Origin of the sequence: Streptomyces deccanensis (assembly GCF_022385335.1) — a bacterium.
Lineage (GTDB): Bacteria > Actinomycetota > Actinomycetes > Streptomycetales > Streptomycetaceae > Streptomyces > Streptomyces deccanensis.
This window is the reverse complement of the sequence record NZ_CP092431.1, coordinates 9,278,753-9,333,699: the sequence shown is the minus strand read 5'-3', so window position 1 is coordinate 9,333,699 and position 54,947 is coordinate 9,278,753. Positions and strand designations below refer to the sequence as shown.

At 71.9% G+C, this 54,947-nt stretch carries 57 protein-coding genes and 1 pseudogene (2 of these 58 running past the window's edge); 32 read left to right on the top strand and 26 right to left on the bottom strand.

Annotation, left to right across the window (positions count from 1 at the left end; all coding sequences use genetic code 11):
* Positions 1-115, top strand: partial view of an amidohydrolase gene (locus L3078_RS41115; protein ID WP_239759306.1) — the 3' end only. The gene continues 1,583 nt to the left of window position 1, outside the view; 115 of the gene's 1,698 nt are visible here — the last part of the coding sequence; its start codon lies off the left edge, out of view; the stop codon is at positions 113-115.
* Positions 116-240: 125 nt separating this feature from the next.
* Here L3078_RS41115 and L3078_RS41110 read toward each other — a convergent pair whose 3' ends face one another.
* Positions 241-1,182, bottom strand: coding sequence for an LLM class flavin-dependent oxidoreductase (locus tag L3078_RS41110; protein ID WP_239759305.1), 942 nt, complete (start codon positions 1,180-1,182; stop codon positions 241-243).
* 156 nt (positions 1,183-1,338) lie between these two features.
* On the opposite strand from L3078_RS41110, the gene L3078_RS41105 reads away from it, so the two are divergent.
* From L3078_RS41105 to L3078_RS41095, 3 genes are all read left to right on the top strand, one after another.
* Positions 1,339-1,911 carry a MarR family winged helix-turn-helix transcriptional regulator gene (locus tag L3078_RS41105; protein WP_239759304.1) on the top strand — a complete coding sequence of 191 codons (573 nt, stop codon included), beginning with the start codon at positions 1,339-1,341 and terminating at the stop codon, positions 1,909-1,911.
* A 300-nt stretch (positions 1,912-2,211) separates the two neighbouring features.
* Positions 2,212-2,832: a LysE family transporter gene (locus L3078_RS41100; protein WP_239759303.1), complete on the top strand. Its 621-nt coding sequence runs from the start codon at positions 2,212-2,214 to the stop codon at positions 2,830-2,832.
* Between the two features lie 192 nt (positions 2,833-3,024).
* Positions 3,025-3,471, top strand: a complete 447-nt coding sequence (locus L3078_RS41095; protein ID WP_239759302.1) for a nitroreductase family deazaflavin-dependent oxidoreductase — start codon at positions 3,025-3,027, stop codon at positions 3,469-3,471.
* A 284-nt stretch (positions 3,472-3,755) separates the two neighbouring features.
* Here L3078_RS41095 and L3078_RS41090 read toward each other — a convergent pair whose 3' ends face one another.
* Positions 3,756-4,850, bottom strand: coding sequence for a cation diffusion facilitator family transporter (locus tag L3078_RS41090; RefSeq protein ID WP_239759301.1), 1,095 nt, complete (start codon positions 4,848-4,850; stop codon positions 3,756-3,758).
* Positions 4,851-4,956: 106 nt separating this feature from the next.
* Here L3078_RS41090 and L3078_RS41085 point away from each other — a divergent pair, with 106 nt between their 5' ends.
* Together L3078_RS41085 and L3078_RS41080 are read left to right on the top strand one after the other, a co-directional pair.
* Complete coding sequence (locus L3078_RS41085) at positions 4,957-5,973, top strand: glutathione S-transferase family protein (RefSeq protein ID WP_239759300.1); 1,017 nt, start codon at positions 4,957-4,959, stop codon at positions 5,971-5,973.
* A gap of 35 nt (positions 5,974-6,008) precedes the next feature.
* The gene (locus tag L3078_RS41080) at positions 6,009-6,305 is read left to right on the top strand and encodes a DUF4235 domain-containing protein (protein WP_045560053.1); all 297 of its coding nucleotides are present in this window, start codon (positions 6,009-6,011) and stop codon (positions 6,303-6,305) included.
* 60 nt (positions 6,306-6,365) lie between these two features.
* On the opposite strand, the gene L3078_RS41075 is transcribed toward L3078_RS41080, so the two are convergent.
* Complete coding sequence (locus L3078_RS41075; RefSeq protein ID WP_239759299.1) at positions 6,366-6,758, bottom strand: VOC family protein; 393 nt, start codon at positions 6,756-6,758, stop codon at positions 6,366-6,368.
* 73 nt (positions 6,759-6,831) lie between these two features.
* Positions 6,832-7,323, bottom strand: a complete 492-nt coding sequence (locus tag L3078_RS41070) for a GNAT family N-acetyltransferase (protein ID WP_239759298.1) — start codon at positions 7,321-7,323, stop codon at positions 6,832-6,834.
* A 137-nt stretch (positions 7,324-7,460) separates the two neighbouring features.
* Here L3078_RS41070 and L3078_RS41065 point away from each other — a divergent pair, with 137 nt between their 5' ends.
* Together L3078_RS41065 and L3078_RS41060 are read left to right on the top strand one after the other, a co-directional pair.
* On the top strand, positions 7,461-7,823 hold the full coding sequence (locus L3078_RS41065; RefSeq protein ID WP_045560050.1) for a DUF1304 domain-containing protein: 363 nt from the start codon (positions 7,461-7,463) through the stop codon (positions 7,821-7,823).
* Positions 7,820-8,428: a TetR/AcrR family transcriptional regulator gene (locus L3078_RS41060; protein WP_239759297.1), complete on the top strand. Its 609-nt coding sequence runs from the start codon at positions 7,820-7,822 to the stop codon at positions 8,426-8,428. The genes L3078_RS41065 and L3078_RS41060 overlap by 4 nt, the downstream gene beginning before the upstream one ends.
* Positions 8,429-8,565: 137 nt before the next feature.
* Here L3078_RS41060 and L3078_RS41055 read toward each other — a convergent pair whose 3' ends face one another.
* On the bottom strand, positions 8,566-9,675 hold the full coding sequence (locus L3078_RS41055; RefSeq protein ID WP_239759296.1) for an NAD(P)-dependent alcohol dehydrogenase: 1,110 nt from the start codon (positions 9,673-9,675) through the stop codon (positions 8,566-8,568).
* Positions 9,676-9,752: 77 nt separating this feature from the next.
* Positions 9,753-11,210 (bottom strand): aldehyde dehydrogenase family protein, encoded by a 1,458-nt coding sequence (locus tag L3078_RS41050; RefSeq protein WP_239759295.1) that lies wholly within the window; start codon positions 11,208-11,210, stop codon positions 9,753-9,755.
* 115 nt (positions 11,211-11,325) lie between these two features.
* On the opposite strand from L3078_RS41050, the gene L3078_RS41045 reads away from it, so the two are divergent.
* Together L3078_RS41045 and L3078_RS41040 are read left to right on the top strand one after the other, a co-directional pair.
* Positions 11,326-11,754, top strand: a complete 429-nt coding sequence (locus L3078_RS41045) for a MarR family winged helix-turn-helix transcriptional regulator (RefSeq protein WP_086758576.1) — start codon at positions 11,326-11,328, stop codon at positions 11,752-11,754.
* A gap of 156 nt (positions 11,755-11,910) precedes the next feature.
* Entirely contained in the window at positions 11,911-12,294 is a 384-nt protein-coding gene (locus L3078_RS41040; protein WP_239759294.1) for an anti-sigma factor antagonist, read from the top strand.
* Positions 12,295-12,320: 26 nt separating this feature from the next.
* Here L3078_RS41040 and L3078_RS41035 read toward each other — a convergent pair whose 3' ends face one another.
* On the bottom strand, positions 12,321-13,277 hold the full coding sequence (locus L3078_RS41035; RefSeq protein ID WP_239759293.1) for a ribose-phosphate diphosphokinase: 957 nt from the start codon (positions 13,275-13,277) through the stop codon (positions 12,321-12,323).
* 140 nt (positions 13,278-13,417) lie between these two features.
* Here L3078_RS41035 and L3078_RS41030 point away from each other — a divergent pair, with 140 nt between their 5' ends.
* A complete protein-coding gene (locus tag L3078_RS41030) occupies positions 13,418-14,074 on the top strand; it encodes a DUF4230 domain-containing protein (RefSeq protein ID WP_184902648.1) in 657 nt (218 codons plus the stop codon).
* Between the two features lie 298 nt (positions 14,075-14,372).
* Entirely contained in the window at positions 14,373-15,053 is a 681-nt protein-coding gene (locus L3078_RS41025; protein ID WP_239759292.1) for a VanZ family protein, read from the top strand.
* On the opposite strand, the gene L3078_RS41020 is transcribed toward L3078_RS41025, so the two are convergent.
* A complete protein-coding gene (locus tag L3078_RS41020) occupies positions 15,034-15,270 on the bottom strand; it encodes a hypothetical protein (RefSeq protein ID WP_239759291.1) in 237 nt (78 codons plus the stop codon). The genes L3078_RS41025 and L3078_RS41020 overlap by 20 nt on opposite strands.
* 149 nt (positions 15,271-15,419) lie before the next feature.
* Between L3078_RS41020 and L3078_RS41015 the strand changes: the two genes are divergently transcribed.
* The 3 genes from L3078_RS41015 to L3078_RS41005 all read left to right on the top strand — a co-directional run bounded on the left by L3078_RS41015 (position 15,420) and on the right by L3078_RS41005 (position 18,555).
* Positions 15,420-16,463 (top strand): PHP domain-containing protein, encoded by a 1,044-nt coding sequence (locus L3078_RS41015; RefSeq protein ID WP_239759290.1) that lies wholly within the window; start codon positions 15,420-15,422, stop codon positions 16,461-16,463.
* Positions 16,464-16,485: 22 nt separating this feature from the next.
* Entirely contained in the window at positions 16,486-17,151 is a 666-nt protein-coding gene (locus L3078_RS41010) for an HAD family hydrolase (RefSeq protein WP_239759289.1), read from the top strand.
* Positions 17,152-17,526: 375 nt separating this feature from the next.
* Positions 17,527-18,555, top strand: a complete 1,029-nt coding sequence (locus L3078_RS41005; protein WP_239759288.1) for an SDR family oxidoreductase — start codon at positions 17,527-17,529, stop codon at positions 18,553-18,555.
* A gap of 146 nt (positions 18,556-18,701) precedes the next feature.
* Here L3078_RS41005 and L3078_RS41000 read toward each other — a convergent pair whose 3' ends face one another.
* From L3078_RS41000 to L3078_RS40990, 3 genes are all read right to left on the bottom strand, one after another.
* Positions 18,702-18,962: a hypothetical protein gene (locus tag L3078_RS41000; protein ID WP_239759287.1), complete on the bottom strand. Its 261-nt coding sequence runs from the start codon at positions 18,960-18,962 to the stop codon at positions 18,702-18,704.
* Between the two features lie 69 nt (positions 18,963-19,031).
* Complete coding sequence (locus L3078_RS40995; protein ID WP_239759286.1) at positions 19,032-20,006, bottom strand: phosphotransferase family protein; 975 nt, start codon at positions 20,004-20,006, stop codon at positions 19,032-19,034.
* A gap of 166 nt (positions 20,007-20,172) precedes the next feature.
* A complete protein-coding gene (locus L3078_RS40990; protein ID WP_239759285.1) occupies positions 20,173-20,736 on the bottom strand; it encodes a zinc-binding dehydrogenase in 564 nt (187 codons plus the stop codon).
* Between L3078_RS40990 and L3078_RS40985 the strand changes: the two genes are divergently transcribed.
* From L3078_RS40985 to L3078_RS40965, 5 genes are all read left to right on the top strand, one after another.
* Positions 20,713-21,039, top strand: coding sequence for an MmyB family transcriptional regulator (locus L3078_RS40985; RefSeq protein WP_338059549.1), 327 nt, complete (start codon positions 20,713-20,715; stop codon positions 21,037-21,039). The genes L3078_RS40990 and L3078_RS40985 overlap by 24 nt on opposite strands.
* 158 nt (positions 21,040-21,197) lie before the next feature.
* Complete coding sequence (locus L3078_RS40980) at positions 21,198-21,692, top strand: FBP domain-containing protein (protein WP_239759284.1); 495 nt, start codon at positions 21,198-21,200, stop codon at positions 21,690-21,692.
* 104 nt (positions 21,693-21,796) lie between these two features.
* Positions 21,797-23,053 (top strand): FUSC family protein, encoded by a 1,257-nt coding sequence (locus tag L3078_RS40975; RefSeq protein ID WP_239759283.1) that lies wholly within the window; start codon positions 21,797-21,799, stop codon positions 23,051-23,053.
* A 79-nt stretch (positions 23,054-23,132) separates the two neighbouring features.
* Entirely contained in the window at positions 23,133-24,293 is a 1,161-nt protein-coding gene (locus L3078_RS40970) for a GyrI-like domain-containing protein (RefSeq protein WP_239759282.1), read from the top strand.
* 168 nt (positions 24,294-24,461) lie between these two features.
* Positions 24,462-25,718 (top strand): lactonase family protein, encoded by a 1,257-nt coding sequence (locus L3078_RS40965; protein WP_239759281.1) that lies wholly within the window; start codon positions 24,462-24,464, stop codon positions 25,716-25,718.
* Here the strand turns inward: L3078_RS40965 and L3078_RS40960 are convergent.
* Together L3078_RS40960 and L3078_RS40955 are read right to left on the bottom strand one after the other, a co-directional pair.
* Entirely contained in the window at positions 25,686-26,411 is a 726-nt protein-coding gene (locus L3078_RS40960) for a DUF2470 domain-containing protein (protein ID WP_215453771.1), read from the bottom strand. The genes L3078_RS40965 and L3078_RS40960 overlap by 33 nt on opposite strands.
* A gap of 118 nt (positions 26,412-26,529) precedes the next feature.
* Positions 26,530-27,138 (bottom strand): TetR/AcrR family transcriptional regulator, encoded by a 609-nt coding sequence (locus tag L3078_RS40955; RefSeq protein WP_239759280.1) that lies wholly within the window; start codon positions 27,136-27,138, stop codon positions 26,530-26,532.
* A gap of 118 nt (positions 27,139-27,256) precedes the next feature.
* Between L3078_RS40955 and L3078_RS40950 the strand changes: the two genes are divergently transcribed.
* Complete coding sequence (locus L3078_RS40950) at positions 27,257-28,738, top strand: cytochrome P450 (protein ID WP_239759279.1); 1,482 nt, start codon at positions 27,257-27,259, stop codon at positions 28,736-28,738.
* On the opposite strand, the gene L3078_RS40945 is transcribed toward L3078_RS40950, so the two are convergent.
* The 10 genes from L3078_RS40945 to L3078_RS40900 form a co-directional block, all read right to left on the bottom strand.
* Entirely contained in the window at positions 28,706-29,545 is an 840-nt protein-coding gene (locus tag L3078_RS40945) for a pentapeptide repeat-containing protein (RefSeq protein ID WP_239759278.1), read from the bottom strand. The genes L3078_RS40950 and L3078_RS40945 overlap by 33 nt on opposite strands.
* A gap of 36 nt (positions 29,546-29,581) precedes the next feature.
* A complete protein-coding gene (locus L3078_RS40940; RefSeq protein ID WP_239759277.1) occupies positions 29,582-30,325 on the bottom strand; it encodes a PIG-L deacetylase family protein in 744 nt (247 codons plus the stop codon).
* A 40-nt stretch (positions 30,326-30,365) separates the two neighbouring features.
* Positions 30,366-31,667: an alpha/beta fold hydrolase gene (locus tag L3078_RS40935; RefSeq protein WP_239760685.1), complete on the bottom strand. Its 1,302-nt coding sequence runs from the start codon at positions 31,665-31,667 to the stop codon at positions 30,366-30,368.
* A 146-nt stretch (positions 31,668-31,813) separates the two neighbouring features.
* Entirely contained in the window at positions 31,814-32,839 is a 1,026-nt protein-coding gene (locus tag L3078_RS40930; RefSeq protein WP_239759276.1) for a LacI family DNA-binding transcriptional regulator, read from the bottom strand.
* A gap of 113 nt (positions 32,840-32,952) precedes the next feature.
* Positions 32,953-34,377 carry a BNR repeat-containing protein gene (locus tag L3078_RS40925; RefSeq protein ID WP_239759275.1) on the bottom strand — a complete coding sequence of 475 codons (1,425 nt, stop codon included), beginning with the start codon at positions 34,375-34,377 and terminating at the stop codon, positions 32,953-32,955.
* A gap of 61 nt (positions 34,378-34,438) precedes the next feature.
* Positions 34,439-34,759, bottom strand: coding sequence for an L-rhamnose mutarotase (locus L3078_RS40920; RefSeq protein ID WP_030043960.1), 321 nt, complete (start codon positions 34,757-34,759; stop codon positions 34,439-34,441).
* Positions 34,760-34,811: 52 nt separating this feature from the next.
* Positions 34,812-35,894 carry a rhamnose ABC transporter substrate-binding protein gene (rhaS, locus tag L3078_RS40915; protein ID WP_239759274.1) on the bottom strand — a complete coding sequence of 361 codons (1,083 nt, stop codon included), beginning with the start codon at positions 35,892-35,894 and terminating at the stop codon, positions 34,812-34,814.
* Between the two features lie 68 nt (positions 35,895-35,962).
* The gene (locus tag L3078_RS40910; protein WP_239759273.1) at positions 35,963-36,976 is read right to left on the bottom strand and encodes an ABC transporter permease; all 1,014 of its coding nucleotides are present in this window, start codon (positions 36,974-36,976) and stop codon (positions 35,963-35,965) included.
* The gene (locus tag L3078_RS40905) at positions 36,969-38,009 is read right to left on the bottom strand and encodes an ABC transporter permease (RefSeq protein WP_239759272.1); all 1,041 of its coding nucleotides are present in this window, start codon (positions 38,007-38,009) and stop codon (positions 36,969-36,971) included. Before L3078_RS40905 ends, L3078_RS40910 begins: the two co-directional genes overlap by 8 nt.
* Positions 38,006-39,523: a sugar ABC transporter ATP-binding protein gene (locus tag L3078_RS40900; RefSeq protein ID WP_239759271.1), complete on the bottom strand. Its 1,518-nt coding sequence runs from the start codon at positions 39,521-39,523 to the stop codon at positions 38,006-38,008. The genes L3078_RS40905 and L3078_RS40900 overlap by 4 nt, the downstream gene beginning before the upstream one ends.
* A 258-nt stretch (positions 39,524-39,781) precedes the next feature.
* On the opposite strand from L3078_RS40900, the gene rhaI reads away from it, so the two are divergent.
* From rhaI to L3078_RS40870, 6 genes are all read left to right on the top strand, one after another.
* On the top strand, positions 39,782-40,942 hold the full coding sequence (gene rhaI, locus L3078_RS40895; RefSeq protein ID WP_239759270.1) for an L-rhamnose isomerase: 1,161 nt from the start codon (positions 39,782-39,784) through the stop codon (positions 40,940-40,942).
* A 256-nt stretch (positions 40,943-41,198) separates the two neighbouring features.
* On the top strand, positions 41,199-43,238 hold the full coding sequence (locus tag L3078_RS40890) for a bifunctional aldolase/short-chain dehydrogenase (protein WP_239759269.1): 2,040 nt from the start codon (positions 41,199-41,201) through the stop codon (positions 43,236-43,238).
* Positions 43,235-44,698, top strand: coding sequence for a rhamnulokinase (locus L3078_RS40885; protein ID WP_239759268.1), 1,464 nt, complete (start codon positions 43,235-43,237; stop codon positions 44,696-44,698). Before L3078_RS40890 ends, L3078_RS40885 begins: the two co-directional genes overlap by 4 nt.
* A 148-nt stretch (positions 44,699-44,846) precedes the next feature.
* A complete protein-coding gene (locus L3078_RS40880) occupies positions 44,847-45,602 on the top strand; it encodes a (Fe-S)-binding protein (protein ID WP_192365550.1) in 756 nt (251 codons plus the stop codon).
* Positions 45,599-47,077: a LutB/LldF family L-lactate oxidation iron-sulfur protein gene (locus tag L3078_RS40875; RefSeq protein WP_239759267.1), complete on the top strand. Its 1,479-nt coding sequence runs from the start codon at positions 45,599-45,601 to the stop codon at positions 47,075-47,077. The genes L3078_RS40880 and L3078_RS40875 overlap by 4 nt, the downstream gene beginning before the upstream one ends.
* Complete coding sequence (locus L3078_RS40870) at positions 47,074-47,733, top strand: LutC/YkgG family protein (protein ID WP_239759266.1); 660 nt, start codon at positions 47,074-47,076, stop codon at positions 47,731-47,733. The genes L3078_RS40875 and L3078_RS40870 overlap by 4 nt, the downstream gene beginning before the upstream one ends.
* Here the strand turns inward: L3078_RS40870 and L3078_RS40865 are convergent.
* Positions 47,730-48,327, bottom strand: a pseudogene (locus L3078_RS40865) (UdgX family uracil-DNA binding protein). The gene L3078_RS40870 and the pseudogene L3078_RS40865 overlap by 4 nt on opposite strands.
* Before the next feature lie 134 nt (positions 48,328-48,461).
* Here L3078_RS40865 and L3078_RS40860 point away from each other — a divergent pair.
* From L3078_RS40860 to katG, 3 genes are all read left to right on the top strand, one after another.
* The gene (locus L3078_RS40860; protein WP_239759265.1) at positions 48,462-49,403 is read left to right on the top strand and encodes an EamA family transporter; all 942 of its coding nucleotides are present in this window, start codon (positions 48,462-48,464) and stop codon (positions 49,401-49,403) included.
* A 98-nt stretch (positions 49,404-49,501) separates the two neighbouring features.
* Positions 49,502-49,945, top strand: coding sequence for a Fur family transcriptional regulator (locus tag L3078_RS40855; protein ID WP_239759264.1), 444 nt, complete (start codon positions 49,502-49,504; stop codon positions 49,943-49,945).
* A gap of 31 nt (positions 49,946-49,976) precedes the next feature.
* On the top strand, positions 49,977-52,190 hold the full coding sequence (katG, locus tag L3078_RS40850) for a catalase/peroxidase HPI (protein WP_239759263.1): 2,214 nt from the start codon (positions 49,977-49,979) through the stop codon (positions 52,188-52,190).
* 128 nt (positions 52,191-52,318) lie between these two features.
* On the opposite strand, the gene L3078_RS40845 is transcribed toward katG, so the two are convergent.
* Together L3078_RS40845 and L3078_RS40840 are read right to left on the bottom strand one after the other, a co-directional pair.
* Positions 52,319-53,116: an SDR family oxidoreductase gene (locus L3078_RS40845; protein WP_239759262.1), complete on the bottom strand. Its 798-nt coding sequence runs from the start codon at positions 53,114-53,116 to the stop codon at positions 52,319-52,321.
* 69 nt (positions 53,117-53,185) lie between these two features.
* Positions 53,186-53,953, bottom strand: coding sequence for an IclR family transcriptional regulator (locus L3078_RS40840; protein ID WP_239759261.1), 768 nt, complete (start codon positions 53,951-53,953; stop codon positions 53,186-53,188).
* A gap of 126 nt (positions 53,954-54,079) precedes the next feature.
* Between L3078_RS40840 and L3078_RS40835 the strand changes: the two genes are divergently transcribed.
* Positions 54,080-54,853, top strand: a complete 774-nt coding sequence (locus L3078_RS40835) for an SDR family oxidoreductase (protein ID WP_239759260.1) — start codon at positions 54,080-54,082, stop codon at positions 54,851-54,853.
* A gap of 26 nt (positions 54,854-54,879) precedes the next feature.
* A protein-coding gene (locus L3078_RS40830) for an L-idonate 5-dehydrogenase (protein ID WP_239759259.1) crosses the window boundary here: on the top strand, positions 54,880-54,947 show its 5' portion. Its footprint extends 973 nt past the window's final position; only the first 68 of its 1,041 coding nucleotides appear in the window; it begins with the start codon at positions 54,880-54,882; its stop codon lies off the right edge, out of view.

Genomic DNA, 54,947 nt, shown 5'->3' with positions numbered 1-54,947 from the left:
GGTGGCCGACCTGTGCGTCCTGGACCGGCCGCTGCTCGGCCTGGACCCCCATGAGATCACCGGGGTCGAGGTCGACATGACGGTGTTCGACGGCGGGGTCGTCTTCGAGCGCTGAGCCGAGGGGCCGCGAGGCGAAGGCCGGTGCCGCAGCGCGCGGCACCGGCCTCGTCGTGTCCGCCGGCCCGAGGGCGCACCTGTCGGCTCGTCCGCTGTCCGGAGGGCGACCTGTCGGCTCGGACGTCAGCTCGTCAGTGCCTCGACCCTCCGCATGACCTCCGCGCAGAAGGCGCCGACCTTGTCGGGGTCGTCGATGAACTGGTTGGGCTTGACGCAGAAGGTCGTGAAGCCCTGCTCCAGTTGCTCGGGGATGGAGGCGAGGGCCGCCCCGAGGTCCGCCGGGGCGCGGTCGTCGGGGAAGACCGCCTGGGTGCCGCCGATCATCTCCAGTTCGGCGGCGTCCCGTCCGGCGGCGGTCATGGCCTCGTCGAGCGCCTTGAGGTCGTCCGGTGTCGGGCGCCCGAGGGGGTGGAAGCCGTGGCCGTACCGGACCAGCCGGCGCAGGACGGGGCCGTGCAGGCGCTGCCCGCCGAACCACAGCCGCGGCCCCTCGGGCCGGTACGCCTTGGGCTCGAAGTAGACGTCCCGGAACGGGTAGTGCTCGCTGTCGTGGGAGATCGGGGACGGCCCCCAGGCCTTGGCCCAGACCTCCAGGTGCTCGTCGAGCAGCCGGCCCCGTCTGCCGAAGGGCACGCCGAGCGCGTCGTACTCGTCCCTGCTCCAGCTGACCGTGGGCTGCACCAGCAGCCGTCCCTCGCTGAGCAGGTCGAGGGTGCCGAGTTCCCTGGCCATCAGCAGGGGGTGGCGCAGCGGGGCGAGGACGGCCGCGGCGGCCAGGCGCAGGCGTTCGGTGACGGAGGCGATGGAGGCGAGCAGGAGGAGGGAGTTGGGCCAGGGGGTGTAGGGGTCCTGGTTGCCGGGGAGGGCGTAGTCGCGAGGATTGCCCATGATGCCGTCGGCGGCGGCGTCGGGGCCGAGCACGATGTGTTCGCTGACCATGACGGAGTCGAACCCGGCGTCCTCGGCCTCGCGTGCCCAGCGGACGGCGGTGGGCAGGTCGGCCCGGCCGCCGGTGAGGGTCCAGTTCTCGCTGAGGACCAGCAGCATGCGGGGGGTGGTGCTCATGGGGGATTCCCTCTCCTCCGTACAATTTGATCCCGAATGACGGAACGACCGAACGATCCAACGCTCGAACTACCTGATGTCCGCATGAACGACGGACCGGGACCGGGGTGGCCGCACTGGGCCCTCGCGTCCGGCCGTGAGACCGAAGGAGCACCCGTGCCCGGCCAGCGATCCATCACCGAAGCCGAGAAGCTCGCCGCGGCGAAGCTCGGGGACTTCTCGATCCGCCGGGACCAGATGGCGGCGGTGGCGAACATCTACCGGGCCGCGTCGGCGGTGCGACAGCACCTGGAGAACTCCGTGCTGCGCGGCTCCGACCTGACCTGGACGGCCTTCGTGGTGCTGTGGGTCGTGTGGGTGTGGGGCGAGTCCGAGACCCGGCACGTGGCCGAGGAGGCGGGCATCTCCAAGGGCACGCTCACGGGGGTGGCCCGGACGTTGGAGTCGCGGGGGCTGGTGCGGCGGGCGGACCACCCGACGGACGGGCGGCTGGTGCTGCTGGCCCTCACCGACGAGGGCGAGGAGCTGATGCGGCGGGTGTTCCCGGCGTTCAACGAGGAGGAGGCCTTCGTCACCGGGCAGCTCAGCGACGCGGAGTGCCGGAGCCTCGCGGAGGGACTGCGCAGTGTCGTGCTCCAGGTCGAGGAACACGGCGAGGAGCGCCGCCGCACTCTGCTGAACGGCGCCGAGCCCGCACCCCGACGCAGCGGCCGCCGCCCGAAGGCATGACGGATCCCCGCCCGACGCACCTGTCCGTCCACCTCAGGACCTTCCCGATCGTTTGGATGCAAACAAAGTAGGCGGACGCCGAATCCACGGTCAAGGGCCCCGGCCGATCGGGCGTCACTGCCCCGGGTCTCAACCGCTGTCGCCCCGCCACCTAATTCGGTTGCGGGGCCGTGGCGCCGGCCCCCAGGATCTGCCCATGTTCATCCATCACGCCTCCCCGACGCCGTCCCTCGCCACCGTCTCGTCGGTGCGGGGACAGCAGCAGTCGGGCCGACCCTGGGGGCCGACACCGCCCCGGTCATGACGGCCGCGCTCGTCGCGGGGCTCCTCGCCGGGTACGGCATCGCCATCCCCGTCGGAGCCGTCGCGACCTACCTCGTCTCCCTCACCGCCCGCACCTCCCTTCGGACCGGGGTGTGCGCCGCGCTCGGCGTCGCGACGGCCGACGGGCTGTACGCCCTGCTCGCCGCCCTCGGCGGTACGGCCCTCGCGAACGCCCTGCAACCGGTGCTCACCCCCCTGCGCTGGGCCTCGGCCCTGGTGCTCCTGGCGCTGGCGGTACGCGGCGCGGTCGGGGCCGTGCGCCAGTACCGCGCCCGGCGTCTGCCCACCCGGGCGCAGCGGGATCCGGTCGGCCCGGCACGCGCCTACCTCGCCCTCCTGGGCATCACCCTGCTGAACCCCACCACGGTGGTCTACTTCGCCGCGCTCGTGCTCGGCAGCCGCGCCACCGAGGCCGTGAGCCCCCTGGAACAAGCGGTGTTCGTCCTCGCCGCGTTCCTCGCCTCGGCGAGCTGGCAACTGCTGCTCGCCGGCGGTGGCGCCCTGCTGGGCCGTGCGCTGACCGGACACCGGGGGCGGTTGGTCACCGGTCTCGTGTCGAGCGCCGTGATCGCGGGACTCGCGGTGCTGATGCCGTAGCCGTCACATCCGCCTGGCGCGAGGCGCCGTACTGCTCGGACGCCGAGCGGGCCGCGCTCGCACTGGCCGACGACTTCACAAGTCCCGGGCGGGCGTGGCCCGATGAGGATGATTCCGCGTGGGGCCGGTGTTGAATGCGGGGAAGAATCGGTAGCGGAAGAAGTCTGTACGCGACAGCAAGGGACGGTAGCCATGCCTCTTGAGGGCGAGTACGTGCCCAGCCCCACCCAGTGGGTGCGCGAGCAGGTCGAGTTGTACGAGAGCTCGGGCGGCACACGGGGCACGACACTGATGGACACCGGTTTGCCGGTCATCGTGCTCACCACGCGCGGCGCGAAGAGCGGGAAGATCCGCAAGACGCCGCTGATGCGGGTGGAGCACGAGGGTCGGTACGCGGTCGTGGCCTCGCAGGGCGGCGCGCCCAAGCACCCGGTCTGGTACCACAACATCAAGTCCGACCCGCTGGTGGAGCTCCAGGACGGGCCCACCCGGCAGGACCTGATCGCGCGTGAGGTCACCGGGGACGAGAAGGCCGAGTGGTGGGACCGGGCGGTCGCCGCGTATCCGCCCTACGAGGACTACCAGAAGAAGACGGACCGCGAGATCCCCGTCTTCGTGCTGGAGCCGGTGGAGGGGTGACCGGGCGGCGCGTCGTCGGGTGCGGGTCCGGTGGGGGCTGGTCGCGCCGTTCCCCGCGCCCCTGAAAAAGCGGGGCTGCCCCCCTTGCTTTTTCGGCCCGAAAGGCCGGCAGGCCCTTGAGGCCCTGCCGGCCCTCAAGGGGCGCGGGGAACTGCGCGAGAAGCCCCACCGGCCCGCAGACGAACCCCGGCCTCACCACACCCACACCCACACCCGCACCCGCACCCGGCGAGAAAAAGTTCGCTTCGACGCGCATGCTCCCCGAAGGGCCGGGCACCCGAGACTCAGGCCCCGCCGCGTTCCCCCGTCGCCGCGGGGCTTTCCCCTGCCCGCTCCCCCGGTCCCGTCTTCTCCGTCACGTCGAGGAAGATCTGGTCGGCCTCGGGCACCACATGGGCGATGGAGCCCTTGATGCGGACGGCGACCTGCTCGACCTCCTCGCTGTCGAGGCCGGGGACCAGGTCCACCCGCGCGGCCACCAGGGTCGAATCCAGGCCGAGTTGCATGGTGAGCAGGGCCTCGACGGTGTCGATCTCGGGCTGCGCCTCCAGCAGGGAGCGGATCTTCCTGCTCGGTTCGGGGTCGGCCGCGACCCCTATGAGCTGCTCCCGGGCGTCCCGGCCGAGCCAGTAGGCGACGTACACGAGCAGGGCCCCGATCGCGAACGAGGCGGACGCCTCCCAGATCACCTGGCCGGTGACCATGTGCAGGGCCATCCCGGCGATCGCGAGCGTCACCCCGAGGACCGCCGTGCCGTCCTCGGCGACGACCGTGCGCAGCGCCGGGTCCCTCAGTCCGTCGACACCGCCCTGCCGCCGCACCTGGTGCAGGGCGCGCAGCAGTGACGCCCCCTCGGAGAGGAGGGCCACGCCGAGGACGGCGATACCGGCGATGTAGCCGTCGTAGGACTCCGCGCTCTCGGACGTCAAGGCGTGGACGGCCTGGTAGAAGGAGAAGCAGCCGCCCATCACGAAGATGCCGACGGCGGCCAGCAGGGACCAGAAGAAGCGCTCCTTGCCGTAGCCGAAGGGGTGCCGGGCGTCGGCGGGGCGGCGGCTGCGGCGCAGCGCGGCGAGGAGGAAGACCTCGTTCAGGCTGTCGGCGACCGAGTGGGCGGCCTCCGAGAGGAGGGCGGGCGATCCGGCGAGGAGCCCGCCGACGGTCTTGGCCGCGGCGATCAGGAGGTTGGCGCCCAGGGCGACGAGGACCGTGATCCTGGTCCTGCGGTCCTCCCGCGTCTCACTCTCCTCCCGTGTCCCGCCTTCCTTCCGCGTCCCGCTTTCCTTCCGCGTCCCGCTTTCCTCACGGGTCCCCGGTCCTTCGAGAACCGCCCCGCCCCGTTCGTCTGCCATCTCGGTGTCTTGTGGTGTCCGGGTCACGTTCGCCGCTTGCCCCGACCGGTCGTGCTCACACCGTGGGGGTCGCGTAAATCGGGGAACCCTCATCAGGGCAGACGTATCCGGACGGGCCGGGAGGACGGACGGCATGAGTGTCGGTGAGGGCAACGAGGCGTACGGGCGGAAGGCGTTCAAGAGGTCCAGGAGCCACTTCGCGGACCGGATCACCGCCGACGGCCGTGACGGCTGGCCGGTGGAGGCGGGCCGTTACCGGCTGGTGGTCAGCCGGGCCTGCCCCTGGGCGAGCCGGGCGGTGATCTCGCGGCGGCTGCTGGGCCTGGAGGACGCCCTGTCGATGGCCGTCGCCGACCCGATCCAGGACGACCGGAGCTGGCGGTTCACGCTGGACCCGGACGGCCGCGACCCGGTGCTCGGCATCCGCTTCCTGAAGGAGGCGTACGACGCGCGGGAGAGCGACTACCCGGGCGGGGTCAGCGTCCCGGCGGTCGTGGACGTGCCGAGCGGTGAACTGGTCACCAACGACTACCAGCGGATCACCCTCGACCTCGCCACCGAGTGGGCGGACCTGCATCGCGAGGGCGCGCCCGACCTGTATCCCGAGGCCCTGCGCGACGAGATCGACACGGTGATGGCGGAGGTCTACGAGGACGTCAACAACGGCGTGTACCGGGCGGGCTTCGCCACCGGGCAGGAGGAGTACGAGGAGGCCTGCGCCGGGGTGTTCCGGCGGCTGGAGGCGCTGTCGGAGCGGTTGGCGGGGCAGCGCTACCTCGTGGGCGGGACGATCACGGAGGCGGACATCCGGCTCTTCACCACCCTGGTGCGTTTCGACCCCGTCTACCACGGTCACTTCAAGTGCAACCGCTGGAAGCTGGCGGAGGACCCGGTGCTGTGGGCGTACGCCCGTGATCTCTTCCAGACCCCCGGATTCGGCGACACCGTCGACTTCGACCACATCAAGCGGCACTACTACCAGGTGCACACGGGCATCAACCCGACCGCCGTGGTGCCGCTCGGGCCGGATCTGGCGGGCTGGCTCGCCCCCCACGGGCGGGCGGATCTGGGCGGCAGCCCGTTCGGTGACGGCACGCCGCCGGGGCCGGTGCCGGCCGCCGAGGTCGTGGCCCCGCAGGGCCGTCCGTGACCGGACGGCATCACGAAGCGAAGGAGGAGGACCAGATGTCCAAGAAGAAGAAGCTGCCCGTCGCCTACAAGCCGGTCGGCTTCGCGCTGGGCTGGGTGAGCGGTGCGGTGGCCTCGGCCGCGTTCCGCAAGACCTGGAAGCTGATCCGGCACGAGGACGACGCGCCCGACGCGCTGGACCGGGACCGCGGCTGGGGCGAGATCCTGCTGGCGGCGGCCGTCCAGGGCGCGATCTTCGCGGTCGTGCGCAGCGCCGTGGACCGCACGGGCGCGAAGGCCATCGAACGGTCCACCGGGGTCTGGCCGGCCCCCGAGAAGGGAGGCCGCGACTGACAGCGGGGTCCGGGCGGGTGGTCTCCCCACGCGGGGCCACCCGCCCGTTCGTTCGCCCGGCTAGCCCTGCTTCGGGGCCGTCGGGTGTTCGCGGCGGAGGGTGAAGGAGTGGCCGGCCGGGTCGGAGTAGCCGCGTTCCTCGAAGGGGCCGCTGGCCTCCTTGGTGTCGACGGGCCGTCCGCCCAGGGAGACGATCAGCCGCTCGGCCTCGTCGAGGTCCTCGACGTAGAAGTCGAGATGGGCCTGGAGGGAGTTCTCGGGGCGGGGCCAGCTGGGCGGGACGGCGTTGACGTCCCGGCGGAACGCCATCCGGGTACCGCACGCGCCCTCGATCTCGACGCGGTTGGCGGTCGCGTCCGTCTCCCGCGCGTCGAGCAGCTCCTTGTAGAACACCGCGAGCTTCTCCGGCTCGGCGCAGTCCAGCACCACGAAACCCGCCTGTACCAGTGCCATGTCTCCTCCGTACGGGATCCCGGGCGCGGGGGACGGTCCACCGCCGCCCATACGCTCCCCGGGTACCCGCGGACTACAGGTTCAGCCGCAGCGTGACCGCCTGGGGACGGAACTCCTCCCGCTCGTAGAACCGGATGCCGTCCGCGTTGCCCGCCGAGGCGGTCACCTCCGCGTGCGCCGCACCCCCCTCTCGCGCCCACGCCAGGAAGGCGTCGACCAGCCGGGCCCCGACCCGGGCCCGCCGGTGTTCGGGCCGCACGTACAGCGCCATGAGGGTCGCCGATCCGACGGGCCGCATGGCGGTGGGGCCGGACATCGCTCCCGACAGATGGCCGACCACCTCACCGTCGCACACGGCGGCCAGCAGCAGTCTGCCCGGGTCCTGGAGGGCGGCTGTGAAGGCCTCGGTGCCGTGCAGGCGCGGCCAGTCCACGTTCAGGCTCGGGTCCCGCTCGCCACCGTCCTCGGCGAAGAGCAGGGAGCTGGAGACGACGATCCCCGGCACGTCCTCGGCGCGGGCCCGCCGCACGATCACCTCTGGCTCACTCACCTCTGGCTCACTCATGGGCCGGAACCTAGCGGTCGGCACTGACAACCCGTCGCAGCCTGAAGGTCTGGACTTCCTGGACGACCGTCCAGCTATAGTGGACACCTGTCCAAGAAGTATCCGAGACATCGAGTGAACGACGGAGTCTGTTGACCATGGAGATCCTGGCGAACGTGCTGGTCGCGCTGGTGGCCCTGCTGCACGCGTACATCCTGGTGATGGAGATGTTCCTGTGGCAGAAGAAGCCGGGGATGTCCTTCCACGGGCTGGACGCCGAGATGGCGCGGCGGACCGCCTCGCTCGCCGCCAACCAGGGCCTCTACAACGGCTTCCTCGCCGCCGGCCTGGTGTGGGGCCTGATCGCCGACGACCCCACCGGCTACCGGGCGCAGATCTTCTTCCTGTCCTGTGTGATCGTCGCGGGCGTGTACGGCGCCGCCACCGCCAACCGCCGCATCCTCGTCGCCCAGGCGCTGCCCGGCGCGCTCGCCCTGGCCGCCGTCCTCGTCGCCGGATGACCCCCGGGGAGCCCCGGCCCGCACACGAGCCCCGGCCCGCGCAGGAGCCCCGGGCCACGGAGGATCCCCGGGCCTCCCGCACCCGGGCCAGGCTGCGGGAGGCCCTCCTCGACGAGTGCGCCCGGCACCCGCTGCACGAGGTCAGCGTGGCCGCGCTGGTCCGCCGGGCGGGGGTCGGCCGGGCCACGTTCTACGTGCACTACCCCGACCTGGAGGCGCTGGCCGTCGACGCCTGCGCCGATGTCGTACGGGAGGCCGTGGAGGCGCTGCACGCCTGGCGTGGGCGCCCCGACCCGGTGCGGGCGCCGGCCGCCCTGCCGGAGTTCTTCGCCGGTCTCGCACCGCACGCCGCCCTGTACCGCGCGCTGCTCCTGCCCGGTGGCGGTGGGCCGCTCGGCCGGGTCCTGCACCGGGACCTGCGCGCCTACAGCCTGCGCGAGCGCGAGCTCGCGGGGGCCGCGGACGCCCCGCTGGTGGCGTCCGCCGTGGCGGCCACCTTCGCGGGCGTCCTCGCCGACTGGCTGCACGGCCTCCTCGACGGCACCCCGCGGGAGATCGCCGACCAGGCGTGGCAGCTGCTGGTCGCCCTGCACCGCAGCCGCTGAACAGCCCTGTGGGTGACCTGGTGGACAGGTCACCCACAGGGCCGGGGACACGTGGGGAGTGACGTGCCCCGGCGGGAGATGGCTTCTCGGGTGGTCCGGGGCGCGGACGGCTCCCGGGCGTCGAGGGCGGCCGGGACTCAGAAGGTGAGCACCGGCTTGATGCTCTTGCCGCCGCTCATGTCGGCGACCGCCTGGTCGATGTCCTCGAACTTGTAGCGGCTGATCAGCCGGTCGAGCGGAAGCTTGCCCTCCTTGACGAGCTGGACGAGGACCGGGATGGCGGTCTGGATCTCGTTGTCGCCGAGGGTGAGGCCGACGACGCGCTTGCCGCCGAGCATGCCGTTGACGTCGAGGGAGACCTCGGTGCCGAACGGCGGGGCGCCCACGATGACGAGGGTGCCGCGCGCGGCGAGGGCGTCGACGCCCTTGCGGAGCACGAAGACGCTGCCGGTGGTCTCGACGACGCCGTCGGCGCCCCGGCCGCCGGTGATCTCCATGATCGCCTCGGTGAGGTCGGCGACCTCGCTCGCGTTCACCGTGTGGGTGGCGCCCAGTTCCTTCGCCAGTTCCAGGCGTTCGCCGACCTTGTCCACGGCGACGACCGTGGTCGCGGGGGTCAGGTTGGCCGCCATCACGGCGGAGAGGCCGACGGCTCCGGCGCCGAGGACCACGACGGTGCTGCCCGGCCGGGGCTCCAGCACGTTCCAGACGGCGCCGACGCCGGTCTGGACGCCGCAGCCGAGCGGGGCGATGGAGTCGAGCGGTACGTCCGGGTCGACCTTGACGAGGCCGCGCTCGTCGACCAGGGCCCGCTCGGCGAAGGAGGACTGGCCGAAGAAGTGGCCGCCGAGGTCCTGGCCGTCCCGGCTGATGGTGCTGGTGCCGTCGGCGCGGCGGCCCCCGAGCAGGTTCAGCGGGAGCCAGGTGGCGCAGTAAGCCGGGTGGCCGTCGCGGCAGTTCTGGCAACCGCCGCAGGAGGTGAAGGACAGCACGACGTGGTCGCCCGGCGCGACGGTGGTGACGCCCGGGCCGACGGCCTCGACGACACCGGCACCCTCGTGGCCCAGCACGCCGGGCAGCGGGAAGGGCAGCCCGCCGCTCGCGACGCCCAGGTCGGTGTGGCAGAGCCCGGCCGCGACCATGCGGACCAGGACCTCGCCCTGCGCCGGCTGGTCGAGGACGACCTCGGAAAGGGTGAAGGGAGCGCCCCCGGACTCGACCACGGCGGCACGTGTGGTGGTGGACATGCTCATGAACTCCTTGTTCTGTCGGTGAGCCGCCGGACCGGTCCCGCGGCTCACCGGGTGATCCCGGGAAAAGGCGCTCAGCCGAGCGAGACGACGACGGACTTGACCTTGGTGTAGGACTCCAGGGCCTCGGGGCCGTACTCGCGACCGAAGCCGGAGGCCTTCACCCCGCCGAAGGGAACGGCCGGGTCGAGCATCGGCCACTCGTTGACCCAGACGATGCCGGCCTGGAGGCGGTCGGCGACGCGGTGGGCGCGGGTGAGGTTGGTGGTCTGGATGCCGGAGGCCAGGCCGTACGGCGTGGAGTTGGCCAGCTCGACGGCCTCGTCCTCGGAGTCGAAGGGCTGCACGGTGAGAACCGGCCCGAAGACCTCCTCCTGCACGACCCGCGAGTCGTTGGCGAGGTCGGCGATGACGGTGGGCTTGTAGTAGTAGCCGCCGTTCAGGTCGAGGCGCTCGCCGCCGCAGACGATGCGACCGCCCTCCTTGCGGGCCAGCTCGACGTACTCCTCGACCTTCTTCAGGTGCCGCTCGCCGGCCATCGGGCCGATGACGGTCTCGGGCTGCCGGGGGTCGCCGATGGGGACACCGGGCACGGCGTCGGCGAGGATGCCGAGGACGGTCTCGTAGACGGGCCGGGCGACCAGCAGGCGGGGGCCGCCCATGCAGAACTGGCCGGTGTTGAAGACGAAGCCCCCGATGATGGCGCCGATGGCCTTCTCGATGTCGGCGTCCTCGAAGACGACGTGCGCCGCGTTGCCGCCCAGCTCCATGGTGACCTGCTTCAGGCCCTCCCCGGCGACGCTCGCCGCGTGCCGGCCGGTGGCGGTGGAGCCGGTGAAGGCGATCTTGTCGACGCCGGGGTTGCGCAGCAGCGCCTCGCCCGCGACCGGGCCCGTGCCGGTGACGACGTTGTAGACGCCGTCCGGGACGCCCGCCTCCTTGAGGAGGCCCGCCATGTAGAGGGCGCTGAGCGGGGTCTCCTCGGCCGGCTTGTGGACGACCGTGTTGCCGGCCGCGAGAGCCGGGGCGATCTTGGTGCCGGCCAGGATCAGGGGGAAGTTGAACGGGGTGATCGCGCCGACCACGCCGATCGGGCCGCGCCTGGTGTAGGCGAGGCGGTTGTTCGGGACGTCGCGGGCGGAGCCGTCCAGGGTCCAGGCGAGGGAGGCGTAGTACTCGTAGTCGTTGGCCGTGTTCGTCACGTCGACCGCGTGGGCCAGGGTGATGGGCTTGCCGACGTCCCGGCTCTCGATGGCCGCGATCTCGTCGGCGTTCTCCCGGATGAGCTGGGCCACGCGGTTCAGGATCCGGCCGCGCTCCCGGCCGCTCAGCCCGGACCACGTGCCGCTGTCGAATGCCTCGCGCGCGGCGCGTACGGCGGCGTCGACGTCGGCGAGGCCCGCCTCCGCGACCGTCGTGACCACTTGGCCCGTGGACGGGTCGATCACGTCGGCGCGTGCTCCGTCGGCCGCCTCACGCCACTGTCCACCGATGAACAGCCGCCCGGGCCCGTTCTCGAAGGTGGTCGTCATGGTCCACTCCCCAGCCTTGTCCAGCGATGATCGCCAAGTTTTCAACCAACAGGAATCCTGTTGGTTCGCAGTTTCATTACACACAGGTTTCCTGTCAATGCCTTACGCTGACCCCATGGTCGGCACCAAGGCACCCCCGTCCCTTCTCTACATGGTCAAGCAGGTCGAGCTCGTTGTCCGCTCGCGCCTGGACGAGCTGGTGAAGCCGGCCGGGATCACAGCCCTGCAGTACACGTCGCTCACGGTGCTGGAGCGCCACGACGGGCTCTCGGCCGCCCAGCTGGCCCGCGACTCGTTCGTCACGGCCCAGTCCGTCGCGGATCTCGTCCGCAGTCTGGAGAACCGGGGACTCGTGCGCCGCGAGCGCAATCCGCGCAACCGGCGCGAGCTGCTGATCCTGCTGACCGACGAGGGGCGCGAGCTGCTCGCCCGCTACGCCGAGCCCATGCGTGACCTGGAGGAACGCATGATCAGCGACCTCACCGCGCACCAGGCCGACCAGTTCCGCCAGGCGCTGTCCAAGGCGTGGCACGCGCTGTCGTAGGGGGCACTGCGCAAAACTCCGGACAGCTTGCCGGAGAAATCGAAGACATATGTCAATCGAACATGCTGAAATTCACTCTGACGAGGGTAACTTGCAGGGCGGGGAAGGGTTTTGGCCCTCACACCCTCACAGAGGCCGGTAGGAGGCGATGCCGTCGTGTCGAGCGACCCCACACCGCCCGCGACCGGGTACCTGCGCGTCCGCACGGACCGCGGCCACTCCGTGCTCGAACTGCACGGTGAGATCGACATCGCGGCGGCCGTGGAGATCATCCCGCTGCTCGACGCGGAGACCGGCCGCCCCGGCGCCCGGATCGTGATCGACCTCCGGCACGTCGAGTTCTTCGACTGCTCCGGGCTGCGGCTGCTCTACCGGGCCCGGCAGCGGGTGCTCGACCGCGACGGCGAACTGCGCCTGGTCTGCACCCACCCGCTCACCCTGCGCGTCCTCAAGGTCACCGGCCTCGCCAAGCTGCTGCCGCCCGCCCCGTCCCTGGACGCGGCCCTGGAACTGCCCGAGGCCGCGTCCGGCACGTTATGACCCCGCCCCGGCCGTCAGCCCTCGCGTCACTCGCCGCCCGCCGGCGCGTCGAACAGGGCGCTGACGGACTCGCCGTTGTGGATACGGCGTACGGCCTCCGCGAGGGCCGGGGCGATGGAGAGCACCTTCAGCTTGTCGGTGCGCTCCTCCACGGGGACCGGCACGGTGTTGGTGCAGACGATCTCCAGCACGTCGGGCTGCTCGCTCAGCCGCTTCAGGGCGCCCGCCGCGAACAGCCCGTGGGTGCACGCCACCCGGATCGAACGCGGCCCCAACTCCCGCAGCCGCTCCAGGAGTTCCAGGACCGTACTGCCCTTGGCGATCTCGTCGTCCAGGACGATCACATCCCGCCCGGCGACCTCGCCGATCACCGAGCTGATGCTCACCCGGTCGTCGGCGAACCGCTGCTTGGCACCCGCCGCGACCTGCGCGCCGATCATCCGCGCGAACGCCGCCGCCTCCTTGGCGTTGCCCAGGTCCGGTGACACCACCGTCGTACGCGACAGGTCGTGGCGGCGGAAGTGCGCGGCCAGTTCGCGCAGCGCGTGCAGATGATCGACCGGCACCGAGAAGAACCCGTGCACCTGCGGGGAGTGCAGCGTCATGGCGAGCACCCGGCCGGCACCCGCCGACACCATCAGATCGGCGACCAGCCTCCCGCCGATGGAGATCCGCGGCGCGTCCTTCTTGTCCGAGCGGGCGTACGAGTAGTGCGGCATGACCACGGTGATCCGGCCGGCCGAGGCCCCGCGCGCCGCGTCGCACATCAGCAGCAGTTCGACGAGATGCTCCTGCACCGGCGCCACCAGCGGCTGGACCAGGAAGACGTCCTTCTCCCGGCAGTTGGCCTGGAGCTGCACCTCCAGACAGTCGTTGGCGAACCGGCTCACCCGGGACGGACTCAGCGGTACCCCGAGGTGCGCGCAGACCTCCTCCGCGAGTTCGGGGTGGGCGCTGCCGGTGAAAACGGCGATGTCACGCACGGTCGGCTCCTCGCATGAACATGATCATTACGGGTTGCGCGGCTCATGCTACTGGCCGCTCCCCGCCGGACAATCGCCAACTCGGCGTTCCCCGCGTGCCTTTGAGGGCATTCGTTGAAAGAGGAAGGAGGGCCGTCGACATGACGACGTCCATCAAGCGCACCCGTGTGCCCGGCTGGGCCAAGCTGCTCGCCGCCGTGGTCATCCTCATCGTGGTGCTGCTGGCCGCGCTGCGGATGCTGGTCTTCGGAGGGCTGGACGACGTGTTCGGCACCGAGGAGCACGACCGTTCGGGGCCGACGCTCCTGAAGTCCATCCAGGACATGAGCCGTTACGACGCCGCCTCGGGCAACTTCCAGGTGGTCGTCGACCTCGAGAAGGACGCCAAGTACCTGCCGGACGCGATCCGCGGCACCCGCACGCTGTACGTGGGCGCGGGGACCGTGGACGCCTATGTCGACCTCGGCAAGGTCGGCGAGAACGACGTGAAGATGAACGAGGACCGCACCTCGGCGACCATCGACCTCCCGCACGCCCAGCTCGGCAAGCCGGCCCTCGACACCGAGCACTCCTACGCCGTCTCCAAGGAGCGTGGCCTGCTCGACCGCCTCGGCGACCTGTTCTCGGACAACCCCAACGGCGAACAGGCCGTGCAGCGCCTCGCCGTCAAGCACATCGGGGACGCCGCGAAGGAGAGCAAGCTGACGGAGCGGGCCGAGGCCAACACCACCGACATGCTCGAAGGACTGCTGAAGTCGCTCGGCTTCGAGGAGGTGAAGGTGACGTACGGGTCCTGACCGGACACCGGCGCGCCCTCCCCGGCTGCGGGGAGGGCGCGTCGTACGCCGGCCCGTCCGTGACCTGCGTACGTCCACGCCCTCCCACGCCCCAACCGCTCCCGGGCGCCCGGGCGGCGCCCCTCGAACGGGAGCGGGTCCCTGTCACTCGGGCCCCGGGTGCCCCCGAAGGACGGGCCCAAACCCGCCGGTACCCGGCTGACGACTTTCTCGCGCGCGGGCCCCACGGGCGGGCATCACGGGCCCCTTCGGGGGTAACAGCCTTGATACAGAGGGAAGTTGAATTCGGGAGGGTCGCATGGCCGGCACCACGTCACGTTCCCGTTCCACCGTCTCCAGCCGCCGTGCCCCGACGGCCGAGGGCGGTCGGCGGCCGCTCCCGCTGCCCCTGCGGCTGCTGGTGATGGCCCTGGCGTTCCTGGCGATGGTGGCATTCGGGGCGGTACTGGCCGGGATCACCCTCCAGCCGTCCCCGGCGTCGGAGGCGCTCACCCACAGCAACCTCCGGCCCGGCGCCTCCCTGGAGCTGTACTGGCACCACCCCGACGCGCGCGACGCGCTCAAGCAGGTCGGCGGGAACGTCCTGCTGGGGCTGCCGTTCGGGATCCTGCTGCCGGTGCTGGCGCCCGGCGCGCGCGGTCTGCTGCGCGTGCCCGCGCTGACCGCGCTGATGATGCTGCTGGTCGAGCTGGTGCAGGGTGCGCTGGTCACCGGGCGGGCCTTCGACATCGACGACGTCATCCTCAACACGGCGGGCGCGCTGCTGGGCTATCTGCTGCTGGGCCGACGCCTCGGCCGGGCCGTCCACGCGCGGGCGCAGAAGCCGAAGCCCGCACCGGCGCAACGCAAGGCACCGGCTCAGCGCAAGGCCACGGCTCCGCGGAAGGCAGCGCGCGGCGCCTGGCTCCAGCGCCTGCGGGTGGGCCGGCGCAAGGCGACCGGCACCGCGTCCAAGGGGGCTAGCGCGGCGTCCAGGTGAATTTGTCGCCGCCCACCCAGCGGACCTGGTCCGGGTCGTCGAGGTCGTGCACGACGACCCCGTACGCGGCGGCCGCCTGGAGGACGTCCGTCAGCCGCTTCGCCTCGCCGACCACCTGACCGTCGATCTCCACGATCCGGAACGGCGGCGTACCGGGCTGCACCCCGAGCACCAGGACCCGGGGATGGGAAATGTAGGGGCTCGCGCTTTCGGTCATGTCTCGAGGGTAGGCCGGTCCGGCGGCCGGTGACCGGGTGAGGACGGGCGGGGGTCGCTCCGGACCGTACGACCTCGCCCGTGATCGTACGGCCGCCGTGCGGGTACCCGGGGGCTGGGCGACGCTGGAAGCGGAAGGCAGGAGGCGCCATGGATCCCGTCGAGGCCCTGGACCGGATCGCTTTCCTGCTGGAGCGCGACCTGGCCCCCACCTATCGCGTACGGGCGTTCCGTACGGCCGCCGCCGTGCTCGGCGCGCTGCCCGCCGACGAGGTGGCCGAGCGGGCGGCCGCGGGCTCACTGGAGTCGCTGAAGGGGGTCGGGCCGAAGACCGCGCAGGTGGCGCGTGAGGCGCTGGCCGGGGAGGTGCCGGGCTATCTGCGGAAACTGGAGCAGGAGGCCGAGGCCCCCCTGACGGAGGGTGACGCGGGAGCGGCCCTGCGGGAACTGATCAGGGGCGACTGCCATGTGCACTCGGACTGGTCGGACGGCGGCAGCCCGATCGAGGAGATGGGCCGGACCGCCGCGCGCCTCGGCCACGAGTGGACGGTCCTCACCGACCACTCCCCCCGGCTGACCGTCGCCCGTGGCCTGTCCCCGGAGCGGTTGCGGGAGCAGCTCGACGTGGTGGCCGCGCTGAACGAGACATGGGCGCCGTTCCGGCTGCTCACCGGCATCGAGTGCGACATCCTCGACGACGGTTCGCTGGACCAGGAGCCGGAGCTGCTGGACCGGCTGGACGTGGTGGTGGTCTCCGTGCACTCCAAGCTGCGGATGGACGCGCGGGCGATGACCCGGCGGATGGTCGCCGCGGTGCGCGACCCGCGCTCCGATGTGCTCGGGCACTGCACGGGGCGGCTGGTCACCGGGCGGGGGCGGCCGGAGTCGGAGTTCGACGCGGACGCGGTGTTCGCGGCGTGCGCGGAGACCGGGACGGCCGTGGAGATCAACTCCCGGCCGGAGCGGCTGGATCCGCCTCGACGGCTGCTGCGGCGGGCCGTGGAGGCGGGGGTGCTGTTCTCGATCGACACGGACGCCCACGCACCGGGTCAGCTGACGTGGCAGGTGCACGGGTGCGCCCGGGCGGAGGAGTGCGGGGTGCCGGCGGGGCGGGTGGTGACGACGTGGGGGGTGGAGGAGCTTCTCGGGTGGGCCCGGGACCGGGAGGTTCCGCAGGACAGGGCGCGGGTGTGATCGTCTCCCAGGAAGGTGAGCCATGAAAAAGGCTGCTGTGTTCGATGTCGACGGGACCCTTGTCGACACCAATCATCTCCATGTCGTCGCCTGGTGGGAGGCGTTTCGGCAGGGCGGGCACGAGGTGGCCATGCATGACGTGCACCGGGCGGTGGGACTGCCGTCGGGTGATCTGATCACGCATCTGCTGGGCGAGGAGCTCGACCCCGCGGAGAAGGACGCGCTGAGTGCGGCGCACAAGGCGCTGTACGGGACGTACTTCGACCGGCTGCCCGCGCTGCCGGACGCCGGGCGGCTGTTGCGGCGGTTGGACGGGCAGGGCTGGAGCGTGGTGCTGGCGACCTCGGCGGGCGGTGCCGAGCTGGCCGCTTTGCGGCGGGCGATCGGCGCGGACGACGCCATCATGGCGACGGCGAGCGCCGATGACGTGGCCCGGGGGAAGCCGGCGCCGGATCCGGTCGAGCAGGCCCTGGAACTGGCGGGGGCCGAAGCCGAGCGGTCGGTGTTCGTCGGGGACACCGTCTGGGACATGCGGGCGGGCGCCCGGGCCGGGGTGCACTGTGTGGCGGTGCTCTGCGGCGGCATTCCACGGCCCGAACTGGAGGCGGCCGGCGCGGAGGCGGTGTTCCGGAATCCGGCCCATCTGCTGGCCGCCCTGGAGGAGAGTCCGCTGGGCCAGGAGGAATGACCTGGTGAGAGCCGCTCTGGGGGGCCTGGTGCGACGTGACGCAGATCACCGGCATTGTCCGGATACGGAAGGAACACCCGCTGGTACTTTCCCGTTGAACCAACCGTGGGTGTGGATGGGACAGTGTCCCCGGGCCTCACCTATTGCCCACAGGGACGATCGTTCGGCTGAAGCCCTGTGGAGCCTTTCGCCGAGAGGCGACCGCCATCCGCACCCACACACAGACCGCCCCGACCGCGATTCCCCCGTCCCGGTCGGGGCTTCTCCTTTTCCACGTGCACCGCCGGTGTGGCCGGTAGTGGCCGCGTGCATCCTCCGGGGCCGGGTACTCGTGGGCGGCTCCGGAGGAATCGACGTGCGCGAGAGGAGTCCGCGGTGAACGGAGAATCCAGCGGCAGGATCGTGGTCACTGGCGCCACCGGCAATGTGGGGACGAGCCTGGTGCGGCTGCTCGCGGAGGACGCGCGGGTCGACCGGGTACGGGGACTGGCCCGGCGGGTCCCCGACTGGTCCCCCGCGAAGACGGACTGGTCGGCCGTGGACGTCGGGTCCGAGCAGGCAGATCTGGTCAAGGAGTTCGAGGGGGCGGACGCGGTCGTCCATCTCGCCTGGGCGTTCCAGCCGACGCATGATCCGGCCGCGACCTGGCGGACCAATGTGCTGGGCAGCATCCGGGTCTTCGAGGCGGTCGCGGCGGCCAAGGTCCCGACGCTGGTGCACGCCTCGTCGGTCGGCGCCTACTCCCCCGGGCCGAAGGGCCGCGCCGTCGACGAGTCGTGGCCGACGCACGGCTGGCCGGACGCCGCGTACTGCCGGGAGAAGGCGTATCTGGAGCGGGCCCTGGACTCCTTCGAGCACGAGCACCCCGGGGTGCGGGTGGTGCGGATGCGGCCCGCGTTCCTGTTCAAGCGGGAGTCGGCGAGCGAGCAGCGCCGTATCTTCGGCGGGCGTTTCCTGCCGGGGCAGCTGGCCCGGCCCGACCTGTTGCCGTTCCTGCCCGACATCCCCGGGCTGAAGGTGCAGGCCCTGCACACCGACGACGCCGCCCGGGCCTATCGGCTGGCCCTGCACTCCGACGCCCGCGGGGCATTCAACCTCGCGGCGGAGTCGCCCGTGGACGCGGAGCTGCTCAGCGAGGTGCTGGGGTCCCGTCCGGTGCGACTGCCCCGGGTCGCGGCCCGCTCGGCGATCGCCGCCGCGTGGAACCTCCGGCTGCTGCCGGCCTCGCCGCACCTCTTCGACGCCGTGCTGCGGCTGCCGCTCATGGACTGCACGAAGGCCCGCGACGAGCTGCGCTGGCGGCCCGAGCGCACGGCGGTGGAAGTGCTGGAGGAGTTCCTGGAGGGGCTGCGGCAGGGGGCCGGGGCGGACACGGAACCGCTGCGGGGGCGGAAGGTCGGCTGAGTACGGCGGTCGCTCCGGGCACGGATGTCACGGACATACGTCCCGGACATGACGGCGCCTCCCCGGGTCCCACCGGGGAGGCGCCGAGTCCTCGCAGGGCCAGATTTTCGCGGGCAGCACACGGCCGAGGGGCCGGGCGGCGTGGGTCAGCCGGAGGGCTCGTCGGGGACGGGCTGCTCGGGGTTGGCGGAGCCCGATCGCGGGGCGCCCTGCCGACCGGTCCCGGCCTCGTCCGTGTCGGGCACGTCGGTGGCCTCGTCGCCGGTGTCCTCGTCCCGGTCGTCGTCGGCGGCACGCGTCGGCGCCGCCTCCCACGGGTCCTCGCCCTCGGTCGCCTGCTGGTCGGGCATGTCCCTCGGTATGGGGTCCGGCTGCTCGCCGGGACCCTCCAGGCGGTGTTCGTCCACGGCGTGCTCCTTCCTGCTGTCGTGCACCGCGCGCGGGTACCTCGACCTGATCGACTCAAACACGCGGTGTCAGGCGCTCTCGGCCAGTTCGTCCAGGGCGGCCGTCAGGTGCGGTGCCACCTGCTCCCGCCGCCATGCGAGGTCGTCGCCGTCGATGGCGCGCGGCACCGTCTCCACCAGCATGATCAGGTCGAGGTAGCTGCGGTAGAGGGCGTACCGCCGGGCCGCCGACGGCGTGAACTCGGCGACGCCGCCCGCCTCTTGATACCCGGTCATGAGGTCGGTGTCGTGCCGGACGTCCCCCAGCAGTGCCAGCGAGACGAAGTCCGCGACCGGGTCGCCCCAGAACATGCGCTCGCCGTCGATGAGGCCGCCCACGCGCGCGGGGTCGCCCCGCTCCACGAGGATGTTGCCCGGCCACAGGTCGAAGTGGACCAGTCGCGGCACGGTCACCTCGTCGAGGGCGTCGTACGCGGACTTCGCCGTTCGGGCCACCTCGTCCAGGGGGCGGGGCAGCCAGGCGCCGAACCGGTGGGCGTCGTCGAGGACGGCCTCGTACATGGTGGTGAACGCGGTGCGCCAGTCGGGGGCGAGGGGGCCGAGGGCGCCGGTGGGATAGCCGTGACCGGGTCCGGTGACCCGGTGCAGCCGGGCGACCAGGCCACCCAACTCCCGTCGTAGCGCTTCGTCCCCGCCGGTGAGCGGACCGTCCCATCCGGTGCCGGGGCAGTGGGTGAGGAGGAGGTGGCGGCCCGCCGGCGCGCTCTCGTCGAAGGCGGCCCCGACCACGCGCGGAACGGGGACGTCGACGGTCGCTGCGGCCCGGCAGAACGTGGCCTCGGCGCCGAGGAGTTCGCGCTCGTGGGCCAGACCGGGCGTGGTGGGCGGCGGGGGGACCTTGAGGACGAGCCGGGTGCCGTCGGTGAGGCGCAGTTCCTCGACCGTGTTGTACGTGCCACCGGTGAGCGGCCTCCGCTCGGCGAGGCTCTCCGGCGGCAGCCCCGCCGCCGTGAGGACCAGCCGCGCGCGTTCCGTTCCGTCCACTGCGATCCCCCTCGTCGAACTGCGCGTGCGGGCCCACTCTGCCAGGTGGGTGGGCAGGAAGTCCGCGTCCGGTGCGTCACGGCCGAAGTAGCGGACGGCGGGGGCGAGTTCGGCACCGGAGGCGGCCGGCGCGGCTGGATCAGATCCAGCCCTGGGGTACCAGGCGTTACACGAGGCGGATGACGCGTTTGCCTCGGGCATGGCCGGTTTCGGTGGCGCGGTGGGCGTCCTGGATCTCGTCCAGGGGGTACACGCGCTCGATGACCGGACGCAGGTCTTGTTTGTCGACGTGATCGGCGAGGGTTTCCAGGTCCGCGCGTCGAGGGCTGGCCATGAGCAGGCGTACGCGCGGACCGGGCAGGACGAGGGACAGCAGGGCGAAGGGTATGGCGCCGGCGGAGGGCGAGGCGATGCGACCGCCGGGGCGGAGGGCGCGTCGGTAGTCGCGGACCGAGGAACCGTGGCAGTCGAGGATGGCGTCGAACTGCCCTTTGAGGGCGCTCGGTGGGGTGGTGGCGTAGTCCAGGGCCACGTCGGCGCCGAGTTCGCGGCAGAACGCGGCGTTGGCGGCGCCGGCGATGGCGGTGACATGAGCGCCCCAGGCGTGGGCCAGCTGGACCGCCGTACTGCCGACGCCGCCGCTCGCGCCGACCACCAGCAGCCGTTGGCCGGAGCGCAGGCGCAGGGTGTCCCCGGGCGGGACCGGGTGGCCGACGAGCAGGTCGCCCATCTGCGCAACGAGTCCTCACTGCACGACCCTCATGTCGCCGTCCTGGCCGACGAGTTGACGGCGGCGGCCGGGGCGCCGTTCAGCGACCGGCTCGCCGCTGTTCCGGCCCCGCCCTCCCGTTTCGGGCTCGAGGTGGTCGAGCATCCCGAGGCAGGTCGCCTGCGCCTGTCGTACGAGACGCTCGTGCTCGCGGACGAGGGCCGTCGCCTGGTGGTGCATCTGCCGGCCGACCAGGCCACGGCCACCGCGCTGGACCGTCTCAACGGCGTCAGGCCGGGGGCCCTGCGGGCAGTGAGCGGCTGACCTTCGCCGGTGCGCCACCGTCGCGCCGACCGAGTGGCTCCGTCGAGCCCAAAACCATTGGCCCCTCCCGAGGATTCCGCGTACCTTAGGTGAAAACCTAGTGCTCCTAGGTTCTGATCCGATCGTCGTCACCCCACCCTCACCGGAGAAGGCCCGTCATGAAGACGCTCACCGAGCAGGACATCCGCACCTCGTTCGTCAACTGCTCGAAGGGGGAGGCGAAGAGGATCTTCGTGCCCCGTGATCTCGAGCAGCGGTCGTGGGCGGATCTGGATTTCCTCGGCTGGCGGGATCCGGGGGCACCCGATCGGAGCTATCTGGTCGCCGAGCGCGAGGGCGGACTCGTCGGCGTCACCCTGCGGCTCCCCTCCGCGCGACGCGGGTTCCTGCACCGCAGCATGTGCTCGGTGTGTCTGACGACGCATCCGGGCGGCGGCGTCTCCTTGATGACGGCGCGGAAGGCGGGCACGGCCGGGCGCGAGGGGAACTCGGTCGGCGTGTACCTCTGCGCCGACCTCGCGTGCTCGCTCTACGTGCGCGGCAAGAAGGCCCTCGACGCCGGAAGCCGGTTCGAGGAGAGCCTCACCGTGGAGGAGCAGATAGCCCGGACGGTGGGCAACCTGTCCGCCTTCCTGGAGAAGCTCTACGACTGAGCCCCCCTGACCTCGTGGTCTCCCGCCCTCGTACCCCCTCACCCAGGTGACTACTGTCTTCGGTCAGGAGTTCGGAGGAGCGGCGGAACGGGAACAGCGCAAGGATGCGAGACGTACGTGATGTGTGGGGCCTGATCGACACCCGGGTCGCGAAGTGGCGACAGGACCCGGTGATCGTCCAGTCGGTGCGGTCGGCGGCGGCCGCCACGGTGGCCTATGTGGTGGCCCTGCAACTCAGCTCGGAGGCGGCGCCCCTGACGGCTCCGCTGACCGCTCTCCTGGTCGTGCAGGTGACCCTCTACTCCACCCTCACCACCGGCATCCGCCGGGTGAACTCGGTGGTCGCCGGCGTCGTCATCGCCATCGGCTTCAGTGTCCTGGTGGGCCTCACCTGGTGGAGCCTCGCCCTGATCATCCTGGCCTCGCTCGCGGTGGGGCATCTGGTGCGGGTGAGCGAGTTCGTGCCCGAGGTGGCGATCAGCGCCATGCTGGTGCTCGGCGTCACCCGGGTCGGCGACACGGCCTGGGCGCGGGTCCTGGAGACCCTGATCGGCGCGGTCGTCGGACTCGCCTTCAACCTGCTGCTCGCGCCCCCGGTCTGGGTGGAGGCGGCCGGTGAGTCCATCGAGGACCTGGCCCGGCGGATGCGGCGGCTGATGATACGGGTCGGCGAGGAGGCCGCGGGCCGCACCCCGGCGGAGGCCGCGGCGGCCCGGCTGCACGAGGCCCGGGAGCTCGACTTCGACATCGTCGAGGTGGACGCGGCCCTCAAGCAGGCGGAGGACAGTCTGAAGCTCAATCCGCGCGTCCGGGAGGGCCTGCTGCACCGGGTGGTGCTGCGCACCGGCCTGGACACGCTGGAGATCTGCACGGTGGTCCTGCGGGTGCTGGCCCGTACCCTCACCGACCTCGCCAAGGAGCGGGAGCCGAGTCCGCTGTTCTCCGCGCAGGCGGGGGCCGCCATCGAGCGGCTGCTCGCCGAGATCGGCGACGCGGTGGTCAGTTTCGCCGTGCTGGTCACCACCGACGTCAGCCGCAGCGCCGAGTCCGCGGAGGACCGGCTCGCCGCCGAGTTGTCGACGGCCGTCGCGACCCGCGACAAGCTCGCCCAGCTGCTCCTGGAGGACGTCCAGCGCGACCCGAGCCACTGGCAGTTGCACGGTGCCGTGCTGACGGAGGTCAACCGCATGCTGGACGAGCTGGACACCGAGCACCGCTCCCAGCGGCTGCTGGAGGAGCTCGACCGCTGCACCCGTGAACAGCGCGAGCGCTCCCCCCGGCTCACCCGTCTGCGCGACCGCGTACGCATCGTGCGCCCCCGTCGGCGGAACCGGTCCGGCCTCGTCGGACGTGCTAAGTGACGCCGGACCGCAGGACGTCGTAGCCGCGTCGTCCTGCCGGGGGACCAGGCACGACGTGACGACGAGGGGAGCGTACGGAATGGCCGAAGGCACCGTGCGGATCGACGGGACCACACTGCGCCTGCCGGGCGGGGTACGGGTGCGGTTCATCCGCACCCTGCGCCTGCCGGAGCAGGGCACGCACCAACTCCCGCCCGGTCTGGGCGACTTTCCGATCCGCCGGGTCGAGGACTACCCGCACACCACCTCCCCGGAGATGCGGGCACGCGGCGGCGTGATGCTCCCCGTGTATCTGCGCGAGGCGATGTGGCTGCACTTCGGCGGTTCCACGGAACCGGCCGCGCTCCAGGTCGGCGTGGGCAAGGTGTGCGCGGTGTCGGGCAAGCCGTGGACCGGCGCGCTCGCCCGCGATCCGCAGAACTACGTCGTCCTCCCGCGTCAGCCGTGGCTGGACGGCATCAACTCCGGCAAGGGCACGGTCCGGCAGTTCGTGGCCGTCCCCCTGGGGCTCGGTGCCACGGTCGAGGGCCAGGTCACCGGCGAGGAGGTGTTCGGCGGGGTGCAGCTGCAGTCGTTCCCGCTGAACGACGAGCAGTTGGCCGTGTGGCGGGAGGAGGAGCGGCTGCGCGCCGAGGCCGAGCGCGGGCTCGGTGGGCTCGCCACCACCACGCTCTTCGCCGGCACGGGCCCCGTCCCGATGCCGCCGCCGGGTGCCGTGCCGATGCCGCCCCCGGCCACCGGGGCTCCCCTGCCGCCCGCGCCGGGTGGCGGGCCGATGCCTCCGGGGGCCGCGTACCCGATGGCGGCGCCGGCCGCGGCCCCGCAGCGCAGTGCTCCGGCGGCCCCGCCCCGGGCGCCTGCGGCGATGGGTCTCGGGGTCGGCGGGTCGATGCGGCAGGAGGTCTACCGGGACACCTGGCCGCGCGGCAGCTGGGCCGAGCAGCCGGCCGGGCGGGTCTTCGTGCACCTGGTCACCCCGCCCGAGTGGCGCCGCATCACCGGGGAGGCCCCACCGCCGTCGCCCGTGGACCGCGCGGCGTACACCCGCGCCGGGCTCCCGTGGTTCGAGTACTACGACAACGACGCCGAGGACCTCGCCCCGGCCGACGCCCTCGGCACCGTGAAGCCCGTCGGTGACTGGCTCGGCGACGACCTCGATCCGTGGCAGGCACCGGCCCCCGGCCAGGTCAAGCCGCTCGGTGACGCTCCGGGCAAGCCGATCCAGGACGGCGACTGGTAGGGCACCGGCGGGAGAGACCGGCGGCGTGCGCGGGCGGCCCCGACCGCCCGCGCACGGACGAACGGCGGGTTTCGCACGGCGCGCGACGCCCGCCTTCGGCTTTGCGCCGGGGCGCCCGTACCCGTCAAGGTGGTGACAGCCGAGAGAACCGACACCCGAGGTGCACGAATGACGAGCGAGACGGTTGGGGACCGGGGCGGCTGGAGCAGGCGCCGCGCCCTGGGGCTGTTGGCGGGAGCGGGAGCGGCTGCCCTGGCGGGCTGCTCGGGGTCCGACGGGACGTCCGGGCCCGCGTCGCCCTCCCCCGCGTCGAACGCCCCGACGGCCCCCTCGGCGGAGGCCGGCGCCGGGTCGGGCACCGAGTCCGCGACCGCCTCGCCCTCCCCCACCCGCACCGGGCCCCGGCCGCTCTACATCGGCACGTACACGTCGGTCGAGGGCGGCGGCAAAGGCATCGGCGTGGCGACGTACGACGCCCGGAGCGGCCGTGTCACCGGCGAGGGGACGATCACCGGGGTCGGCGACCCGTCGTACCTCGCCGTCCACCCGGACGGCCGGACGCTGTACGCCGTGAACGAGCGGCCGGAGGGCGGAGTGACCGCCATACGGCTGTCCGACCGCAAGGTCCTCGGCACCCGGAGCAGCGGCGGCGAGGCGCCCTGTCATCTGTCGGTGCACCCGAGCGGGCGGTGGCTGCTGAGCGCGAACTACGGCTCGGGCAGTGTCGCCGTGCACCCCGTCGAGGAGTCGGGCGCGCTGGGCGAGCGCACGGACCTGGTGGTGCACCGCGCTCCGGCGCCGGGCCCCGGCCAGGACGGGCCGCACGCGCACCAGATCGTCACGAGCCCCGACGGCGGTCATGTCCTCGCCGTCGATCTGGGCACCGACACGGTCTACACCTACCGGCTGGACGAGTCCCGGGGCACGCTCACCGAGGTCTCCCGGGCGAGCGTCAGCCCGGGTGCGGGGCCCCGGCACCTGACGTTCCATCCCGAGGGCCGGTACGCCTATCTCGCCAACGAGGTCGACAACACAGTCGTGGTCTGCGCCTACGAGCCCGACCGCGGGCGGCTCTCGCCGGGCCCGCCGCAGCCCACGGGCACGGGGTCGGGCACCAACTACCCGGCGCAGTTCGTCGTGACGCCGGACGGCGCGTACGCGTACCTCGCCAACCGGGGGCACGACAGTCTGACGCGTTACGCGGTCGAGGCGGACGGCGCCCGGCTGAGGCTGCTGGACACCGTGCCGGTCGGCGGGGACTTCCCGCGCCAGATCGCCCTGTCGCCGGACGGCGGCCTGTTGTTCGCGGCGCTCCAGCGGTCGAGCGCGGTCAGCGTCTTCGAGGTGGACGCGGGCAGCGGTGAACTGCGGCGCGCGGGCGCGCCGTTCGCGTCACCCGTCGCCGTCTGTGCGCTGCCGCTGTAGGGCGCGCGGGCAGGACGCGGCGCTCGCCTGCGAGAGCAGGATGTGCATCCGCTCGGTGAGCTGTGCCATGTCGTCGGCGGGCTTGTGGAACGTCAGGCGTACGTCGCCGTTGCCGCGGGCCCGCTCGATGCGCAGGGTCAGTCCGTGCCGGTCGACGGCGAGCGGCTGGACGCGTACGGCGCCGTGCAGGCTGTCGTGGGGGACGAGCCGGGTGAGGCGTTCGACGGCGTCCGGGTGGGCGTCGGCGAGGTGGGTCAGCAGCCGGGACTCGGCCGTGGCCAGGGGGTCCGGCGCGGCGGCGGCGAACTCGTCGAGGTCGACCACGACCGCCCCCGACGGCTCGCGCAGCACGATGCGGGTCGCCTTGAACTCCAGGTCGCCGTCCTTGGGCGCGAACCAGCCGGCGATCCAGAGCCGGGCCCGGATCCGGTTGCGCACGGGGACGGGCGCGACATCGGCGAACTCCAGCACGGCGGACGGCTCGCCGCGCGGTGCGCAGATCGCGGCGGCGACGAGCGTACTGTCCTCGGGGACGCACAGGATCACCCGGCCGTCCTCCGTGACGCTGTGCGCGCCGACGAACTCCTCGCGGCCGCCTTCGGCGGTCACCGCGCAGGACCACGCCGCCGCGAGCACCGAGCGGGCACGCTCCGCCGCGGCGGGCGCGGCCGTCCAGGTGTGACGGTCACCCATCCCAAACCTCCATTAGGTAAGCCTTGCCTAACCTATCGAAGATCGGGGCGTACGCCAACCACCGTCCGGCAGTCCATGGACTTTTCGTTCGCCGCGGCGAACCGGCCGGGGCACCCGCTCAGGGCACGAGCACCCCGAAAAGGGCCCGCGTACACAGGTCCCGCACCTGTTCCCGGGACAACTCCGAGCCCCTCAGCCACTCCAGACAGACGGCCGTGGTGAACGACAGCCAGCCCCGCACGGCCAGCCGCATCTCCGGCCGCCCGTCGAGCGCCGCCGCGAACTCCGCGTCCGAGGCCAGGGCCGCCAGGATCTGGGCCTCCTGGGAGGCCAGCGCCCGCTGGTAGACCTTGCGCACGGTCTGGTCACCGGTGGCGTCGGAGCGGTGGAAGGCCCGGAAGCCGTGGGCGTGCTCCTCGACGTACGCGAGGAACGCGTCGAGCCCGTTGGCCAGCCGCTCGCGCGCCGAGCCCCCGGGGGCGGGGGTCATGATCCGCAGCATCCGCTCGCTCTCGCGCTCCACGACCGCCGCGAAGAAGACCCGCTTGTTCGGGAAGTAGTGGTACAGCAGCCCGCGGGAGACACCCGCGATCTCGGCCACCTGCTCGATCCACACGTCGTCGTACGGGCTCTCCGAGAAGAGCCGGGCCCCGACCGCGAGCAGTTGCTCCCGCCGCTCCTCGGTGCTGAGCCGGCGACGGGGGCGCTCTCCCTGCCTGGCTGCCATGCCGTCACTTTACTTGACGTGGGTTCAACAGCGGGACGAGACTGATGCCGCTATTGAACCCGAGTACAACAGCCACGCGGTGGCTTCGCCGAGGCGTGCGCGCGAGGGAGGTGTGGTCATGACGGCGACGACAGGGCCCACGGCGGTGAGGGGATTCCGCAGCGCCGAGCTGGGCTGGCCCGAACTGCGCCGCATACCGCACCCGCCGTACCGGATCCCCGTCATCGGCGACGCGCTGGGCACGAACGTGCGGACTCCGGTGCAGGAGTCCGTGCGCCTGGGGCGGCGGCTCGGGCCGATCTTCCGGCGGAAGGCGTTCGGCAAGGAGGTCGTCTTCGTCGGGGGTGCCGCGCTCGCGGCCGAGATGGCGGACGAGTCACGGTTCGCCAAGCACGTGGGCGTCGGCGTCGCCAATCTGCGCCCGGTGGCCGGGGACGGACTCTTCACGGCGTACAACCACGAGCCCAACTGGCAGCTCGCGCACGACGTCCTGGCTCCGGGCTTCAGCCGGGAGGCCATGGCCGGCTACCACCCGATGATGCTCGACGTCGCCGAGCGGCTGATGGAGCACTGGGACCGGGCAGGGGCGGCGGGCAGCGCCGTGGACGTGCCCGGCGACATGACCAAGCTGACGCTGGAGACGATCGCCCGCACCGGCTTCGGCCATGACTTCGGCTCCTTCGAGCGCGACCGGCCGCACCCCTTCGTCGCCGCGATGGTCGGCACCCTGACGTACGCGCAGCGCCGCAACATCGTCCCCGACCCGCTGATGCCGCTGCTGCGCGGCGCCGCCCGGCGCAACCGGGCCGACATGGCGTTCCTGAACGAGACGGTCGACTCGGTGGTGCGGGCGCGGCAGGCGTCCGGTCGCGGCCACCCGGGTGGCCGTGGTGACGGCGATCTGCTCGACCGGATGCTGGAGACGTCGCATCCGGAGACCGGGGAGCGGCTGTCCGCCGAGAACGTCCGACGGCAGGTCATCACCTTCCTGGTCGCCGGGCACGAGACCACGTCCGGCGCCCTGTCCTTCGCCCTGCACTACCTCGCCCGGCACCCCGACCTCGCGACCCGCGCCCGCGCCGAGGTGGACCGGGTCTGGGGCGACACCGCGCGGCCCGGCTACGAGCAGGTGGCCCGGCTGCGGTACGTGCGGCGGGTGCTCGACGAGGCGCTGCGGCTGTGGCCGACGGCGCCCGCCTTCTCCCGGGAGGCCCGCGCCGACACCGTGCTGGGCGGGGTCCATCCGATGCGGCGGGGCGCCTGGGCGCTGGTGCTGACCGCGATGCTGCACCGGGACCCGGAGGTGTGGGGCGCCGACGCCGACCGGTTCGACCCGGACCGCTTCGACGCGGCGGCGGTGCGCTCGCGGGCACCGCACACGTTCAAGCCGTTCGGCACGGGGGCCCGGGCCTGCATCGGCCGCCAGTTTGCGCTGCACGAGGCCACGTTGGTGCTGGGCCTGCTGCTGCGCCGGTACGAGCTGAGCCCGGAGCCGGGGTACCGGCTGCGGGTGGCGGAACGGCTGACCCTGATGCCGGAGGGGCTGCGGCTGAACGTGGAGCGGCGGTCACGTCGTCCAGTGGCCGGGGCGGGTGACTGAGGTCGGCAGCCGGGTGCCGGCGGTGCCGCGTGCCGCGTTGAGCTGGGGCTGGGTGAGGAAGAAGGCGCCGGTCAGGTCCGCGCCGGTGAGGTCGGCGTCGCGGAGGTCGGCGCCTATCAGGTCCGCGCCGCGCAGATCGGCGCCGGTCAGGTCGGCGGCTATGAGGTAGGCGCCACGGAGGTTGGCCTGGCGCAGGTCGGCGCCCTTGAGGCGGGCGCCGATGAGGTCCGCTCCCCGCCGGTTCCGCTTGCGTCCGGCGCCCGCGCGCATGAGGTCGCTGACCTTCAGCAGCAGGGCGTTGACGTCCTGCCGGTGCGCGGCGACGTCCAGCTCCGCCAGCTCCTCGGCCGTCCGCCCGGTCAGCCGCTCGGTCTCGTCGAGCGCGCGGCGCAGGTCGGCGTACAGGGGGCGGGCGGCGGGGAGGGTCAGCGATTCGGTCACGTACCAGAGCAGTTCGTGGAGTTGACGGACGACCGGGAAGACGTCGAACATGAGCCGGGCGTGCTCGCGACCGCCCGCGCGCCAGCTCTCGCCGCCGAACGTGCCCTGCGAGACCTTCTGCCCGGCACCGAAGCAGTCGTAGACGGTGCAGCCGCTGAACCCCTCGGTCCGCAGCCGGTCGTGGACACCGCACCGGAAGTCGTCCCGGAGGTTGCCGCACGCCTTGCCCGCCGGCTTGTCGACGGCGAAGTCCGCCGAGCGGGCGAAGGGCAGGGCGACACAGCACAGGCCGAAGCAGCTGCCGCAGTCCGCGCGCAGATCACTCAGGGCAAGCGGATCGAGGGCTTCTCCGGATCTCTGTTCCATACGGTTCACCCTAACGAGCCGCCGTCGCTCTCCCCGTCAGCGGGCGAACACCTCGAAGGCGACGGCCGGTCTGCCGCCGAACCGCTCCCCCGTGGTCCGGGCGACGCCGGTGAGGAAGTCGCGCACGTACGTCTCGGGGTCGTCCTTCGTCAGCACTTCCAGATACGTGCGGTGTTCGAGGAGGGAGGCGACGGCGCGTTCGAGGCCGGGGCCGGCGTCGACCGCGTGGGTGGGGCTGGAGGAGCCGGCGACGGCGACCCAGCGGACGCCGTCCCAGGGTTCCAGGCCCTGTTCGACGAGTTCGGGGAAGATCCAGCGGTTCCCGGCGTCCCCGGCGGCGTCGAGCGTGGCACGCCCCACCGCCACATGGTCGGGGGTGTTCCAGGCGACGCCGCCCCAGGTGTCGCGGTGGTTGAGGGTGATGAGCAGTTCCGGGCGGTGCCGGCGGATCGCGGCCGCGATGTCCCGGCGCAGCGCGGGCCCGTACTCGACGACGCCGTCCCGGTGGTCGAGGAACTCGACCACCGACACACCCACGACGGCCGCGCTCGCCCGCTGCTCCCGCTCCCGCAGCGGGCCGCACAGCGCGGGCTCCAGCGTGTCGATCCCTGCCTCGCCGCGGGTCGCCAGGACGTACGCGACCTCACGGCCCGCGTCGGTCCACGCGGCGATCGCCGCCGAGCAGCCGTATTCGAGGTCGTCCGGGTGGGCCACGACGGCGAGGGCGCGCCGCCAGTCGTCGGGCAGGGGCTTGAGCTGGTCCTGCTGCGGCTCGGTCATACCGGCACGGTAACCCGGGGCGCGGACGGCCGGCTCGTGTTCACTCCTCGTCGCGGGTCAGCGCCAGCAGCCGGTCCAGCACCCTCGGGCCCCCGGCGCGTACGCCGTCGTGTTCGAACTCGTCCGTGACCCAGGTGCGCAGGCCCCGGATCGAGCGGGCCGTCGCGAGGGAGTGGGCGGTGTCGACGTACATGTCGTCGTGGTAGATCGCGGCGGCGACCGGGACCTCGTTGGCGGCGAGGCGGGCCGGGTCGTACAGCGGGGCCCAGTCGGTGCGGGCGGCCAGTGCCTCGGCGGTGTCGCTCAGGGGGCGCAGGGCCGGGTCGGTGGCGAACGTCCAGGGGTGGACGGACTCACCCGTGAACAGGACCGGCCCGTCGCCGGTGAGCGTCTTGGCGGCGTCGAACTGCGGGAACTCGGCGCGCACCCGCTCGGCGGACCAGGCGGTGGGCCGTTCGCCCTGGCCGTAGCAGGCCTCGTGGACGAGGGCGTACAGGGGGTGCCCGGCGAAGGAGAGCAGGCCCTGGACCGCCTCCTGGAACGCGTCGGAGAGCGCGGGGCCCTGCGGGGTGCGGACGAAGGCGTCCTCCAGCAGGTAGTGCAGCCGGTGGCTGCCGTCACCGCGGCCGAGGAGGATGCCGAGGGACTGGAAGGCCTCGACGGTGAGCCGGTGACCGCCGTGCAGCACGATCTCGTGTTCCAGGAGGTGCTCGGCGATCCGGCGGACCCGCTCGATGTCCTGCGGGTAGCGGGCGTAGTGCGCGGCGACCTTGCGCTCGATGCGCGGGTAGGCGGCGCGGTACACGTCGTCCGCGTGGCCGTCCAGCGTCGGCAGTCCGCCGGTGATGACGGCGGTGCTCAGCCCTTCGGGGGCGATCGAGAGATAGGTGACCGCGCAGAAGCCGCCGAAGCTCTGGCCGAGGACGGCCCAGGGGGCGCCGCCGGTGACCTCGGGACGGATGGCCTCGCAGTCGCGGACGATGGAGTCGGCGCGGAAGTGGGCCAGGTAGTCGGCCTGTTCGGCGGGGCCGCCGCGCAGCGGAAGGGTCTGGCGGTTGGCGGGGGTGGAGGCGCCGGTGCCGCGCTGGTCCAGGAGCAGCACCCGGTACTCCTTCAGGGCCCGGTCCAGCCAGGCCTCACGGCCGACGAAGCGGTTCGCTCCGAAGCCGGGGCCGCCTTGCAGATAGACCAGCCAGGGCAGTTCGGCGTCCGCCTTGTCGCTCGCGACGACCTCGCGCGCGTAGAGCTCGATCCGCTCCCCCGCCGGGTCGTGGTGGTCGAGGGGGACGGTGAAACGGCGGTCGGTGAGGACGACACCGGGCTGCCGGTAGCTGACGGACAACAGGGCTCCCTGAGCGGACGGATTCCAGGCCGTGGTCCAGTCCAGCACAGATTCTCCGCCCGGCCGACCCCGTGGATCAAGAAATTCTCGCTGAACCGGGGCTCAGTACGCCGGCCGCCGCCGGTGCCCGACTACTGAACGGGCGCTCAGCGCGCCGAGAGGCTGGAGCGCCGCACGACCAGTTCCGGCTGGAGGACGACCCGCCGGTGCTCGTGCGGGACGGTCGCGGTCTCGGCCTCGGTCTCCTCCAGCAGGAGTTCGGCGGCGAGGGCGCCCATGGTGACGGCGGGCTGCCGTACGGAGGTGAGGGGGACGGCGGCCGCGGCGGCGAACTCGATGTCGTCGTAGCCGACGATGGCGAGGTCGCCGGGGACGCTCACCCCGGCCGCGTACATGGCCTGGAGCACACCGAGGGCGAGCAGGTCGTTGGCGCAGAAGACGGCGGTGGGGCGGTCGGCGAGGCCGAGGAGGCGGGCGCCCGCGTCCCGGCCGGCGGCCACGTCGAGGCGCTCGGTGGGCAGTTCCCGCAGGGCCTCGGGGCCGAGTCCCGCCTCCTGCAGGGCGTTCAGGGCACCCGTACGGCGGTCGCGGACCTGGTTGAGACCGGCCGGTCCGCTGACGTACGCGATGGAACGGTGCCCCGCGTCCACCAGGTGACGCACGGCGAGGGCACCGCCCGCGACGTCGTCGACGGAGACCGAGCACTCGGTGGTGCCCTCGGCGACCCGGTCGACGAGGACGAAGGGGATGCCGTGGCGGCGGAACGCCGCGATGTTGCGTCCCGTGGCGTCGGCGGGGGTCAGCAGCACCCCGCGCACGCGCTGTTCGGCGAAGAGCGAGAGGTACTCGGACTCCTCCCCCGCGCTCTGCGCGCTGTTGCAGACCATCACGCCGAGTCCGGCGTCGCGCGCGGCCCGCTCGGCACCGCGCGCGACGTCGACGAAGAAGGGGTTGCCCATGTCGAGCACGAGCAGCCCCATGATGCGGCTCCGCCCGGCCCGCAGCTGGCGCGCCGACTCGCTGCGGACGTAGCCGAGGCGGTCGATGGCGGCCAGCACACGGGCCCGGGTGCCGGAGGCCACCGAGTCCGGCCGGTTGATGACGTTCGAGACCGTGCCGACGGAGACTCCGGCGGCGGCGGCGACGTCCTTGATACCCACCGACTGCGACATCGGACGGGGACCTCCAGAAAGGTACGGAGCGGCGGGCATACGTTCACATTACCGCCGGGCCGCCGCGCGAACGGCCCGGTCAGGAGGTGGAACGTTACCCTCGTACGGGGGTGTCAGGCGGGCAGGGCGAAGTCGATCACGCGGAGCGCCGACGGTGTGGTGCCGCTCGACTTCACCTGGTACATCACGGACAGGACGTTGTCCTGGGCGATCCGGCTCTCGTCGAACACGACCTCGCCGAAGGCGTTCAGCCCGGACCCGTCGAACAGGATCTTCCAGTCGGTGTGCCCGGAGGCCGCCGTGGCTCCGGCGATCCGGCCGAACGGGAAGAGCGCGTAGGCGTTGTTGTACTTGTCCATGACCAGCTTGGTGCGCTGGCTGGAGTTCAGCGGCACCGGTATCTCGGTCTTCGTCCAGGGGCCGGAGGCGCTCTTGCGGACGAGGAAGGCGCGGCCGTTGGCGGTGCGGTTGGCGACGTAGTTGGTCGTGCACTGGCCGAAGCGGCCGGGGACGTAGCTGATGATGGCGTGCGGTCGGCCGGCGGAGTCGGTCCACTGGCTCTCCTGGTTCATCAGGGAGTGGTCCGGGTTGAGCGCGTCCACGACGAGGCCGGCGTCGGTGACGGAGACCTTGTCGGAGCCGCCGGTGGTGCCGACGACGGCGCCCGCGTTGTTGCGCCAGGTGCGGCCGAGGTCGTCGGAGTACACGTAGCCGGTGTCGTGGTTGGTGATGCCGCCGCTGTTGCACATCACGGCGTTGTTCTGCTCGCGCCAGGTGAACAGGGCGTGCAGGCGCCCGTTGCGGTCGTAGTCGATGCCGTGCAGGTACATGTTGCGGGCCGTCGAGGAGCCGTGCTCGCTGGTGTAGGTGCCGGTGGAGGACGTCCACTCGCCGAGGTTGGTCCAGGAGGTGCCGTTGTACTCGGCGAGGGCGTTGCGGCCGTTGCCGGAGATGCCGGCGCGGTAGCTCAGCTGGAGCTTGCCGTCGGGCATCGAGATGAACTGCGGGTAGGTGAACTGCGAGGTGAGCGCGAGTCCGTCGAGGGTGGACTGCGGGGCGCCGAAGCGGCTCGTGGTCCAGCTCAGGCCGGCCGGGTTGTCCATGAGCCCGGCGACGGACTTGACGTAGGTGAAGCCGTCGCTGTGCGAGTCCATGTTCAGGTGGAGGCGGCCGTCGACCTTGGAGACGCCCATGGAGATGACGTTGTGGGAGTCGTTGTAGCGCAGCGTGTGGCCGACCTTGACGGTGGACCAGGTGCCGGAGCCGAGGACGCGGCGGCCGACGACGGCGTTGCGGTCGGCGGTGTACCAGACGGCGTACTGGTAGCCCTTGTAGGTGAGCAGGGCGTTCTTCTGGAACGCGTTGTTGTTGACCAGACCGTCGTAGGACACGAAGTAGATGGCCTGGCTGTCGAGCAGGGTGTTGCCGGTCTGGGTGACCGAGGGGCCGGGGTCGGCGGCGCGGGCGGTGGCGGCGCCGAGGGCGGGGCTCACGACGGCACCGGCGAGTGCGGCGCCGAGCAGCGTACGTCTCTTCATCTCGGGGGACTCCGTTGTCGAGCGAGGTGGGGAGGGGGGGGAGGGTGCTGCGTCGGGGGGCTCAGGCGAGGTGGAAGACCTCGGTGAGCGGCTTCATGGCCTCGTCGGGCCGGGCGCCGTCGAGGGACTCGAAGAACGGCGCCATCTCCTTCTGCCAGCGGGCGTTGACCTCGGCGGCCTCCATGCCGGCGAGCGCGGCCTGGAAGTCCTCGGTCTCCAGGTAGCCGACGAGCAGGCCGTCGTCGCGCAGGAAGAGGGAGTAGTTGTGCCAGCCGGTGGCCGAGAGTGCTTCGAGCATCTCCGGCCACACGGCGGCGTGCCGCTCGCGGTACTCGTCGATCCGGTCCTGGCGGACCTTGAGGAGGAAGCAGACGCGCTGCATGAGATACCGCTCCTGGGGGGTGAGGGGGGTGGCTGTAACTCGGCTGCGGTGATCAGAAGTTGAACTTGTCGATGTTCTCCTTGTTGAACACCGTGGGCTTGCCGAGGCTGATGACGCCGTCCTTGCCGATGGTGTACTCGCCCATGTCACCGGCGGTGAAGGTCTCGCCCTCCTTGCCGGTGATCTGGCCGGAGACCAGGGCCACGGCGGTGCGGGCGGCCAGCTCGCCGAGCTTCGCCGGGTCCCACAGCTCGAAGCCCTCGACCGTGCCGTCCTTGACGTACTTGCGCATGTCGTTGGGGGTGCCGAGGCCGGTCAGCTTGACCTTGCCCTTGTACTTGGAGCCCGACAGGTACTGGGCGGCGGCCTTGATGCCGACCGTGGTCGGGGAGATGATCCCCTTCAGGTTCGGGTACTCCTGGAGCAGGCCCTGGGTCTGCTGGAAGGACTTCTGGGCGTCGTCGTCACCGTAGGCGACCTTGACGAGCTTGATGTCCTTGTACTTGGGGTCCTTGAGTTCGTCCTTCATGAACTCGATCCAGGTGTTCTGGTTGGTCGCGGTCTGCGCGGCGGACAGGATCGCGATCTCGCCCTTGTAGCCGATCTGCTCGGCGAGCAGCTGGACCTCGGTGCGGCCGAGGTCCTCGGCGCTGGCCTGCGAGACGAAGGCGTTGCGGCACTCCGGCTTGGTGTCGGAGTCGTAGGTGACGACCTTGATGTCGTTGCTCATGGCCTGCTTGAGCGCGGGGCACAGGGCGCCCGGGTCCTGCGCGGAGACGGCCATCGCGTCGACCTGCTGCTGGGTGAGCGTGTTGACGTAGGTGACCTGGCCGGAGGTGTCCGTGGCGCTGGACGGGCCGACCTCCTTGTAGCTGGAGCCCAGCTCCTTCAGCGCCGTCTCGCCGCCCTTGTCCGCGGAGGTGAAGTACGGGTTGTTGACCTGCTTCGGCAGGAAGCCGACGGTCAGGCCCTTCTTCAGTTCGGCGTTGGGGTCGGCCTTGCCGGTGGCCTGTGCGGAGGCGGAGTCGTCCTTGACGTCGCTCTTCGTGGTGCCGCCGCAGGCGGTGACGCCGAGGGCGAAGGAGGTGACGGCGGCGAGCGCCGCACAGGAACGGCGGAGGGTTGCCTTGCGCATGAGGGGTCCTTTGATACGGAGGGGCGGGCGGGTGTGCGGTGCGGGGGTCGGCGGTGGGGGCCCAGCCGTCAGGGGGCTGGAGTGGGCGCCTTGGTGACCGGCGCCGAGGCGGCTCTGCGGCCGGCCCTGGCGACGGAGATCTGGCGTGCGACCCGGGGGCCGAGCACGGAGAGGACGAGCAGGACGCCGGTGACGACGATCTGCGACTGGGCGGAGACGTCCTGGAGGCTCATGACGTTCTGCAGGGTGCCGAGGAGGAACACGCCGGCGATCGCGCCGCCGAGGGTGCCCTTGCCGCCGTCGAAGTCGATACCGCCGAGGAGTACGGCCGCGACGACCGAGAGTTCGAGCCCGGTGGCGTTGTCGTAGCGGGCGCTGGCGTAGTGCAGGGCCCAGAAGACGCCGGTGAGGGCGGCCATCAGGCCGGTCACCGTGAAGAGGATCAGCTTCTGCCGCTTGACGCGGATGCCGGCGAACCGGGCGGCCTCCTCGCTCGCTCCGGTCGCGAAGACCGAGCGGCCGAAGGGGGTGGCGTGCAGGGCGATCACGGCGATCACCAGCAGGACCAGGAAGGGGATGAAGGCCTGCGGGACGAAGCTGTCGCCGATCCGGCCGGCCGCGAAGTCCAGGTACGGGGTGGGGAAGTCGGTGACCGCGTCGGAGCCGAGGACGATCTGCGCGATGCCCCGGTAGGCGGCGAGCGTGCCGATGGTGACGGCGAGCGAGGACAGGCCGAGCTTGGTGACCAGCAGGCCGTTGATCAGTCCGCAGACCACGCCGAGGGCCAGACAGATCGGGATGATCGTCTCGATGGTCATGCCCTGGTTCCACAGGGCGCCCATCACCGCGCCGGAGAGACCGGCGGTGGAGGCGACCGACAGGTCGATCTCGCCGGAGACCACGAGGAGGGTCATCGGCAGGGCGACCAGCGCGATCGGCAGGGTGTTGCCGATGAGGAAGGACAGATTGAGCGCGTTGCCGAAACCGTCGACGGTGGTGAAGGACAGCAGGAGCACCACGATGAGGAGGGCGCCGACGACCGTGTCCCAGCGGATCGCACGCGACAGGGTGGAGTCAGCCATGGCGGGCGTTCCTCTTCTTCAGAGCGGTCGCCACACGCACCGCGACCACGCGGTCCACGGCGATGGCGAGGATGAGCAGGATGCCGTTGATGGCGAGCACCCACACCGAGCTGACGCCGAGGGCGGGCAGCACGCTGTTGATGGAGGTCAGCAGCAGGGCGCCGAGCGCCGCGCCGTAGACACTGCCGGAGCCGCCGGTGAAGACCACGCCGCCGACCACGACCGCGCTGACGACGGTGAGTTCGTAGCCGTTGCCGGTGCTGGAGTCGACGTTGCCGAAGCGGGCCAGGTAGAGCGCGCCGGCGAGGCCGGCGAGGGCGCCGCAGAAGGTGTACGCCATCAGGATCCGCTTGCGGACCGGGATGCCGGCCAGGCGGGCGGCCTCCGGGTTGGAGCCGAGCGCGTACAGCTCGCGTCCGCTGCCGAAGTGCTTCAGGTAGTACGCCGTGGCCACCAGGACCGCCAGCGCGATCAGGGCGAGGTAGGGCACCGCGGAGATGCCGCCGGAGCCGAAGTCGATGAAGCCGTCGGGGAGTCCGGAGGCGACGATCTGGCGGGAGCCGACCCAGATGGAGTCGATGCCGCGGATGATGTACAGCGTGCCGAGGGTGACGACGAGGGCGGGCACCTGGCCGAGGCTGACGAGCAGCCCGTTCAGCAGGCCGAAGCCGATGCCCATCAGGACCGCCATGAGCACGGCCACGACCGCGTTGCCGCCGCCCTGGAGGTACGTACCGGCGGCGAAGGCGCTGATGCCGAGGGTGGAGCCGACCGAGAGGTCGACGTTGCGGGTGATGACGACCAGTGACTGGCCGACGGCGACCAGCACCAGGATGGTTCCGTTGAGCAGCAGGTCCTTGATGCCCTGCTCGGTGAGGAACTCGCTGTTGCCCAGCTGGGTGACGACGATCATCACCAGGAAGACGACCAGGATGGCGAGTTCGCGCATCTTGAAGACGCGGTCCACCAGCCGGGTGCCGCTGGACTTGGGCACCTCGGTGACGGGGGTGTTCTGAGGGGTGGTCACCGTCATGCGGCGGCCCTCCCGGTGGCTGCGGCCATCACGGATTCCTCGGTGGCTTCGGAGCGAGGGATCTCGGCGGTGAGCCGGCCCTCGTGCATCACGAGCACGCGGTCGGCCATACCGAGGATCTCGGGCAGGTCGGAGGAGATCATCAGCACGGCCACGCCGTCGGCGGCCAACTCGCTGAGCAGACGGTGCACTTCGGCCTTGGTGCCGACGTCGATGCCCCGGGTGGGCTCGTCGACGATCAGCACTTTCGGTCCGGTGGCGAGCCACTTGGCGAGGACGACCTTCTGCTGGTTGCCGCCCGACAGGGTGTTGACGGTGTCGGCGATCCGGGCGTACTTGACCTGGAGCTTGACCGCCCAGTCGAGGGAGCGGCTGCGCTCGGCGCCCCGGTCCATCAGGCCGGCCTTCACGGTCGTACGGAGTCCGGTGAGGCCGATGTTGCGCTCGATGGACATGTCCATCACCAGGCCCTGGGCGCGGCGGTCCTCGGGGACCAGGGCGAGCCCGGCGGCCATCGCGGTGGAGGGGGCGCCGTTGGTGAGCGCCTTGCCGTCGAGGGTGACCTCGCCCGCGTCCCAGCGGTCGACACCGAAGACGGCGCGCGCGACCTCCGTACGGCCGGCGCCGACGAGGCCGGCCAGGCCGACGATCTCGCCCCGGCGGACGTCGAAGGAGACGTCGGTGAAGACACCCTCGCGGGTCAGCCGGCGCACGCTGAGCGCGACCTCGCCCGGCTCGACCTCCTGCTTCGGGTACAGCTCGTCCAGGTCGCGGCCGACCATGCGGCGGACCAGGTCGTCCTCGGTCATGCCGTCGATCGGTTCGCTGGAGATCCAGGCCCCGTCGCGCAGGGTGGTGACGCGCTGGCAGATCTGGAAGATCTCCTCCAGGCGGTGGGAGATGAAGAGGACGGCCGAGCCCTGCTCGCGCAGCGTGCGGACGACACCGAAGAGCCGGGCCACCTCGCTGCCGGTGAGGGCCGCCGTCGGCTCGTCCATGATCAGGACGCGGGCGTCGAAGGAGAGCGCCTTGGCGATCTCGACGATCTGCTGGTCGGCGATGGACAGGCCGCGCGCGGGGCGGTCGGGGTCGAGTTCGACACCGAGCCGCTGCATCAGCGCGAGGGTGGCCGCGTGGGTGGCCTTGTGGTCGATGCGGCCGAGGGCGCGCCGCGGCTGGCGGCCCATGAAGATGTTCTCGGCGATCGAAAGGTCGGGGAAGAGCGTGGGCTCCTGGTAGATGACGGCGATGCCGGCGTCCCGTGCGTCGGCCGGGCCGTGGAACACGGTGGGCTCGCCGTCGAGGAGCACCTGACCGGAGTCCGGTCGGTGCACCCCGGCGAGGCTCTTGATGAGGGTCGACTTGCCCGCGCCGTTCTCTCCGGCTAGTGCGTGCACCTCGCCCGGGAACAGTTCCAGGGACACGTCCCGCAGGGCGCGTACGGCGCCGAAGGACTTGGAGACGCCCTTCAGAGCGAGAACGGGGGCCGGACCCTTGTCGGACCGGTGGGTCATGGGGGCTCCTCGACGACGGCCGGTGGCTAGCGGAGAAGCTGCCTCACTGCGTCGTGAAAGGTTTCAACTTGGTTGCCGGGACGTTAGGCATCACTCGCAGGTCACGTCAATGGGTTTCGGTCGAAAATTTTTCGATATGAGAGGTCACGACCGAGTCACGGAAAGCTGGCTTGACCTGGGGGGTTGACAGCCCGGCGTGTCGCTCATAGTTTCCGGTGCTGAATCGTTTCAGACATCAAAGCCGGTAGGAGCCCTGACGTGACCGAGCTCGCCGCGGTGAAGGCCGCCCTCAAGACACAGGCCGTCGAGACGCCGTCGTGGGCGTACGGAAACTCCGGAACCCGTTTCAAGGTGTTCGCCCAGGCGGGTGTACCGCGCGACCCCTGGGAGAAGCTGGACGACGCCGGCAAGGTCCACGAGTTCACGGGCGTGGCGCCGACCGTGGCGCTGCACATCCCGTGGGACAAGGTGGACGACTACGCGGCGCTGGCGAAGCACGCCGAGGAGCGCGGCGTGAAGCTGGGCGCCATCAACTCCAACACCTTCCAGGACGACGACTACAAGCTGGGCAGCATCTGCCACCCGGACGCGGCGATCCGCCGCAAGGCCGTCGACCACCTGCTGGAGTGCGTCGACATCATGGACGCGACCGGTTCGCGCGATCTGAAGCTGTGGTTCGCGGACGGGACGAACTATCCCGGCCAGGACGACATCCGCGGGCGCCAGGACCGGCTGGCCGAGGGCCTCGCCGAGGTGTACGAGCGGCTCGGGGACGACCAGCGGATGCTGCTGGAGTACAAGTTCTTCGAGCCGGCGTTCTACACGACCGATGTGCCGGACTGGGGCACCGCCTACGCCCACTGCCTGAAGCTCGGGCCGAAGGCGCAGGTCGTGGTCGACACCGGGCACCACGCGCCGGGGACCAACATCGAGTTCATCGTGGCGACGCTGCTGCGGGAGGGGAAGCTCGGCGCGTTCGACTTCAACTCGCGGTTCTACGCCGACGACGACCTGATGGTGGGCGCGGCCGACCCGTTCCAGCTGTTCCGGATCATGTACGAGGTCGTGCGTGGGGGCGGGTTCACTCCCGAGGTCGCGTTCATGCTCGACCAGTGCCACAACATCGAGGCGAAGATCCCGGCGATCATCCGGTCGGTGATGAACGTGCAGGAGGCCACGGCGAAGGCGCTGCTTGTCGACCGGGGGGCCCTTGCTGTTGCTCAGCGCGACGGGGATGTGCTGGAGGCGAACGCGGTCGTGATGGACGCGTACAACACGGATGTGCGGCCGTTGCTGCGGGAGGTGCGGGAGGAGATGGGGCTGGACCCCGAGCCGTTGAAGGCGTACCGGGCGTCGGGGTGGGCGGGGAAGATCGTCGAGGAGCGGGTGGGGGGAGAGCAGGCCGGGTGGGGCGCCTGATCTCCGGGTTCCGTCTGCCTGTTCTTGTTCGTCGCGGGCCGCGGGCCCGGTGGGGGCTGGTCGCGCAGTTCCCCGCGCCCCTGAAAAGCAGGGGCTCCGCCCCGTGCTTTTCAGGCCCGCAGGGCCTGGTCTTTTAGGGGCGCGGGGAACTGCGCGAGAAGCCCCACTCACCCGCACCCGGCGACGCACCCCGAGTCCCGAGCTGAACCCCGTACTCCGTACCCCGTACTCATCTCACCGTAAGGACTGACCGCACATGGCAACCCACCCCGAAGCCGCAGCCCTGCTCGCCCGGTCGCGGCGGCTTGGTGCCGATCCCCGGAACACCAACTACGCCGGCGGCAACACGTCCGCCAAGGGCACCGACACCGACCCCGTCACCGGGGGTGATGTGGAGCTGATGTGGGTGAAGGGGTCCGGGGGCGACCTGGGCACCCTGACCGAGGCCGGGCTCGCCGTGCTGCGGCTGGACCGGATGCGGGCGCTCGTCGACGTCTACCCGGGCGTCGAGCGCGAGGACGAGATGGTGGCGGCGTTCGACTACTGCCTGCACGGCAAGGGCGGCGCGGCGCCGTCGATCGACACCGCGATGCACGGTCTCGTGGACGCCGCGCACGTCGATCATCTGCACCCCGACTCCGGGATCGCGCTCGCCTGCGCGGCCGACGGGGAGAAGCTGACCGCCGAATGTTTCGGGGACAGCGTGGTGTGGGTGCCGTGGCGGCGGCCCGGCTTCCAGCTGGGGCTGGACATCGCGGCCATCAAGGAGGCCAACCCGCAGGCCGTCGGCTGCGTCCTCGGCGGGCACGGCATCACCGCCTGGGGCGACACCGCCGAGGAGTGCGAGAAGAACTCGCTGCACATCATCCGTACCGCCGAGACGTTCCTGGCGGAGAGGGGCAAGGCGGAGCCCTTCGGGCCCGTCATAGAGGGATACGAGGCGCTGGGCACCGCCGAGCGCCGTGCGCGGGCCGCCGCTCTCGCTCCGCACGTCCGGGCGATCGCCTCGCAGGACAAGGCGCAGGTCGGCCACTTCACCGACTCCGACGTGGTCCTCGACTTCCTGGCCGCCGCCGAGCACCCGCGGCTCGCCGCGCTGGGGACCTCGTGCCCCGACCACTTCCTGCGGACGAAGGTCCGGCCGCTGGTCCTGGACCTGCCGCCGACCACCGATCTGGACTCCGCGATCGCCCGGCTCAAGGAGCTGCACGCCGAGTACCGCGAGGAGTACGCCTCCTACTACCAGCGGCACGCCGAGCCCGACTCCCCCGCGATGCGCGGCGCCGACCCGGCGATCGTGCTGATCCCGGGCGTGGGCATGTTCAGCTTCGGCAAGGACAAGCAGACCGCGCGGGTGGCCGGCGAGTTCTACGTCAACGCGATCAACGTGATGCGGGGCGCCGAGGCGGTGTCGACGTACGCGCCGATCGAGGAGTCGGAGAAGTTCCGCATCGAGTACTGGGCGCTGGAGGAGGCCAAGCTCCAGCGGATGCCGAAGCCCAAGCCGCTGGCGACCCGGGTCGCGCTCGTCACGGGTGCGGGCAGCGGGATCGGCAAGGCCATCGCGCACCGGCTGGTGGCCGAGGGGGCCTGTGTCGTCGTCGCCGACCTCAACGCCGAGAACGCCGCCGCCGTCGCCGAGGAGCTGGGCGGGGCGGACAAGGCCGTCGCCGTGACCGTCGACGTGACGGACGAGGGGCAGATCACCGAGGCGTTCAAGGCCGCCGCGCTCGCCTTCGGCGGGGTCGATCTCGTCGTCAACAACGCCGGCATCTCGATCTCCAAGCCGCTCCTGGAGACGTCCGCGAAGGACTGGGACCTGCAGCACGACATCATGGCCCGCGGCTCGTTCCTGGTGTCCCGTGAGGCGGCCCGCGTGATGATCGCGCAGGGGCTGGGCGGCGACATCGTCTACATCGCCTCGAAGAACGCCGTCTTCGCCGGGCCCAACAACATCGCCTACTCCGCCACCAAGGCCGACCAGGCCCACCAGGTGCGGCTGCTCGCCGCCGAGCTGGGCGAGCACGGCATCCGCGTCAACGGGGTCAACCCCGACGGTGTGGTGCGCGGTTCGGGCATCTTCGCGGCCGGCTGGGGCGCCCAGCGCGCGGCGACCTACGGGATCGAGGAGGAGAAGCTCGGCGAGTTCTACGCCCAGCGGACCATCCTCAAGCGCGAGGTGCTCCCCGAGCACGTGGCCAACGCGGTGTTCGCGCTGACCGGCGGGGAGCTGACGCATACCACCGGTCTGCACGTCCCGGTCGACGCCGGCGTGGCCGCCGCCTTCCTCCGATGAGCACGCGTGCGACCGGCGGGTCCGTGAAGTCGTACGCGGCGGTCGACCTCGGTGCGTCCAGCGGGCGCGTCATGGTCGGCCGCGCGGGGCGGGACTCGCTGGACCTCGTCGAGGCGCACCGGTTCCCGAACCGGCCGGTGCGCACGCCCGAGGGACTGCGCTGGGACGTGCTGTCGCTGTACGCGGGGGTGCTCGACGGGCTCAAGGCCTCCGGGCAGGTCGACTCCGTCGGGATCGACAGCTGGGCCGTCGACTACGGGCTGCTGGACGCGGACGGGGCCCTGCTGGGCAATCCGGTGCACTACCGGGACGCCCGTACCGAGGGTGTCGCGGAGAAGGTGTGGGCGACCGTGCCCGCCGCCGAGCTGTACGCGGCGACCGGGTTGCAGTACGCGCCCTTCAACACGCTGTACCAGCTGGTCGCCGCCCGGTCGTCCGCCCAGTTCGCGTATGCCGCGCGATTGTTGCTCGTCCCCGATCTGCTGACGTACTGGCTGACCGGGGAGCAGGGCACCGAGCTGACGAACGCCTCCACCACGCAGCTGATCGACCCCCGCACCCGTGACTGGTCGCGGGACGTCGCGGACCGGCTGGGCATCGACCTCGGCCTGTTCGCACCGCTGCGGCAGCCCGGTGACCCGGCGGGCCTGCTGCGACCGGACGTGCTGGAGGCCACGGGGCTCTCCGGCCCGGTTCCGGTGACGACGGTCGGGTCGCACGACACCGCCTCGGCGGTGGCGGCCGTGCCGGCGACCGGCGAGCGGTTCGCCTACATCTGCACCGGCACCTGGACGCTGGCCGGCCTGGAGCTGGACGCCCCGGTGCTGACGGAGGCGAGCCGGGCGGCCAACTTCACCAACGAGCTGGGGCTCGACGGCACGGTCCGCTACCTCCGCAACATCATGGGGCTGTGGCTGCTGCAGGAGTGCGTACGGGCGTGGGGTGACCCGGATCTGGGTCAACTGCTGCGGGAGGCCGCCGCGGTGCCCGCGCTGCGGTCGGTGGTGGACGCCGGGGACGCGGCGTTCCTCGCGCCCGGCCGGATGCCCGAGCGGATCGCGGAGGCGTGCCGGGAGTCGGGGCAACCCGTCCCGGAGACGCCCGCCGAGATCACCCGGTGCATCCTGGACTCCCTCGCCCTCGCCCACAGGAGGGCCGTCGCCGAGGCCCAGGCGCTGGCCGACCACCCCGTCGACGTCGTCCACATCGTGGGCGGCGGCACCCGCAACGCCCTGCTCTGCCAGCTCACCGCCGACGCCTGCGGGCTGCCGGTGGTGGCCGGACCGGCGGAGGCCGCGGCCCTGGGCAACGTCCTCGTCCAGGCCCGCACCCACGGCCTGGTCGGCGACCGCGCCTCGATGCGGCGGCTGCTCGCCCGCACCCAGCCGCTGGTGCGGTACGAGCCGCAGGGCGACCCGGCGGCCTGGCACGCGGCGGAGGCCCGGCTCACCCAGAGGTGAGCGGGGCCTCCCCCGGCGGGGCCTCCCCCGGCGACGATCGGCGTGCGGATTCGCCCGTCCCCGCCGATCGTCGCGCGGGACCCCTCGCTCTTCGCGTACGCGCGTCGTAGTCTGCACTCATCCGATGACCGACCCCCGAGGAGCCGCGATGCGTGTCGCTCTGTTCCTGACCTGTGTCAACGACACGCTCTATCCCGACACCGGCAGGGCCGTGGTGAAACTGCTGACCAGGCTGGGTGTGGACGTCGACTTCCCGATGGGTCAGACCTGCTGCGGGCAGGCGCACTACAACACCGGGTACCGCCACGAGGCCGAGCCACTGGCCCGGAAGTTCTCCGATGTATTCCGGGATTACGAGGCGATCGTGACGCCATCCGGCTCGTGCGGGGCGATGGTGCGGGAGCTGTATCCGCGGATGGGCGAGCGGGCGCGGGCGGAGGGGCGCGGTGACGGCCTGGCGCGGACGCTGGCACCGGTCGTGCCGAAGACGTACGAGCTGACCGAGTTCCTGGTGGACGTGCTGGGGGTGACGGACGTCGGCGCGTACTACCCGCACAAGGTGACCTACCACCCGACCTGCCACGGGCTGCGGAGCCTCGGCCTCGGGGAGCGGCCCCGACGGCTGCTCCAGGCCGTGAAGGGGCTGGAGCTGGTGGAGTTGCCCGGTGCCGACGAGTGCTGCGGCTTCGGCGGCACGTTCGCCGTGAAGAACTCCGACGTCTCGGCGGCGATGGGCGCGGACAAGGTGCGCAACGCCGAGTCGACGGGCGCCGAGGTGCTGTGCGCGGCCGACAACTCCTGCCTGATGCACATCGGCGGCACGATGACCCGGTTGCGGACGGCCGTCAGGCCGGTCCACATCGCGGAGATCCTGGCGAGCACGGAAGAGGAGCCGCTGGTATGAGCGGGACATTCGTCGGGATGCCGGCGTTCCCGAAGGCCGCGCACGAGGCCGTCCACAACACGACCCTGCGCGGGAACCTGCGCCACGCCACCCACACCATCCGCGCCAAGCGCGCGACCGCGGTCGCGGAGGTGTCCGACTGGGCGGAGCTGCGCGAGGCGGGCAAGCAGATCAAGGACCACACGCTCCGTCATCTCGACCGGTATCTCGAGCAGTTGGAGGAGTCGGTCACGGCGGCGGGTGGCACGGTCCACTGGGCCGCCGACGCGGACGAGGCCAACCGGATCGTCACCTATCTCGTCAAGGCGACCGGTGAGAGCGAGGTCGTCAAGGTCAAGTCGATGGCCACGCAGGAGATCGGGCTGAACGAGGCGCTGGAGGCCGAGGGCATCCACGCCTACGAGACCGATCTCGCCGAGCTGATCGTGCAGTTGGGCAAGGACCGGCCCTCGCACATCCTGGTCCCGGCGATCCACCGCAACCGGGGCGAGATCCGGGACATCTTCACGCGCGAGATGAGCGAGTGGGGCCGCCCGGCCCCCGAGGGTCTGACCGACACGCCGGCCGAGCTGGCGGAGGCGGCGCGGCTGCACCTGCGGGAGAAGTTCCTGCGGGCCAAGGTCGGGGTCTCCGGCGCCAACTTCATGGTCGCGGAGACCGGCACGCTGGTGGTCGTGGAGTCCGAGGGCAACGGCCGGATGTGCCTCACCCTCCCCGAGACACTGATCTCGGTGGTCGGCATCGAGAAGATCGTGCCGACCTGGCAGGACCTGGAGGTGTTCCTGCAGACCCTCCCCCGCTCCTCGACCGCCGAGCGGATGAACCCGTACACCTCCACCTGGACGGGCACGACCGACGAGGACGGGCCGCAGAACTTCCACCTGGTCCTCATCGACAACGGCCGCACCGACACGCTCGCCGACGAGGTCGGCCGGCAGGCCCTGCGCTGCATCCGCTGCTCGGCCTGTCTCAACGTATGCCCGGTGTACGAGCGGGCGGGCGGCCACGCGTACGGCTCGGTGTACCCGGGCCCGATCGGTGCCATCCTCAGCCCTCAACTCCGGGGCACGGGAAGCGAGATCGACTCCTCGCTGCCGTACGCCTCCTCGCTGTGCGGCGCGTGCTACGAGGTGTGCCCGGTCGCCATCGACATCCCCGAGGTGCTGGTGCATCTGCGGGAGCGGGTCGCGCAGGGTGGGCCGGTGACGGAGAACGGCAACAAGGTCGTTCTCAAGCCCGCGAAGGGGCACGGCGCCGAGCGGGCGGCGATGCGGGCGGCACGGTGGGCGTTCAGCCGCCCCGGCGCGCTGCGCACCGGGCAGCGGCTCGCGTCGCGCTCGCGGCGCTTCCATCCCCGTACGCTGCCGGGCCCCGGCAAGGCGTGGAGCGCCAGCCGTGATCTTCCCGCGCTGCCCCCGGAGCCGTTCCGGGACTGGTGGCAGAGGACGAACGGCGGAAAGGACACGGGCAAGTGAGCAGCAGGGATCTGATCCTGGGTCGGGTGCGACGCGCCCTCGCCGACGTACGCCGGGACGACACACCGTACGAGCAGGCCGTGCCGCGGGGTTATCTCCGCGAGCACGGGGAGCTGGCCCCCGCCGAGACGGTGGAGTTGCTGGCGGAGAACCTGGCGGACTATCGGGCGCTCGTGCACCGCGCGGACGCGGACGGGCTCGCGGAAATGATCGCCGGGCTGTTGCACGCGCACGGCTCGAAGACGGTGCTGGTGCCGCCGGGGCTGCGCGAGGAATGGCTGTCGGCGACCGACCTGGCACGGGTGCCGGACCGGGGCGAGAGCACCGCGCACGAGTTGGACCGGGTCGACAGCGTCGTCACCGCCTGTGCCCTCGCGATCGCCGAGACCGGCACGATCGTGCTGGACGGCTCCCCCGACCAGGGCCGCCGCCGGATCACCCTCGTGCCCGACCACCACATCTGCGTCGTCCGGGTACCGGACCAGGTGGTGTCGTCGGTGCCGCAGGCACTCGAACTCCTGGACCCGACCCGCCCGTTGACGTGGATCTCGGGCCCGTCCGCCACCAGCGACATCGAACTGGACCGGGTGGAGGGGGTGCACGGCCCGCGCACCCTGGAGGTGGTCCTGGTGACCGGGGGTGACGGCCAGGGCTAGGGTCGGGATCGCGGGCCACTCTCCGTCAACGCCTCGGCGGCCACCCTGAGGTCGGACACCAGTCCCGCGTACGCGGCGTCGCGGTCGTCGGCGCGGAGCACGGCGGAGGGGTGCAGGGTGGCGACGACGTACGATCTCGGGCCGGACCAGGCGGAGTTCGGCGAGCAGCCAGGGGCGGCAGGCGGCGACCTCGCGCAGGTCGGGCGCCTTGTGGATACGGCGTTTGCCGCCGCCCGGGGGCCGCGTGAACTTGAAGTGCTTGACCGCGTTGGTCACATAGGTCGTGTCCGCGTCGATGCCGGCCTCGTCGAGGGCGCGCCGCAGCAGCCGCCCGGCGGGGCCGACGAAGGGCTCGCCCTGTCTGTCCTCCTGGTCCCCAGGCTGCTCACCGACGAGGAGGAGCCGGGCGGACGCGTCGCCCTTGCCGAAGACGGTCTGGGTGGCGTCCTCGTACAGGGGGCAGCCCCGGCAGTCGGCCGCGGCCCGGCGGTGAGCGGGGAGGCCGCCGCGGTCAGGGAGGAACGGCTCGGCGTCGTACGCGCGCGGGTCCGCGGCGGGCGCCTTGGTGGGGCGCGCGTGCTCGATGGGGCTCATCCGGGGCACCTCCTCGGGCGGGAAGCCCGGCCGGAGCGCTTCGCCGGGGCGGCAGCGCTCGACGGAGCCCGAGCGCCGCGCAGGGGTCCGGCTCGGGGCTGATTCCGGGTACCCCTCTCCCACCGGGATGCACCATGGATCGGCTCCCGTGGGGCACCCACGGACGGATGGCCGCCCTTCTCGCGCTCACCTCCGCCGCGCTGTACGGCATCGTCGACTTCGCAGGGGGGATGTTGTCCCGCCGGGTGCACTTCGCCGTGGTCACGCTGCTCGGCCAGGCGGGCGGCCTGCTGCTGGCTCTGGTGGTGGCGTTCGCCGTGCCGGCGCCGGACGTTCGACTCGTGGACGTGGCGTGGGGCGCGCTCTCCGGCCTCGGGAGCGCCATGGCGATGACGTATCTGAACCGGGGTCTGAGCCGGGGCGGCATGACCGTGGTGGTGCCGGTCAGCGCGCTCACCGGGGTCGCGCTGTCCGTGCTGTGCGGTGTCCTCCTCCTCGGTGACCGGCCCGCAGGTGTGGCGTGGCTGGGCATCGGCCTCACGGTGCCGGCGCTGTGGCTGGTGTCGTACGGCGGCCGGCCCGACAGCCGGGCCGGGTCGGGCGGGGTCGGGCACGGTGACGCCCCCGCGACGGGGGCCGGTGACGGCGGCGGGGTGCCCGGGTTCCGGGCGGGTGCGGCCCTGGACGGGCTGCTCGCCAGCGTGGGTGTCGCGGTGCAGTACCTCGGGCTGGCCCAGGCCGGTGCGGGGAGCGGGGTGTGGCCGGTGGTCGCGGGGCGGGCGGCGGCGGTCCTCCTGCTGGTACCGGGCCTGTGGCGGTCGGCCGGACGGTTCCGGCAGCCGGTGGCGGTGTGGGGTGCGGCGGCCGCGATCGGGGCGGGGGCCGCGCTCGCGTTGATCCTCTACCTCTGGGCGGCCCAGCGGCAGATGGTGTCCGTGGTCGTCGTCCTGGCGTCCCTGTACCCGGCCGTCCCCACGGTCCTCGGTCTGACCCTGCTCCACGAACGGGTGAACTTCCGGCAGACGGCCGGACTCCTCGGCGCCATGATCGCGATCCTGCTGCTCACTTTGGGCTGATCCCATGGACCGATGCCGTCGCCCGGCGCGAGCCACCCCAAAACTTGCACAGTTCGTTTTCTTGAACTGTTCGTGTTTATGGGGGTAGGTTGGTCGCCATGACCGCATCCCAGCCCCCGAACACCGCCGAGGAGCTGCGCGGTGCCGGCCTGCGGGTGACGGCCGCGCGCGTGGCGCTGCTGGAGACCGTCCGGGACGGCGACCACCTCGGCGTCGAAGCGATCGCCTCGGGCGTGCGCGATCGTGTCGGCCACATCTCGCTCCAGGCCGTGTACGAAGCGCTGAACGCGCTCACCGGCGCGGGGCTCGTGCGCCGCCTCGAACCACCCGGCAGCCCGGCCCTGTACGAGGGCCGTGTCGGGGACAACCACCACCACCTCGTGTGCCGCTCGTGCGGTGTCGTGGTCGACGTCGACTGCGCGGTCGGGCACGCCCCGTGCCTGACCGCCTCCGACGACCGCGGCTTCGCGATCGACGAGGCCGAGGTCATCTACTGGGGCCTGTGCCCCTCATGCTCCACAGCCGGCAGTTCAGCACCGTGATCCACCCCCGTTTTTCGGAAGGACTCCCCCGATGACCGAGAACCACGACGCGATCGTCACCGACGCGAAGCCCGAGGAGACGGGAGGCTGCCCGGTCGCTCACGGGCGCGCCGCGCACCCCACCCAGGGCGGCGGGAACCGGCAGTGGTGGCCGGAGCGGCTCAACCTGAAGATCCTCGCCAAGGACCCCGTCGTCGCGAACCCCCTCGGTGAGACGTTCGACTACGCCGAGGCGTTCAACAACCTCGACCTCGCGGCCGTGAAACAGGACATCGCCGAGGTGCTGACCACCTCGCAGGACTGGTGGCCCGCCGACTTCGGCAACTACGGCCCGCTGATGGTCCGTATGGCCTGGCACAGCGCCGGCACCTACCGCATCCACGACGGCCGCGGCGGTGGCGGCCGCGGCCAGCAGCGCTTCGCGCCGCTGAACAGCTGGCCGGACAACGGCAACCTGGACAAGGCCCGCCGTCTGCTGTGGCCGGTGAAGAAGAAGTACGGCCAGTCCATCTCCTGGGCCGACCTCATGATCCTCACCGGTAACGTCGCCCTGGAGCAGATGGGCTTCGAGACCTTCGGCTTCGCCGGCGGCCGCGCCGACGTCTGGGAGGCCGACGAGGACGTCTACTGGGGTCCCGAGACCACCTGGCTGGACGACCAGCGCTACACGGGCGACCGCGAGCTGGAGAGCCCGCTCGGCGCCGTCCAGATGGGCCTGATCTACGTCAACCCGGAGGGCCCGAACGGCAACCCGGACCCGCTCGCCGCGGCCCGCGACATCCGTGAGACCTTCCGCCGGATGGCGATGAACGACGAGGAGACCGTCGCCCTCATCGCCGGTGGCCACACCTTCGGCAAGACCCACGGCGCCGGCCCCGCGGACAACGTGGGCGACGACCCCGAGGCCGCCTCCATGGAGCAGCAGGGCCTCGGCTGGAAGTCCACCTACGGCACCGGCAAGGGTGGCGACGCCATCACCTCCGGCCTGGAGGTCACCTGGACCACCAAGCCGACCCAGTGGAGCAACGACTTCTTCGACATCCTCTTCGGCTACGAGTGGGAGCTCACCCAGAGCCCCGCCGGCGCCAACCAGTGGGTGGCCAAGGACGCGCAGGCGATCATCCCCGACGCCCACAGCGACGCCAAGAAGCTGCCCACGATGCTCACCACCGACCTCTCGCTGCGCTTCGACCCGATCTACGGCGAGATCTCCAAGCGCTTCCACGAGAACCCCGATCAGTTCGCGGACGCCTTCGCCCGCGCCTGGTTCAAGCTGACCCACCGTGACATGGGCCCGAAGTCGCTGTACCTCGGCCCGGAGGTCCCGGCGGAGACCCTGATCTGGCAGGACCCGCTGCCGGAGGCCGAGGGCGAGGTCATCGACGCGGCCGACATCGCGGCGCTCAAGAGCAAGCTGCTCGCCTCGGGTCTCACCGTGTCGCAGCTGGTGTCCACCGCGTGGGCGTCGGCCTCCACCTTCCGCTCCAGCGACAAGCGCGGCGGCGCCAACGGCGCCCGGATCCGCCTGGAGCCGCAGCGCGGCTGGGAGGTCAACAACCCGGACGACCTGCGTCACGTCCTGAGCGTCCTGGAGGGCGTCCAGGCGGAGTTCAACTCCGGCGCCAAGAAGGTCTCCCTGGCCGACCTGATCGTCCTCGGCGGTGCCGCCGCGGTGGAGAAGGCCGCCAAGGACGCCGGGTACGCGGTCGAGGTGCCCTTCACCCCGGGCCGCGTGGACGCGACCGAGGAGCACACGGACGCCGAGTCCTTCGCCGCGCTGGAGCCGGCGGCCGACGGTTTCCGCAACTACCAGGGCAAGGGCAACCGCCTGCCCGCCGAGTACCTGCTGATCGACCGGGCGAACCTGCTCTCGCTGAGCGCCCCCGAGCTGACGGTCCTCGTCGGTGGTCTGCGTGTCCTGGGCGCCAACCACGCCCAGTCCTCGCACGGCGTCTTCACCGACACCCCGGGCGTCCTCACCAACGACTTCTTCGTCAACCTGCTCGACCTGGGCACGACGTGGAAGTCCACCTCCTCCGACCAGACCCTCTTCGAGGGCCGTGACGCGGACACCGGCGAGGTCAAGTGGACCGGCACCCGTGCCGACCTCGTCTTCGGCTCCAACTCCGAGCTCCGTGCCCTCGCCGAGGTCTACGCGAGCGACGACGCCAAGGAGAAGTTCGTGAAGGACTTCGTCGCGGCCTGGGCCAAGGTCTCCGACCTGGACCGGTTCGACCTGGTCTGACGACGCGATCACGGCGGCCGGGCCGGCTCCTCACGGAGCCGGCCCGGTCGCTTTTTCGCGTGCGCCGCGGCATTCGTCGGACGAGACCACCCTGACCGCCTGGGACCCCGCCTCGAAGCAGCCGCTGCTCAAGACGGCCGCGGCGGCCCTGACGCGGGTCGGCCCCCGGTCCGTCCCGACCGGGTGGGGGCGATGACGAGTTCCTCGATCACCGTGCGCGGAGGGAGCGTGGCGCACAGCAGTACGGCGCGGGCCACGTCCTCCGGCCGCACCATGGCAGCCCGCAGCTCCGCGCCCGGTGGTTCCGGGCGGCTGTCCAGGACCGGGGTGTCGACCGCGCCCGGCAGGACGCAGGTGGCGCGGACGAGGTCGTCGCCGTAGGTGTGGCGCAGGTAGGTCATGAAGTTGCGCACGCCCGCCTTGGCCGCGCCGTAGGGGGCTCCGCCGAGGGATGTGGGCCGTACGGCGGCGAGCGAGGAGATCGTGATGATCGAGCCGCCGCCGCGCTCCAGCATGTCCGGGAGGACGGCGCGGGTGAGCAGATAGACCGCGGTGAGGTTGACGTCGACGACGGCGTGCCACTCGTCCTCGCCGACCCGGCGGACGTCGCCCGTCCGGCCGGCTCCGCCCGCGTTGTTGACGAGGACGTCGACGGGGCCCGCCGTGTCCCGGGTCCAGCGGATCAGCTCCTCCACGTCGGCGGCGTTCTCGACGTGGGCCGGGCGGGCGAGGGCGGTGCCCCCGGCGGCGACGACCGCGGCGGCCACCTCGTCGAGGGGGTGGGGTCGCCGGCCGACGAGGACCACCGTCGCGCCCTCCTCGGCGAGCATCAGGGCCGTCGCCCGGCCGATGCCGGTGCCGGCGCCGGTGACCAGTGCGGTCTTCCCGTCGAGCGGTCCGGCGCTCCCCCGGTCCGGGTCTCCCATGTCCGTCAGCCCCCTCAGCCGTGAACTCGCCCCCGACTCCGGGCAGTTCACCGCAGACGGGGGCCGGGGTCAACGGGCCGGCAGCCGGACGCCCAGCTCGGCCGCCGCCGACCGCAGCAGCGGCACCATGGCGACCAGGTCGTCCATGCCGCGGCGGAAGGCGGGCGCGGCGGTGGAGAGGGCGGCGAAGACGGTGCCGTCGGGGCGCAGGATCGGCACCGCCACGGCGCGCAGGCCGGGATGGTGTTCCTCGTCGGCGGTGGCGTAGCCGAGTTCGGCGGCGCGGGCGACGTGGGCGCGCAGGACGTCGCGGTCGGTGACGCTGTTCGGCCCGTGCGGGGTGAGGTCGACGCGGTCCAGGAGGTCGGCGCGTACGTCGGCGGGGGCGAAGGCCATCAGGACCTTGCCCATCGAGGTGCAGTGCAGCGGGCCGTGGTGGCCCGGGTCGCTGCGGACGCCGACCGGGAGGGGGCCGTCCACGTAGTGCACGTACAGGTGCCGGGTGCCGTCGAGGACGGACATCAGGGTGGCTTCCTCGGTCTGCCGGGTCACGCGCTGCATCACGGGGAGGGCGGTGCCGGCGAAGCCGTACACCTGACCGGCCTGTTGGCCGAGCTGGAAGAGCCGCAGACCCGGTTTGTAGCGCTTGCCGTCGGTCTCGAACTCCACCAGGCCCTCGCGGCAGAGGGAGTTGACCAGCCGGTGGGCCGTGCTGACGGGGACACCGCTGGCTCGGGCCAGTGCGGACAGGGTGATGCCGTGCGGGTGCTCGCCGACCAGGACGAGCAGCCTGATCGCCCGTCCGACCACGTCCGTGGGTACCTCACCGCCGCTCACGCCGGAAAGTTACCACTGAGTGGAAAAGCCTTCCACGGTTGACAGCGACCGTCCGCCGCACCCACGATGTTTTTCCGTTGAGCAGACAACTTTTCCACTCAGTGGGAAAATAGGGAGACCCTACGCATGACGAGCCACCCCCTCTTCGACGTCACCGGAAAGGTCGCCCTGGTCACCGGGTCGAGCCGGGGCATCGGCCGCGCGCTGGCCGTCGGTCTCCTGGAGGCCGGCTGCACGGTGGTCCTCAACGGCCGGGACACGGTCGCCCTCGAGGGCACCCGCGAGGAGCTGGCCGGCACGTTCGGCGACGCGGTCCTCGCGGAGGCCTTCGACGTCACCGACCCCGCGTCGGTCGCCGGCGCCGTCGCCCGGATCGAGGACGGGGCCGGCCCCCTCGACATCCTGGTCAACAACACCGGCGCCCAACGCCGCGCCCCGTTCCTCGACTTCACCGACGAGGACTGGCACACCCTGCTCGACACCAACCTCACCAGCGCCTTCCTCGTGGGCCGCGAGGTCGCCCGCCGGATGGTCCCCCGGGGCCACGGCAAGATCGTCAACATCTGCTCGCTGCAGAGCGAGGCGGTACGGCCCGGCATCGCGCCCTACGCGGCCACCAAGGGCGGCCTGAAGATGCTGACCAAGGGCATGTGCGCCGACCTCGGGCCGCACGGCATCCAGGTCAACGGCATCGGCCCCGGCTACTTCGACACCGAGCTGACCTCGGCGCTGGTCGCCGACGAGGAGTTCAGCTCCTGGGTGCGGGGCCGGACCCCGGCCGGCCGCTGGGGGAAGGTCGAGGACCTCGTCGGCGCCCTGCTCTTCCTCGCCTCCCCCGCCTCCGACTTCGTCAACGGCCAGTTGCTGTACGTCGATGGCGGCATGCTGTCCGTCCTGTGACCCGGCCGACCCCCAAGGAGCCCCCCATGCACGCGTGTGTTGTCCACGGAGCCGGTGACCTCCGGGTCGAGGAGCGGCCGTACGACGGTCCGGC

Coding starts and splice junctions, on each gene's coding strand:
- L3078_RS40950 (WP_239759279.1), top strand. CDS start 27,257: ATGACGGCGACGACAGGGCCCACGGCGGTGAGGGGATTCCGCAGCGCC.
- L3078_RS41080 (WP_045560053.1), top strand. CDS start 6,009: ATGTCCAAGAAGAAGAAGCTGCCCGTCGCCTACAAGCCGGTCGGCTTC.
- L3078_RS41060 (WP_239759297.1), top strand. CDS start 7,820: ATGACCCCCGGGGAGCCCCGGCCCGCACACGAGCCCCGGCCCGCGCAG.
- L3078_RS40945 (WP_239759278.1), bottom strand. CDS start 29,545: ATGGAACAGAGATCCGGAGAAGCCCTCGATCCGCTTGCCCTGAGTGAT.
- L3078_RS40860 (WP_239759265.1), top strand. CDS start 48,462: ATGGATCGGCTCCCGTGGGGCACCCACGGACGGATGGCCGCCCTTCTC.
- L3078_RS41020 (WP_239759291.1), bottom strand. CDS start 15,270: ATGACCGAAAGCGCGAGCCCCTACATTTCCCATCCCCGGGTCCTGGTG.
- L3078_RS41015 (WP_239759290.1), top strand. CDS start 15,420: ATGGATCCCGTCGAGGCCCTGGACCGGATCGCTTTCCTGCTGGAGCGC.
- L3078_RS41010 (WP_239759289.1), top strand. CDS start 16,486: ATGAAAAAGGCTGCTGTGTTCGATGTCGACGGGACCCTTGTCGACACC.
- L3078_RS40940 (WP_239759277.1), bottom strand. CDS start 30,325: ATGACCGAGCCGCAGCAGGACCAGCTCAAGCCCCTGCCCGACGACTGG.
- L3078_RS41085 (WP_239759300.1), top strand. CDS start 4,957: ATGAGTGTCGGTGAGGGCAACGAGGCGTACGGGCGGAAGGCGTTCAAG.
- L3078_RS40990 (WP_239759285.1), bottom strand. CDS start 20,736: ATGGGCGACCTGCTCGTCGGCCACCCGGTCCCGCCCGGGGACACCCTG.
- L3078_RS40845 (WP_239759262.1), bottom strand. CDS start 53,116: ATGGGAGACCCGGACCGGGGGAGCGCCGGACCGCTCGACGGGAAGACC.
- L3078_RS40960 (WP_215453771.1), bottom strand. CDS start 26,411: ATGGGTGACCGTCACACCTGGACGGCCGCGCCCGCCGCGGCGGAGCGT.
- L3078_RS41030 (WP_184902648.1), top strand. CDS start 13,418: ATGACGACGTCCATCAAGCGCACCCGTGTGCCCGGCTGGGCCAAGCTG.
- L3078_RS40905 (WP_239759272.1), bottom strand. CDS start 38,009: ATGACGGTGACCACCCCTCAGAACACCCCCGTCACCGAGGTGCCCAAG.
- L3078_RS41065 (WP_045560050.1), top strand. CDS start 7,461: ATGGAGATCCTGGCGAACGTGCTGGTCGCGCTGGTGGCCCTGCTGCAC.
- L3078_RS41110 (WP_239759305.1), bottom strand. CDS start 1,182: ATGAGCACCACCCCCCGCATGCTGCTGGTCCTCAGCGAGAACTGGACC.
- L3078_RS41055 (WP_239759296.1), bottom strand. CDS start 9,675: ATGTCCACCACCACACGTGCCGCCGTGGTCGAGTCCGGGGGCGCTCCC.
- L3078_RS41045 (WP_086758576.1), top strand. CDS start 11,326: ATGGTCGGCACCAAGGCACCCCCGTCCCTTCTCTACATGGTCAAGCAG.
- L3078_RS40910 (WP_239759273.1), bottom strand. CDS start 36,976: ATGGCTGACTCCACCCTGTCGCGTGCGATCCGCTGGGACACGGTCGTC.
- L3078_RS41095 (WP_239759302.1), top strand. CDS start 3,025: ATGCCTCTTGAGGGCGAGTACGTGCCCAGCCCCACCCAGTGGGTGCGC.
- katG (WP_239759263.1), top strand. CDS start 49,977: ATGACCGAGAACCACGACGCGATCGTCACCGACGCGAAGCCCGAGGAG.
- L3078_RS40975 (WP_239759283.1), top strand. CDS start 21,797: ATGCGAGACGTACGTGATGTGTGGGGCCTGATCGACACCCGGGTCGCG.
- L3078_RS41070 (WP_239759298.1), bottom strand. CDS start 7,323: ATGAGTGAGCCAGAGGTGAGTGAGCCAGAGGTGATCGTGCGGCGGGCC.
- rhaS (WP_239759274.1), bottom strand. CDS start 35,894: ATGCGCAAGGCAACCCTCCGCCGTTCCTGTGCGGCGCTCGCCGCCGTC.
- L3078_RS40835 (WP_239759260.1), top strand. CDS start 54,080: ATGACGAGCCACCCCCTCTTCGACGTCACCGGAAAGGTCGCCCTGGTC.
- L3078_RS40970 (WP_239759282.1), top strand. CDS start 23,133: ATGGCCGAAGGCACCGTGCGGATCGACGGGACCACACTGCGCCTGCCG.
- L3078_RS40900 (WP_239759271.1), bottom strand. CDS start 39,523: ATGACCCACCGGTCCGACAAGGGTCCGGCCCCCGTTCTCGCTCTGAAG.
- L3078_RS40920 (WP_030043960.1), bottom strand. CDS start 34,759: ATGCAGCGCGTCTGCTTCCTCCTCAAGGTCCGCCAGGACCGGATCGAC.
- L3078_RS40890 (WP_239759269.1), top strand. CDS start 41,199: ATGGCAACCCACCCCGAAGCCGCAGCCCTGCTCGCCCGGTCGCGGCGG.
- L3078_RS40875 (WP_239759267.1), top strand. CDS start 45,599: ATGAGCGGGACATTCGTCGGGATGCCGGCGTTCCCGAAGGCCGCGCAC.
- L3078_RS40965 (WP_239759281.1), top strand. CDS start 24,462: ATGACGAGCGAGACGGTTGGGGACCGGGGCGGCTGGAGCAGGCGCCGC.
- L3078_RS40930 (WP_239759276.1), bottom strand. CDS start 32,839: ATGTCGCAGTCGGTGGGTATCAAGGACGTCGCCGCCGCCGCCGGAGTC.
- L3078_RS40955 (WP_239759280.1), bottom strand. CDS start 27,138: ATGGCAGCCAGGCAGGGAGAGCGCCCCCGTCGCCGGCTCAGCACCGAG.
- L3078_RS41025 (WP_239759292.1), top strand. CDS start 14,373: ATGGCCGGCACCACGTCACGTTCCCGTTCCACCGTCTCCAGCCGCCGT.
- L3078_RS40855 (WP_239759264.1), top strand. CDS start 49,502: ATGACCGCATCCCAGCCCCCGAACACCGCCGAGGAGCTGCGCGGTGCC.
- L3078_RS41100 (WP_239759303.1), top strand. CDS start 2,212: ATGACGGCCGCGCTCGTCGCGGGGCTCCTCGCCGGGTACGGCATCGCC.
- L3078_RS41050 (WP_239759295.1), bottom strand. CDS start 11,210: ATGACGACCACCTTCGAGAACGGGCCCGGGCGGCTGTTCATCGGTGGA.
- L3078_RS40980 (WP_239759284.1), top strand. CDS start 21,198: ATGAAGACGCTCACCGAGCAGGACATCCGCACCTCGTTCGTCAACTGC.
- L3078_RS40885 (WP_239759268.1), top strand. CDS start 43,235: ATGAGCACGCGTGCGACCGGCGGGTCCGTGAAGTCGTACGCGGCGGTC.
- L3078_RS40925 (WP_239759275.1), bottom strand. CDS start 34,377: ATGAAGAGACGTACGCTGCTCGGCGCCGCACTCGCCGGTGCCGTCGTG.
- L3078_RS41075 (WP_239759299.1), bottom strand. CDS start 6,758: ATGGCACTGGTACAGGCGGGTTTCGTGGTGCTGGACTGCGCCGAGCCG.
- L3078_RS40880 (WP_192365550.1), top strand. CDS start 44,847: ATGCGTGTCGCTCTGTTCCTGACCTGTGTCAACGACACGCTCTATCCC.